At 59.5% G+C, this 57,112-nt stretch carries 56 protein-coding genes (1 of these 56 running past the window's edge); 11 read left to right on the top strand and 45 right to left on the bottom strand.

Translation table 11 applies throughout. The annotated features are described in order from the left end of the window. Nucleotides 1–67: 67 nt before the first annotated feature. The 4 genes from EDC14_RS03770 to EDC14_RS03755 all read right to left on the bottom strand — a co-directional run bounded on the left by EDC14_RS03770 (nt 68) and on the right by EDC14_RS03755 (nt 4,226). Nucleotides 68–559: a glycosyl-4,4'-diaponeurosporenoate acyltransferase CrtO family protein gene (locus tag EDC14_RS03770; protein WP_132012859.1), complete on the bottom strand. Its 492-nt coding sequence runs from the start codon at nt 557–559 to the stop codon at nt 68–70. Then, on the bottom strand, nt 546–1,772 hold the full coding sequence (locus EDC14_RS03765; RefSeq protein WP_165907766.1) for an MGDG synthase family glycosyltransferase: 1,227 nt from the start codon (nt 1,770–1,772) through the stop codon (nt 546–548). Before EDC14_RS03765 ends, EDC14_RS03770 begins: the two co-directional genes overlap by 14 nt. A gap of 260 nt (nt 1,773–2,032) precedes the next feature. Further along, a complete protein-coding gene (locus EDC14_RS03760) occupies nt 2,033–3,763 on the bottom strand; it encodes a methyl-accepting chemotaxis protein (RefSeq protein WP_132012857.1) in 1,731 nt (576 codons plus the stop codon). Between the two features lie 73 nt (nt 3,764–3,836). Next, nucleotides 3,837–4,226, bottom strand: a complete 390-nt coding sequence (locus EDC14_RS03755; RefSeq protein WP_132012856.1) for a hypothetical protein — start codon at nt 4,224–4,226, stop codon at nt 3,837–3,839. A 101-nt stretch (nt 4,227–4,327) separates the two neighbouring features. Here EDC14_RS03755 and EDC14_RS03750 point away from each other — a divergent pair, with 101 nt between their 5' ends. Continuing rightward, on the top strand, nt 4,328–4,618 hold the full coding sequence (locus EDC14_RS03750) for a CD3324 family protein (protein ID WP_132012855.1): 291 nt from the start codon (nt 4,328–4,330) through the stop codon (nt 4,616–4,618). A 23-nt stretch (nt 4,619–4,641) separates the two neighbouring features. Here the strand turns inward: EDC14_RS03750 and EDC14_RS03745 are convergent, their stop codons facing one another. The 14 genes from EDC14_RS03745 to EDC14_RS03680 all read right to left on the bottom strand — a co-directional run bounded on the left by EDC14_RS03745 (nt 4,642) and on the right by EDC14_RS03680 (nt 16,407). Further along, on the bottom strand, nt 4,642–5,445 hold the full coding sequence (locus tag EDC14_RS03745) for an epoxyqueuosine reductase (RefSeq protein ID WP_424337397.1): 804 nt from the start codon (nt 5,443–5,445) through the stop codon (nt 4,642–4,644). Between the two features lie 54 nt (nt 5,446–5,499). After that, nucleotides 5,500–6,162 carry a DUF6483 family protein gene (locus EDC14_RS03740; RefSeq protein WP_132012853.1) on the bottom strand — a complete coding sequence of 221 codons (663 nt, stop codon included), beginning with the start codon at nt 6,160–6,162 and terminating at the stop codon, nt 5,500–5,502. Nucleotides 6,163–6,321: 159 nt separating this feature from the next. Next, nucleotides 6,322–8,253, bottom strand: a complete 1,932-nt coding sequence (locus tag EDC14_RS03735) for an oxidoreductase (RefSeq protein WP_132012852.1) — start codon at nt 8,251–8,253, stop codon at nt 6,322–6,324. Nucleotides 8,254–8,549: 296 nt separating this feature from the next. Next, nucleotides 8,550–9,830, bottom strand: coding sequence for an MFS transporter (locus EDC14_RS03730; RefSeq protein ID WP_165907765.1), 1,281 nt, complete (start codon nt 9,828–9,830; stop codon nt 8,550–8,552). Nucleotides 9,831–10,058: 228 nt separating this feature from the next. Continuing rightward, complete coding sequence (locus tag EDC14_RS03725) at nt 10,059–10,613, bottom strand: rubrerythrin family protein (protein WP_132012850.1); 555 nt, start codon at nt 10,611–10,613, stop codon at nt 10,059–10,061. A 155-nt stretch (nt 10,614–10,768) separates the two neighbouring features. Next, nucleotides 10,769–11,770, bottom strand: coding sequence for an NADH:flavin oxidoreductase (locus tag EDC14_RS03720; protein WP_132012849.1), 1,002 nt, complete (start codon nt 11,768–11,770; stop codon nt 10,769–10,771). Between the two features lie 52 nt (nt 11,771–11,822). Beyond that, on the bottom strand, nt 11,823–12,323 hold the full coding sequence (locus EDC14_RS03715; RefSeq protein ID WP_132012848.1) for a nitroreductase family protein: 501 nt from the start codon (nt 12,321–12,323) through the stop codon (nt 11,823–11,825). A 1-nt stretch (nt 12,324) separates the two neighbouring features. Beyond that, nucleotides 12,325–12,564: a hypothetical protein gene (locus EDC14_RS03710; RefSeq protein ID WP_132012847.1), complete on the bottom strand. Its 240-nt coding sequence runs from the start codon at nt 12,562–12,564 to the stop codon at nt 12,325–12,327. Between the two features lie 37 nt (nt 12,565–12,601). Continuing rightward, complete coding sequence (locus EDC14_RS03705) at nt 12,602–13,192, bottom strand: nitroreductase family protein (RefSeq protein WP_132012846.1); 591 nt, start codon at nt 13,190–13,192, stop codon at nt 12,602–12,604. A gap of 33 nt (nt 13,193–13,225) precedes the next feature. Next, the gene (locus EDC14_RS03700) at nt 13,226–14,038 is read right to left on the bottom strand and encodes a nitroreductase family protein (protein ID WP_132012845.1); all 813 of its coding nucleotides are present in this window, start codon (nt 14,036–14,038) and stop codon (nt 13,226–13,228) included. Between the two features lie 13 nt (nt 14,039–14,051). Beyond that, entirely contained in the window at nt 14,052–14,561 is a 510-nt protein-coding gene (locus EDC14_RS03695; RefSeq protein WP_132012986.1) for a flavin reductase family protein, read from the bottom strand. 38 nt (nt 14,562–14,599) lie between these two features. Continuing rightward, a complete protein-coding gene (locus tag EDC14_RS03690) occupies nt 14,600–15,103 on the bottom strand; it encodes a nitroreductase family protein (RefSeq protein ID WP_132012844.1) in 504 nt (167 codons plus the stop codon). 45 nt (nt 15,104–15,148) lie between these two features. Then, nucleotides 15,149–15,817 carry a flavodoxin family protein gene (locus tag EDC14_RS03685; protein WP_132012843.1) on the bottom strand — a complete coding sequence of 223 codons (669 nt, stop codon included), beginning with the start codon at nt 15,815–15,817 and terminating at the stop codon, nt 15,149–15,151. Continuing rightward, nucleotides 15,817–16,407: a flavodoxin family protein gene (locus EDC14_RS03680; protein WP_132012842.1), complete on the bottom strand. Its 591-nt coding sequence runs from the start codon at nt 16,405–16,407 to the stop codon at nt 15,817–15,819. The genes EDC14_RS03685 and EDC14_RS03680 overlap by 1 nt, the downstream gene beginning before the upstream one ends. Before the next feature lie 473 nt (nt 16,408–16,880). Here EDC14_RS03680 and EDC14_RS03675 point away from each other — a divergent pair, with 473 nt between their 5' ends. Next, the gene (locus EDC14_RS03675) at nt 16,881–17,258 is read left to right on the top strand and encodes a winged helix-turn-helix transcriptional regulator (RefSeq protein WP_132012841.1); all 378 of its coding nucleotides are present in this window, start codon (nt 16,881–16,883) and stop codon (nt 17,256–17,258) included. Here EDC14_RS03675 and EDC14_RS03670 read toward each other — a convergent pair. From EDC14_RS03670 to EDC14_RS03605, 15 genes are all read right to left on the bottom strand, one after another. Then, nucleotides 17,255–18,265: a glycerophosphodiester phosphodiesterase family protein gene (locus tag EDC14_RS03670; protein WP_132012840.1), complete on the bottom strand. Its 1,011-nt coding sequence runs from the start codon at nt 18,263–18,265 to the stop codon at nt 17,255–17,257. The two genes, EDC14_RS03675 and EDC14_RS03670, sit on opposite strands and share 4 nt — an antisense overlap. Before the next feature lie 111 nt (nt 18,266–18,376). After that, a complete protein-coding gene (gene rph, locus EDC14_RS03665; protein WP_132012839.1) occupies nt 18,377–21,007 on the bottom strand; it encodes a rifamycin-inactivating phosphotransferase in 2,631 nt (876 codons plus the stop codon). A gap of 31 nt (nt 21,008–21,038) precedes the next feature. Beyond that, nucleotides 21,039–21,266 (bottom strand): hypothetical protein, encoded by a 228-nt coding sequence (locus EDC14_RS27190; protein ID WP_243662798.1) that lies wholly within the window; start codon nt 21,264–21,266, stop codon nt 21,039–21,041. A 15-nt stretch (nt 21,267–21,281) separates the two neighbouring features. After that, the gene (locus tag EDC14_RS27185; RefSeq protein ID WP_243662797.1) at nt 21,282–21,509 is read right to left on the bottom strand and encodes a hypothetical protein; all 228 of its coding nucleotides are present in this window, start codon (nt 21,507–21,509) and stop codon (nt 21,282–21,284) included. 247 nt (nt 21,510–21,756) lie between these two features. Then, on the bottom strand, nt 21,757–22,113 hold the full coding sequence (locus tag EDC14_RS03655) for a VOC family protein (protein WP_279388726.1): 357 nt from the start codon (nt 22,111–22,113) through the stop codon (nt 21,757–21,759). A gap of 310 nt (nt 22,114–22,423) precedes the next feature. Next, complete coding sequence (gene abc-f / locus EDC14_RS03650) at nt 22,424–24,307, bottom strand: ribosomal protection-like ABC-F family protein (RefSeq protein WP_132012837.1); 1,884 nt, start codon at nt 24,305–24,307, stop codon at nt 22,424–22,426. Nucleotides 24,308–24,718: 411 nt separating this feature from the next. Next, nucleotides 24,719–25,798: a sugar kinase gene (locus EDC14_RS03645; protein WP_132012836.1), complete on the bottom strand. Its 1,080-nt coding sequence runs from the start codon at nt 25,796–25,798 to the stop codon at nt 24,719–24,721. Nucleotides 25,799–25,984: 186 nt separating this feature from the next. Next, on the bottom strand, nt 25,985–26,737 hold the full coding sequence (locus EDC14_RS03640; RefSeq protein WP_132012835.1) for a nucleoside phosphorylase: 753 nt from the start codon (nt 26,735–26,737) through the stop codon (nt 25,985–25,987). Further along, nucleotides 26,738–28,459, bottom strand: coding sequence for an adenine deaminase (locus tag EDC14_RS03635; protein ID WP_132012985.1), 1,722 nt, complete (start codon nt 28,457–28,459; stop codon nt 26,738–26,740). A gap of 241 nt (nt 28,460–28,700) precedes the next feature. Continuing rightward, nucleotides 28,701–29,741: an ABC transporter substrate-binding protein gene (locus tag EDC14_RS03630; protein WP_132012834.1), complete on the bottom strand. Its 1,041-nt coding sequence runs from the start codon at nt 29,739–29,741 to the stop codon at nt 28,701–28,703. A 15-nt stretch (nt 29,742–29,756) separates the two neighbouring features. Beyond that, complete coding sequence (locus EDC14_RS03625) at nt 29,757–30,809, bottom strand: ABC transporter ATP-binding protein (RefSeq protein WP_132012833.1); 1,053 nt, start codon at nt 30,807–30,809, stop codon at nt 29,757–29,759. Nucleotides 30,810–31,434: 625 nt separating this feature from the next. Continuing rightward, the gene (locus tag EDC14_RS03620; RefSeq protein WP_132012832.1) at nt 31,435–32,214 is read right to left on the bottom strand and encodes an ABC transporter permease; all 780 of its coding nucleotides are present in this window, start codon (nt 32,212–32,214) and stop codon (nt 31,435–31,437) included. Beyond that, the gene (locus EDC14_RS03615) at nt 32,211–33,044 is read right to left on the bottom strand and encodes an ABC transporter permease (RefSeq protein ID WP_132012831.1); all 834 of its coding nucleotides are present in this window, start codon (nt 33,042–33,044) and stop codon (nt 32,211–32,213) included. The genes EDC14_RS03620 and EDC14_RS03615 overlap by 4 nt, the downstream gene beginning before the upstream one ends. Beyond that, nucleotides 33,034–34,062 (bottom strand): LacI family DNA-binding transcriptional regulator, encoded by a 1,029-nt coding sequence (locus tag EDC14_RS03610; protein WP_132012830.1) that lies wholly within the window; start codon nt 34,060–34,062, stop codon nt 33,034–33,036. Before EDC14_RS03610 ends, EDC14_RS03615 begins: the two co-directional genes overlap by 11 nt. 275 nt (nt 34,063–34,337) lie before the next feature. Continuing rightward, nucleotides 34,338–34,649 (bottom strand): hypothetical protein, encoded by a 312-nt coding sequence (locus EDC14_RS03605; protein WP_132012829.1) that lies wholly within the window; start codon nt 34,647–34,649, stop codon nt 34,338–34,340. Between the two features lie 368 nt (nt 34,650–35,017). On the opposite strand from EDC14_RS03605, the gene EDC14_RS03600 reads away from it, so the two are divergent. Next, a complete protein-coding gene (locus EDC14_RS03600; RefSeq protein ID WP_165907764.1) occupies nt 35,018–35,602 on the top strand; it encodes an NUDIX hydrolase in 585 nt (194 codons plus the stop codon). Nucleotides 35,603–35,879: 277 nt separating this feature from the next. On the opposite strand, the gene EDC14_RS03595 is transcribed toward EDC14_RS03600, so the two are convergent. Then, a complete protein-coding gene (locus EDC14_RS03595; RefSeq protein ID WP_165907763.1) occupies nt 35,880–36,410 on the bottom strand; it encodes a S4 domain-containing protein in 531 nt (176 codons plus the stop codon). 648 nt (nt 36,411–37,058) lie between these two features. Between EDC14_RS03595 and EDC14_RS03590 the strand changes: the two genes are divergently transcribed. Further along, entirely contained in the window at nt 37,059–37,463 is a 405-nt protein-coding gene (locus EDC14_RS03590; protein ID WP_341540143.1) for a YkvA family protein, read from the top strand. A gap of 28 nt (nt 37,464–37,491) precedes the next feature. Here the strand turns inward: EDC14_RS03590 and EDC14_RS03585 are convergent, their stop codons facing one another. The 5 genes from EDC14_RS03585 to EDC14_RS03565 form a co-directional block, all read right to left on the bottom strand. Further along, nucleotides 37,492–37,881: a HEPN domain-containing protein gene (locus tag EDC14_RS03585; protein WP_132012825.1), complete on the bottom strand. Its 390-nt coding sequence runs from the start codon at nt 37,879–37,881 to the stop codon at nt 37,492–37,494. Then, on the bottom strand, nt 37,865–38,191 hold the full coding sequence (locus EDC14_RS03580; RefSeq protein WP_132012824.1) for a nucleotidyltransferase domain-containing protein: 327 nt from the start codon (nt 38,189–38,191) through the stop codon (nt 37,865–37,867). Before EDC14_RS03580 ends, EDC14_RS03585 begins: the two co-directional genes overlap by 17 nt. 137 nt (nt 38,192–38,328) lie before the next feature. Further along, nucleotides 38,329–39,543, bottom strand: a complete 1,215-nt coding sequence (locus EDC14_RS03575; RefSeq protein WP_341540142.1) for an ArsB/NhaD family transporter — start codon at nt 39,541–39,543, stop codon at nt 38,329–38,331. Between the two features lie 207 nt (nt 39,544–39,750). After that, nucleotides 39,751–41,166, bottom strand: a complete 1,416-nt coding sequence (locus EDC14_RS03570) for an aspartate ammonia-lyase (RefSeq protein WP_132012983.1) — start codon at nt 41,164–41,166, stop codon at nt 39,751–39,753. 1 nt (nt 41,167) lies between these two features. Beyond that, nucleotides 41,168–42,238 (bottom strand): asparaginase, encoded by a 1,071-nt coding sequence (locus tag EDC14_RS03565; RefSeq protein ID WP_132012823.1) that lies wholly within the window; start codon nt 42,236–42,238, stop codon nt 41,168–41,170. A 173-nt stretch (nt 42,239–42,411) separates the two neighbouring features. Here EDC14_RS03565 and EDC14_RS03560 point away from each other — a divergent pair, with 173 nt between their 5' ends. From EDC14_RS03560 to EDC14_RS03545, 4 genes are all read left to right on the top strand, one after another. Then, complete coding sequence (locus EDC14_RS03560) at nt 42,412–43,338, top strand: LysR family transcriptional regulator (protein ID WP_132012822.1); 927 nt, start codon at nt 42,412–42,414, stop codon at nt 43,336–43,338. A gap of 10 nt (nt 43,339–43,348) precedes the next feature. Then, nucleotides 43,349–43,792, top strand: coding sequence for a MarR family winged helix-turn-helix transcriptional regulator (locus EDC14_RS03555; RefSeq protein WP_243662796.1), 444 nt, complete (start codon nt 43,349–43,351; stop codon nt 43,790–43,792). Nucleotides 43,793–43,862: 70 nt separating this feature from the next. Continuing rightward, nucleotides 43,863–44,264 (top strand): pyridoxamine 5'-phosphate oxidase family protein, encoded by a 402-nt coding sequence (locus EDC14_RS03550; protein ID WP_132012821.1) that lies wholly within the window; start codon nt 43,863–43,865, stop codon nt 44,262–44,264. Between the two features lie 21 nt (nt 44,265–44,285). After that, complete coding sequence (locus EDC14_RS03545; RefSeq protein ID WP_132012820.1) at nt 44,286–45,071, top strand: nitroreductase family protein; 786 nt, start codon at nt 44,286–44,288, stop codon at nt 45,069–45,071. 102 nt (nt 45,072–45,173) lie between these two features. Here EDC14_RS03545 and EDC14_RS03540 read toward each other — a convergent pair whose 3' ends face one another. The 4 genes from EDC14_RS03540 to EDC14_RS03525 form a co-directional block, all read right to left on the bottom strand. Continuing rightward, entirely contained in the window at nt 45,174–45,446 is a 273-nt protein-coding gene (locus tag EDC14_RS03540) for a beta/gamma crystallin-related protein (RefSeq protein WP_132012819.1), read from the bottom strand. Between the two features lie 331 nt (nt 45,447–45,777). After that, nucleotides 45,778–46,605 (bottom strand): carbohydrate ABC transporter permease, encoded by an 828-nt coding sequence (locus tag EDC14_RS03535; protein ID WP_132012818.1) that lies wholly within the window; start codon nt 46,603–46,605, stop codon nt 45,778–45,780. After that, the gene (locus EDC14_RS03530; protein WP_132012817.1) at nt 46,605–47,480 is read right to left on the bottom strand and encodes a carbohydrate ABC transporter permease; all 876 of its coding nucleotides are present in this window, start codon (nt 47,478–47,480) and stop codon (nt 46,605–46,607) included. The genes EDC14_RS03535 and EDC14_RS03530 overlap by 1 nt, the downstream gene beginning before the upstream one ends. Before the next feature lie 132 nt (nt 47,481–47,612). After that, the gene (locus EDC14_RS03525; RefSeq protein ID WP_132012816.1) at nt 47,613–48,899 is read right to left on the bottom strand and encodes an ABC transporter substrate-binding protein; all 1,287 of its coding nucleotides are present in this window, start codon (nt 48,897–48,899) and stop codon (nt 47,613–47,615) included. A gap of 201 nt (nt 48,900–49,100) precedes the next feature. Between EDC14_RS03525 and EDC14_RS03520 the strand changes: the two genes are divergently transcribed. Then, nucleotides 49,101–50,990, top strand: a complete 1,890-nt coding sequence (locus tag EDC14_RS03520) for a cache domain-containing sensor histidine kinase (protein ID WP_132012815.1) — start codon at nt 49,101–49,103, stop codon at nt 50,988–50,990. Then, nucleotides 50,953–51,714, top strand: coding sequence for a response regulator transcription factor (locus EDC14_RS03515; protein WP_165907762.1), 762 nt, complete (start codon nt 50,953–50,955; stop codon nt 51,712–51,714). Before EDC14_RS03520 ends, EDC14_RS03515 begins: the two co-directional genes overlap by 38 nt. Nucleotides 51,715–51,739: 25 nt before the next feature. Here EDC14_RS03515 and EDC14_RS03510 read toward each other — a convergent pair whose 3' ends face one another. Further along, complete coding sequence (locus EDC14_RS03510) at nt 51,740–52,576, bottom strand: AraC family transcriptional regulator (protein ID WP_132012813.1); 837 nt, start codon at nt 52,574–52,576, stop codon at nt 51,740–51,742. Nucleotides 52,577–52,718: 142 nt separating this feature from the next. On the opposite strand from EDC14_RS03510, the gene melA reads away from it, so the two are divergent. Continuing rightward, nucleotides 52,719–54,038: an alpha-galactosidase gene (gene melA / locus EDC14_RS03505; RefSeq protein ID WP_132012812.1), complete on the top strand. Its 1,320-nt coding sequence runs from the start codon at nt 52,719–52,721 to the stop codon at nt 54,036–54,038. A 125-nt stretch (nt 54,039–54,163) separates the two neighbouring features. On the opposite strand, the gene EDC14_RS03500 is transcribed toward melA, so the two are convergent. Beyond that, a protein-coding gene (locus tag EDC14_RS03500; RefSeq protein WP_132012811.1) for an alpha-mannosidase crosses the window boundary here: on the bottom strand, nt 54,164–57,112 show its 3' portion. 213 nt of this gene lie beyond the right edge of the window; 2,949 of the gene's 3,162 nt are visible here — the last part of the coding sequence; its start codon lies off the right edge, out of view — the gene reads right to left on this strand; the stop codon is at nt 54,164–54,166.

The following is a 57,112-nucleotide window of genomic DNA, read 5'->3' as shown; positions in this document are numbered from 1 at the left end:
TTTGCATTTTTACGGTTCATCCGAAATGCCCCCATGGTGCCCGCTACAAGTTTCTTCTTCTCAAGCCTTACATGGGTAGATTCGTCAGTTCCAGACGGGAAGCTGCATCGGCCTTATTCATCAGATATTTGACGATCCGGGGCCGGTTATAGCGCTGGATGATAATGTACGGAAAGTTAAACGCGATGCTAACCCAAAAAACGGCCCAAGTCGTGGCGATGGCGTTCCATAACGAAAGGAAGAACGAGGAACCGATGATCAGCCAATGCGTCAGTTCCGCTTTGCAGGATTCGGTCAGATACCCGGCGAAGTATTCCTTGGTGTACGCCCGGAGATGCCGCTTTGCGAATATTGAACGGATGAAGTCGCTGACCTCCGGCAATAGCGTCTTCCAGGCTTTTACCCGAAAAAGGCGCTGGTAGATACTGCCGCCCTTCTCCCAAGCCCGCTCTTTAAATAGCCAATTGTTGATGGAATAAAGCCTGGGCGGCAACTTTTGCCCCAAATAAGTACAGAGGATCGAATTGCAGATAAAAACCAGCCAATTATTCAGGTCCACGGCCTATCCCTCGGATCCGTTCCCAAATTGACAAGCGGTGCCGCAAAAAGTCTCCCGCTGACCGCTGCCTGCTCCAATTCAGCGCCGGTGCAAAAACCATGCTCCTGGGTTGGTCTTCCGCGATTTCCATCAACTGTTCCATCTCGGCCAAAATGGCTTCCGTCGCTTCCGGTCTGGCCAGATCCAACGCCTTCCGGCGCATCCGCTCCAGCCGGCCGGGCTGTTCGAGCAGCACTCCCAGAGTTTTGGCCAAATCGGCCAGGTTGTTCAGATAGACTCCGGCGCCACTGCGTTCCAAAAAACGGGTGTTGCCGTCCTCCTGGCCGGGAGTGGGACGAATAATTGCCATCGGCAATCCCATCACCAGCGCCTCGGTGGTCGTCAATCCGCCCGCCTTGGAGATCAGGAGATCGGATGCGGCCATGTATTCCTGGACATTTTCCATGAATCCCAGGACCTTTCCGGTCAAACCAAGCGTTTGGAAGACTGCCCGCACCTGACGGTAGACCCCCTGGTTCCGCCCGGCGATGGCAATCACCTGGACCCTCTCCCTGTACTGGCCCAGAGTCTTGATGATGCCAACCACGGGGCCAACCGCATTCCCGCCGCTCATCACCAGCACTGTGAAACGATCGGGTTCTAATGCTAATTTATGCCGAAGTTCCAACCGTTGGAACCGTTCTTTGAAGATCGGCCGCACCGGAATTCCGGTCACCCGGATCCGCCCCGGGGCTGCTCCCTCGGCCTTCAGTTCATCGACCATCCCGTCGTGAGCCACGAAATAGCGCTGCGTGTTGGGATTCACCCAGATACAATGGGAAACGTAATCCGTCACCACCACTCCATTGGGTATCGGAAATCTGGGAAATAGCGCCGAGACCACCACCGCCGGGAACGAGTGGGTGGTGAGGATGGCATGGGGCCGATATTGCTGCAGCAGCTCAATATAGCCGCGGATGCCCAGCTGCGATTCGGCCCTTTGCAGCCAGGAATCCCCGCGGTCCTCCCGGTGATACAGCCACTTGTAGACGAAAGGGCTGTATTGGGTGCTCCAATAATACGCCCCTTCGACCCAATCACTGAAGCCGGGCAAAGCGTAGCGCATAAAGTCTATGTGATAAGCCTCGCCGCCGAAATTTTCCCGGTATACGCGGCAGAGCGCCTCGGCCGTGGTCCGGTGTCCGGCGCCCAGCGACACGGATAAAACCAACAAGCGTTTTGGGGTTCCCATGTTCTTAATTTATGAGACATCCCAGTTGGTTCATGTTAAAATTCCTCCGCTTCAACCGTTTTCGAATTTGGACCGATTGCCTGAAAGACTTGGCGCCGGGAGAAGCAGCACTCGCCGCACCCGGCTCCGCGTCCCGGCATTCGGGAGGATGACTTGGTACGTTATCATGATACGGAAGCCGTCGCCCGATTGGAACAGGGACCAAAGCTCTTCCGGTACTTTGTTTGAATCGGAATTCCCCGTTAGGCATCGGCCTTTTCGGCCCGTTTCTCCTCAAGCACGAACGCAGCCACGGCCCCTTGCAATTGAGCGGCGATCCGGTCCAGGCTCTCGGCCAGCGCCGTGACTTCCTGCACCGATGCGCTCTGCTCCTCGGCGGTGGCGGAAACCTGTTCGGTACTGCTCAAGCTTTCTTCCGAGAAGCTGGCAATGGCGTTGATGAACTGGATAACCGCCTGGTTGCTGGCGGACATCTGCTGCGCCGACTGGGCCACCGCCCGGATCTGCAGCGAATTGTCGTTTAAAGCCGCAAAGATCTCCTCGAAAGTGGCCTTGGTTTGAACCACCAGGTTGCGACCCTGGTCCGCCCGGCCCAGGCCGATCCGGATCACTTCCACCGCCCGTTCGGTGCGCTCTTGCATCTGCAGTATCAGGCTGGTGATCGACTCGGCGGCTTGCTTGGACTGATCCGCCAGTTTTCCAGTCTCCCGGGCTACCACTCCAAAGCCTTTGCCCTGCTCGCCGGCACGCGCCGCTTCGATGGAGGCATTCAGAGCCAATAACGTGGTCTGCTCGGCGATACCCTGAATCAGGGTGATGGTCTCGCCGATCGCGGCGGCGGTGTTTCTGAGGATGGCAATCACCTCGGCCACTTCTTCCGTGGAGGAGTATAGTCCGGTGATCTCGCGGGCAATGGCCACCGTCGCCTGGCGGCCGGTCTGAGCGGCTTGGGCCACCTTCTCCGAGGCCGTGGCGATCCGGTCGGCATCCTGGGACACTTGCTGAACGGTCGCAGCCAGTTGGTCCACGGTCCGGACCGCCTGGCCGATCTGGAGGGCCTGTTCTTCGGCACCGTGCGACAGTTCCTCCATAGAGCGGGCCACCTCCGCGGCGGAGCGCCCGGTCAACTCCGAAGCCAACCGCAGTTCTTTACTGGCGCCCGTCAATAGCCCCAATTGAGTGTGAATGCCGCTGACCAGGCGGCGCAAGCCGTCGATCGCCTGGTTGAGCCCGGCGACCGCCCCGGCGATCTCGGGCGACCCGGCGGTCCGAATGTTTTCGGTGAGATCGCCTCCGGCGATGGCGCGGGCGGTCGCGGCGATCCGGCGCAGCGGTCCGGCGATGGAGTTGGCGATCAACACCCCCAGCAGGACCGAGCAGACGATGCTGAGGATCATGATGATCATGCTGTTTCGCTGCGCCTTGCCGGAAAACTGATCGTTGGCGTTCACCCGGGCGAGCGTTCCGCCGAAGATCTCCGTATAGGAATTCTCCAGGTACAGGTTGACGTTGAGCAGTTCCTGGCGCAACGTATCATAACCGGACTCCGCAGGCGCGGCGGCGATGACCGCCTGCACCGTTCGGAGCTTCTCCAGAATGGTCCGCCGCGTCTTGGCTTCGATGCTTCCCAGGCTTTTTATCCTTTGGAAGATTTTATCAAACGCCTCGGCCAACGGCTCGCTGTCCGCAGCATGTCCCGTCAGCCGTTCCAGGTAAGCGTCTTTGAGACTGGCGAGTTCTACCCGGAGGTTGGAGATCTCGTCCAGGGCGTAGGCGCCCTGGTTCAGAAGCTGCGGCGTGGCCGCTTGCATGGTTTGGATGACCCGGACACTCAAATAGGCCTGGACCGCGAAGAAAATGCTCATGATCCCGATCACCGCCAGGATCTGGTGAAATACTTTCAACCTGATGAAACGGGTCATCTCCAGGAACTTCACCGACCCGTCTCCGAAGCTGCGTTTCGCCTTCGCCATCACTGCATCCCTCCAGTCACTGCTGAACACAAATTCCCTTGTTTTTGCAAAGCGATATAAAGTTTTATCAATTTTACCATAAAATGACTATGAAGGGGAGGCGTTTTCGACATTGTTGAGGAAACTTTAAAAGCCATGGGAAAAGCCTTTCGGAACGGAAAACAGCTTGCAAAAAAGATTTAAAAACGACTTTATCCCTTGCTTTTCTGAGCTTTTCAACGCTTTTAAATCGCGCCGCAAACCCGGCCGATCCCCTTTCTTTCCACAGGAACCGAACCGTTATAATCATTTTTTCCCTTGCCTGGGGTCGGCCTTTGGCGCATAATAAAATTAGTCGTACGGCGAAATCCTCTTTGAAAGGAGCTGATGATTTTAACATGAAAATCGCGTATAGGTGGTGCGGTGTCTGACGACGCCGCCTCGCTTCGGTATGACAGACCGGGATGGGGAAGTCTTTCTCCATCCCCTTCTGCGATCCTTGATTTCAAAACACTTTCAAAGGAGGTGGCACAATGAAAGCATTATCCATCGCGAACCACTCTTTCAAGGCAGAGGAGGCTTTCATTGGTTTACAGAAACGGGAAGGAGATCCTCCCGGCTGAGTTACTGTCGGAGTTGCAGAAATATGTCCAGGGCGAGGCCATTTATATTCCGAAGCAGGAACCCCGTCGGGCCGGCTGGGGGGAATTGAGCGGCGCCCGGGACAGCATCCGCAGCCGCAACCGGGAGATCTGGAGCATGTACCGGGAAGGCGTTTCCGTGGCCGATTTGGTGCAGCGGTTTCACCTTTCGGAGGACAGCATCAAGAAAATCATCCAACAGTTTCCCAAACAATCGAACTGTTTATCAAAATAGAGCCCGCAGAGGCTCTATTTATTTCACTCACCCGCGGCGCCGGCGCGGCGCGCGGTCACGGGAATCTTCGATTCACAGGGCACGCCGGTCTGGCATTTTCCGCAACCGTAGCGCGGCCGGTAACGCGCCAACACCCGGTCCAGATAGGCGCCGCAGATGGCATTGTCCTTGCCTTGCTCGTCGATGGCCAGCGGCGGACAGCGTACGATACAAGCGCCGCAGCGGCTGCAGTATTCATCCAGGGCTTCGTAGGCCCGCTGCGTCGGAGGGAGCTCCAGATCCGTGACCACGCTGCCGATCCGCCCCGCCGAACCGGAACGGGTGATCAGCGAACGGCTCAGGCTGAAGGTGCCCAAGCCGGCGATGAACGCCACATGCCGCTCCGACCAGTTGCTGCGGCGGTCCCTGACCGCAAAGCGTTCATCCCGGCCCGGCGCCACAGCCTGATAGCCGCAGGCCGTCAAGTATTGCACCAGACGCTCGCTCAAGGAACAATTCATCTGCTCTCCTTCGATCCGTCCGTACAGCCATTCGGTGGCCGGCAGGCCGAGCGGGCGGTTGGCCTCGCGCACCCGCCCGGTAAAGGGCAGGAAGTAGACGATGACCGTCCGGGCGCCCTCCAGCCATTGGCGGGGCGACAGATGATGCGCTCCGACGGCCTCGGCGGCTTTCAACCCCTCGAAAAGCGGATCGGCGGCACCGGCCGCCGCCAGCAACGGGGCCTCAAAGATGCGCATCCCGTCCAGGGCGGGGACCCGGTTTAAGGGACTCTCTTGAATATATTTGCGGGCAACCGCTTCAAGGTCATCCAATGCAATTGACATGATTCGAGCCTCCTTTGTAATGAAAAATCCTCAGATGCACTGCATTTGAGCGAACCTTCATTTTGAGTAGTTTTCCAGGCGGCTCAGGCCTTCCCGGATTTCAGCCGGCGGCAGGTTGCCCGAGCGCAACTCGCTCTCCGCTTTCTCCAGCAGGCGGCGGTAAAAGGCGATGCCCTCATCGACCACGTCGCGCATTCCCGCGCCGGCTTCCAGCCGGTCGAAGAGTACGTCCTCGGCTTTGCCGTACTCCCCCGTCGTCTCGTAATACCGGAACAGCGCCGCCTTGCTGGAATCGGGCAGCTCGTATTCGCCGAGCAGCTCGACGAGGTCCGCCACCTTCCGAGGATAGGGTTCGACCCGCATTTCGCCGTCTTCCAGCAGGATCTCCAGGAAGACATCCAGGCTCTTGCGGTAGAACGAAACGCTTTGGGCCGTTTCCCCCTGAGCCCGTTGGAGATCCCCCTTGAGCTTCAGGAGTTCCGCCAGGACGATGCAACGGCCCCGGTCGCGTTTGCCCCCGCCGCCGAAGATCTTCATCATGTCCCGGTGGGACAGCAGCGCCACGGTCTCGGCATTGAGCCCCAGCAGCTGTTGAAAAGCGTCACCCGCCTGGCGGTGGCCGGCCAGAAACTGCCTTTCGGCGATGCTGCTCCTGATCCTAGCCGTTATCCCGGCCAGCTTTTCTACCATTCGCGTAAGATAGTCGTCCCGTAAGGGCATGGCGACCTCCGATTCGCTGAGAGTGATCGTGTTGCTTCTATTATAAACGTTTGGGACAGGAAAACAACCGCTCCGCCGCAGGATACTTGAAAAAGCAACCCGCCCGGTCCCGAAGGCCGCGGCGGGTTGCGCTCCGTTGAAACCGGAGTGTGCCGTTGCTTACATGCCGACCGCCAGGCGCGCTCCTTCGGCGATGGCTTCCAGAGCCTTCCTCGGCTTCAGGGCGTCGCCGATCACAAACACCTGGGGCACCAATTCCCTGAGCTCTTCCGCCAGGGAATGGTCGGGCCGGACCCCCATCGCCAGGACGATGGTATCAAACCCGGTCAAGCTTTGCTGCCGCCCATCCTGTTCATAGCGAACGCCGTCCTCCAGGAACGCGGTGACCTGCGCGCCGCTGATCATGGTCACGCCGTAGCGCTGCAGCCGCTCGAACAGGAAGTACTGGACCGCCGGATTCAGATCCCCGGCCAGCTGCGGCAGGCGCTCGACGATGGTCACCCCGTGGCGCCGTTCGCCCAGAAAATCGGCAGTTTCCACTCCGACCATCCCGCCGCCGACGATCAGCACCCGTTCGCCGGCCGTGGCCCGTCCGGCCAGGAGATCCGCCGCCTGAATGATCCGCGGCCCGTCGGCCCCTTCCAGCTCCGGCACGAGGGGTTGGCCGCCGGTGGCCAGAATGACCGCGTCCGGCTGCTCCCGCCTGACCAGATCGGCCGTGACCGCGGTGCCAAAGCGGTAATCCACGCCGTACTTCTGGCCCATCCGCAGATAATACCGAACGGCCTTGGCGATATCCTGCTTAAAGGGCGGGACGGCGCCGCTGCGGTACTGCCCGCCGGGCACCGGCTCCTTCTCGTAGAGCGTCACCCGGTGGCCCCGCTGCGCCAGGATCCAGGCAGCCTCCAGGCCGCCGGGGCCCGCTCCCGCCACCAGGATCCGCTTGGGTTGGGCGGCCGGGGCGATTTTGAGCGTCCCCTCCTTGCCGCAGAAGGGATTCACCAGGCAGGAGACGCCGGTATCGTTTTCATCGATCCCCCGGCCCTGGCAGCGCTGCATGCAAGCGATGCAGGGCGCGATCTCCTCGTTCCGGCCGTCCGCGACCTTGTTGGGAAACTCCGGATCAGCCAGGGATTCGCGGCCCAGCGAGATCAGGTCGGCCTGTCCGGTGCGGATGATCTCCTCGGCCAGGTCGGGATCGTTGATGCGCCCCACCGCCAGCACCGGAACGCCCACCGCTTCCTTGATGGCCGCGGCGTCGGCCACGTTATAGCCCGGGCTGACGCAGGCCGGCGCGACGATCCACGGCCCGCTGGCATTCACGCCGGTCGAGACATGAATGGCGGAGACGCCGGCCTCCTCCAGCAGCCGGGCGGCGGCCTTCGACTCCATGATGGCGCGGCCGCCCGGCACCCGTTCCGCGCCGCTCATCCGGAACAGCACCGGAAAGTCCGGCCCGGCCAGACTGCGGATCTTCTCGACCACCGCCATGGCGAAGCGCATCCGGCCGCGCAAATCCCCGCCGTACCCGTCCAACCGTTTGTTGGCGTAGGCCGACATAAAATCGCTCACCAGACAGCCGTGGCAGGCATGGATCTCCACCGCGTCAAACCCGGCCCGCTTGGCGCGGCGGGCCGCGGCCCCGAATTTTTCGATCAGTTCCTCGATCTCGGCCGGTGTCAGTTCCCTGGGAATCTCCCGCACGATCGGGCAGGGCACGGCCGAAGGCGCCACCGGCTGGGAACCGGTCACCGCCCGGCTGGTCTCCCGGCCGGCGTGGTGGATCTGAAGGGCGATCTTCGCGCCGTAAGGATGAACCGCCTCCGGGAGCTTGCGCAAGCCGGGAATGAAAGCGTCGTCCCAGACTCCCAGCTGACCCGGGGCCGCCTTGCCCGACGGATCCACGCAGGACAGTTCGGTAATGAGCAACCCGAACCCGCCCCGGGCCCGGGCCACCCAATAATCGATCAGGCGGTCCGAGACCGTGCCGTCGGGGTTGGCCAGGCCGCTCAGGATCGCCGGAACGACAAAGCGGTTTTTAACCTCCATCGTTCCGATCCGTGCCGGTGAGAATAAAGCCGAAAAACTCATGTCAAGACCTCCTTTGACTATTTGTCGGCGATGGCATGGCTCGTCCCGGCAGTGCCGCCCGGAGCCGAGCGGCGGTCCCGGACGGCCGGTCCGGTCCTGCGGGCCCGGCCATCGTTATAACCAGCTACGAAAGTATTTCATGGCGTTTTTCGCCGGAAACCCGGCTCCCCAAAGCCCCTGCCGCAACGCCGCTGCGCCGGTTCCGGGACGGTTGCGGCGGGGATTGGTGGAAAAGGCGGCGATGACTCGCGTTCTTTGCTCGATATTGTATATTTTACCATGATTTACCGAAAAATTTAATCCCGGATCGTCTCCGGCCGGGAATCAAGTTGCAATTTCCCGTCGGACGCGGCCTCTGCCCCCAGTTCTTCCGCCATTTTCCCGAAGCGGAGGCCGAGAGCCAGAATGAGCCCCATCAGCCCGGCGCCGCACCCTCCCATCACCGGGGCGATGGGCAGGCGGCTCAAAAGCAATCCGAACACGGCATACGCCAGCGGCATGCTGGTATTGCCGATCACCGCGGCGATGCTGAATACCCGCCCCGCCAGCTCATTGGGGACGCTGCGCTGGAGGAGCGAGGCCCAAAAGACCGAGGCGACCGCCACAGCCGCGCCCGCCAGGGCCATCAAGCCCAGATAGGGGAGCACCGAGGCCAGGCCCAGCCCGCGGAGGATTCCCAGCCCCAAAAGGCAGGCCCCCAGAACCGCGGCGGCTCCGAAAAGCCATGGACTGCCGACCCGCTGCACTTTTTTCAGGTTCAGGGCTATGGAACCGCCCAGCATCCCGCAGCCGATCATCATCTCCAGCCAGCCCAGATTGTGCACGCCGGCTCCGGCCAGTTGCCGCGCCAGCACCGGCAGGGTCACCGTCAGGCTGCCGACGGCCAGATGAGCCAGGCCGATGACGGCCAGGATCGCCAGCACCCGCGGATGTCCGAGAATAAAGAGCAGGCCCGCCCGGAGGTCGGCGCCGAACCCCGCCTTCCGCTCCCGGACCGCCCGTAGCGGCCGGTCGATGAAGCTTGCCAGGACCCCGGATACCAGAAAGGATAGGCTATTGAAGAGAAACACCGCGTTGAATCCGGCCAGGCTGATGACGGCCGCTCCGGCGGCCGGACCGAGCGTCGTGGTGATGCCCGCGATGACCTGGCTGGCCGAGTTGGCCCGCGGCAGATCCCGGGCGGCGACAATCTGGGGCAGCGCCGCCGTCACCGTCGGGTTATAGAAGGCCGAAGCCATCGCGATCAGCACTGCCGCGCCGAAAATATGCCAGAGCTCCAGTCTTCCCGCCAGGGACAACAGCGTCACCGCCAGTACCAGTCCGCTCCGGAGCAGGTCCGCGCCGATCAGGATCCGTTTGCGGTCCCAACGATCGATGAAACCGCCGGCGATTGGGCCCAGCAACAACTGGGGCAGGATCGCGGCGGTCATCAGCAAGCCCATGATCAGCGGCGAATGGGTCCGCTCCAACACCCACCAGGCCAAGGCGATCCCGTAGAACTTGTCGCCCAGCTGCGACACGAACTGGCCGCTCCAGATCATTCCGAAATTCCGCTCCATCCAAAGACCTTTCCACATCGACAAAACCCCTTTCATGGATGACTACCGCTCCGATGATAAACTATCCAGCGATAGACAGGTCAAGCCCGATGTTTGCAGAATCACGGATCGCCGCCGCACCGGCCGGAACCATGGCAGACGCAAACGGCGGGCCGCCGCCCGATCACGGACCGCCAAAGCAAAGGCGCGCACAAAAGCCCGACGCTTACGGGCGTCGGGCTTTGACAGCTGGGATGGGTTATTGCTTTAAAAAGCCACGTACAACTCTTTCTTGGCGCCGCAGACCGGACAGCGGTCGGGGGCCTCATCCAGGATGGTATGGCCGCAGACCGGACAGATATGGACCGACTTCAACTGAATGTCCTGGCCCGCTTTGGCGGCGTCCTGGGCGTCTTTGAACAACTTGGCGTGAATCTTCTCCGCTTCCAGGGCGAAATGGAACGAACGCTGCGCTCCCTTCTCCTCCTGGAATTGCGCGGCATTCAGATACACCGGATACATCTGCTCGACCTCGTGGAGTTCGCCGTCGATGGCGCCTTGCAGATTCTCGACCAAGCTGCCCACCCCGAAGACCGCGCCGGCGGTCACGGTGTGGCCTCCCTGGCTCTGGCCCAGCTCCCGGAAGTGGTTGTTGGCATGGACCTGCTCCGCATAGGAGATGGCCTTAAAGAGCTTGCCGGTATTCGGGAATCCTTCCTTCTCCGCCTGGCTGCCCCAGGCGATGTAGCGCATGTGCGCCATGCTTTCCCCGCCGTAAGCCGATCGTAAAAAGTCCGCCGTCATCTCGTTTTGAACCGACATATCGATCCCTCCCAAGTTTTTCGGATGAAAACTACATTTATATAAATTTACCATGAATCCTGCCATTTATTCGGAAAAATTTGGCGCGATTCATCCGGCAAACGAAAAGGCTGTTGGCAAGGTTCCGAAAACGGGAAGGCGCTTCAGGAAGACCCTCAACCCGAAGCCTGCAGGGTTGCCACCGCCCGCCGCGCCCAGCCGGAATCCTGGAGCAACGCCCGGCCCACCCCGATCAGGTCGGCCTGGCCTGCGGCCAGCAAGGCCTGGGCCGCTTGCGGCTCGGTGATTCCGCCGGTGAGAATCACCGGAATCTTGACCGCTTGCTTCACCGCCGCGCTGAGCGGGGCGAAATAGCCTTGGCCTTCGAGGCCCGGCACGCTGTAGCCCGAGAAGCCGCCGGAGATGTCCAGGCAACCCACTCCGGCCTCAGCGAACTCGCAGGCGGCATCTCGGCTGTTTTCGATGGTAGTGCCCCCGTCGGCAAAATCCGAGGCTCCCAACCGCAAGAAAATGGGAAAGTCTTTGCCCACCGCCTCCCGGATGGCGGCGATCACCCGGAGGTGGATCCGGATCCGCCGCCGCAGATCCCCGCCATACTCATCATCCCGCTGATTGGTCAGGGGTGAGAAGAATTGGTTGAGCAGATAGCCGTGGGCCGAATGGATCTCCACCCCGTCAAACCCGGCCACCCGGGCGCGGCGGGCGGCGGCCCCGAACGCCGCGACCAGCTCCTCAATATCCGCCGGGGTCAGCGGGCGCGGCACACTGCCCTGCCGCGGATTGGCGACGGCCGAGGGGCCCACCGGCGGCGCACCGGTGATCGCGGCGGTGGTGGCGCTCCCCGCGTGATTGATCTGCAGCACGCAGGGGGTGCCATTGCCATGAATCCCCGCCGCCAACTCGTGCAAGCCCGCAATGGCGCTGTCGTCCGCCGCCGAAAGCTGATTCTCCCTGGCCTTGCCGTCCGGCCGGACGTAGCTGTGCTCGATGATGATCAGCCCGAGATGCCCTCCGGCCGATTTCTCGGCATAGTATTCCAGGAGCCCGGGGGTTACTTTGCCGTCGGACGCCGCCCTGGCGGTGGCCATCGGCGGCATTACCAGCCGGTTGGCCAGGGTCAACGGGCCGATGGTTAACGGTTGCAAAACATGAGACATCGCGAGATTCCTCCTCATTATTTAGGGAAAGGAGCGGCGCGATCCGCGGCATTCACCAATGATTCCGGTGGACCCGCCACGCGTCGAACCGGTCGATCGGCTCCTTGGCCTCGGCCGGATAACCGATAGGCAAAATAGCCAGCGGCGTAATGTGATCGGGCAAACCCAGCAGCTCCCGCAGGGCTTTCACCCGGTCCGGCAATAGGTAAACCGCCAGCCAAACGGAGCCCAAGCCCAATTCTTCCGCCATCAGCAGCATGTTTTCAGCTGCCGCCGCGCAATCCTGTACCCAGAACCCAGCTATCTTTTCGAGCGTCCGGTCGCCGCAGACAATGATCGCGACGCCCGCTTCTTTCAACATCCGGGAGTAGGGATGGAATTCCGGAATCCGGTCCAATTTCTCCCTGTGATCCACCACCACGAACTGCCAGGGCTGCTGGTTCTCGGCCGACGGGGCCGCCATGCCCGCCTTCAATACCATTTCGAGCTGCGCCGGAGTTACCGGCTGAGCGGTATACCGCCGGATGCTCCGGCGTTTAAATATCGTCGACATGTCATACCCTCCTCATGCCACACCGGGCCACGTTGCCGAGGCCCCCTACCCAACCGCGCGCCGGCAAGCGAACTCTGTCCTGACCCCGCAAGGCATTGCCGCGACTGCGAAAATCGGGCCACCCGCCCATCCAGGTACCGAGGTATTCCTGGAACGAATCCGCCGGAATGATGCCGCACGGGGCGTACCCGGACTCCGCCGCCCGGCTATGAGTCTCCCGGGAGAGACGCGTTCGATTCATCGGAACTCCTTGAACGGATATTGGAGGATGGGCCATCTCAATCCAACCACTGGACCTTGGCGGTCAGGTCCGGGTCCACCCGGGGCAAGGGCCGCGGCAGCGCCGCCGGATAACCCAGCGGCGTCACGGCCACCAGCGCCTGATCGTCCGGAATCTCCAGCACCCGGCGGAGTCCCCCCTCGTCGTTCAAGGGCCCGGTCATCCAACACGTTCCCAGGCCCAGGGCAGTCGCGGCCAGCACCAGATTTTCCATGGCCGCGCTGGCGCTCTCCAGGTTGGCTTTGGCGATGTTCGGCTCGGCGCTGGCCGGAACGGTCAGCACCAAGAGGACCGGGGCGTTGCCGAAGTTGGCCGCGTAGCGGATGAACGCATCCCGCGAGATCGCCGCCTTTCGCTCCGCCGCCTCATCCCAGTTCCGGGTATAATTCTCAACCACCGCCCGGTAGCTCTCTCCCAGCGCCTTCTGGCGCTCCCCGGAGACGACGAGGAACCGCCAGGGCTGCCAGTTCATGGCCGACGGCGCCCAGTTGGCGGCGTCCAGCACCCGCAGAATATCTTCCCGGGAGACCGGATCCGGTTTATACTGGCGGACCGAACGCCTGTTTTTGACGACTTCGAAGAAATCCACCGCGTTTCACCTCTTTTTAAATGCGAGCATCGCTCAGCTCCAGGAAACGGCCAACGGCTCGCGGTCCACCAGGCGCTGGTAATGGAACCGGGGATATCCGGCCATCAGCGCTCCGGCCACTTCCCGGTCGGCCGGGAGTTCCAGCAGCTCGAGCAAGGGGGAATAACCGCTGAAGGCGCAGTACTGCAACAGGCCCGCCCAGCAAGTCCCCAGGCCGAGAGCGAGCGCGTACAGCTCGGCATAGGCCAGCATAAAGTCGGCGCTGCTGCGGCCCACCTCCGCGGTACCCCGGGGGCATAAGGCCAGGATCAAATGGGGCGCGCTCCGCAGGATCGTGTCCTCGCCTTTTTGAAACGCCCGGATATGTCCGGCGGCTGATTTCATCCCGCCGGATGCCACCGTCTGTTCCAGCCAGCCGACGGTGGCCGCCGCGATGCGCTTCAGCTTCTCCCGGTCGCTGATCACCCGGAATGAGATTCCCTGGCGATTGCTGGCCGTGGGAGCAAAACGGGCCATATCCAGCAGTTGCAATAACGTTTCGCGGGGAACCGCTTCCGGCCGGTAATTCCGGATGGAACGGCGCGAACGTAAAAACTGCGCCGCCTGGCCGGCATCCCAGCGCCGCTCCTGGGGAGCGGCGGCCTGTTTCCCCAAGGGAGCCCGCCGGTTATCCAGAGCGGCCGTGGGACAGACCGCCACGCAATGGCCGCAGCCGATGCAGGAATCGTCCTCCTGCGCCTCCGGGCCTTTCTCTCCCATGGCAATGAGCCCTCCGCCAATGGGACAGACCGCGGCGCAAGTTCCGCAACGGACACATTGCGCCTGGTCCACGCTTAACAGCGACATGCTATCCACCTCATCATTCGGCTTCCTTCAGCAGGCAGCGGGTGATCTCCCCGATGTACATCCGGTGGTAATCCCGGCCCTGATAATTTTTTTCGATTCCGGGATCGAGGAAGTGCGCCGGGTCCAGATCCTGATAATACAGTTTGGCGCATTCCATGACCAATCGGGCCTGATCGAAATAGACCAGCCCCCCTGCGCCGGCGACCGGAGTGAGCCCGGTGGCGGCGGCCTTATCCACGTCACGGCCGGATTTGCTGCCGCAGAAATTGAGCGCCTCCCGGTACTGCTCGGGGAAGAAGCTCAGGGTGAAACGGTCCGACGCTTCCATGAATTGATAGGTGTAGCGGCTGGGCCGCACCACGCAGAAGCAGACCTTCTTGCCCCACAGGATCCCGAAGCCGCCCCACGAGGCGGTCATGGTGTTATACTTTTGCAGATCGCCGGCGGTGATCAGCATCCAATCCTTGCCGACGAGGTCAAAGACGTTGTCCGTCAGTTTTTCGGGCGCGATCGTTTGCAACATTGGGTTCATGGCTGATTCTCCTCACTTATTTTTTCGGTTTACTTATAAACCACCAGTTCCTCCAGGGACTTGCGCTGCTTTTTGAAAGAATCGTCCCTGGCGTAGCCGAGCGGCGAGAGCAGCACCGGTTCCCAGCCCGGGTCCAGTTCGAAGACCCGGCGGGCGGCGGCGGCGTCAAAGGCACCGATCCAACACGTCCCCAGGCCGAGCGCGGTGGCTGCCAGGACCATATGGTCCATCACGATGGCCGCGTCCACGTCGCTGTAATTCTTTCCGTCGCTGCGCACCCAGCTCTGCCCGGGAATGGCGCAGACCGCCAGGACCAGCGGGGCTTCGACGAACCAGTCCCGGCCGTACACTTGTTTCAGTTCCGCTTGGCGCTGCGCCGTCGGGAGCGCGATCACCCGGAACGCCTGGCGGTTGGCCGCGGTCGGCGCCAGCCGGGCCGCCTCCAGAATCCGCCGGAGCTTCTCCGGCTCCACCGGATCGGAACGGTAGCCGCGAACGCTGTGGCGCTGTTCCACCAGTTCAAAAAAGTCCATGCTGTAACCTCCTTTATGAGTGATCCAAAGACCGAAATTTCTTCTCTATTGCGGCCCGGCCACCCCTGCGCCGGCCAAACGCGCGCCCATGGCGCAGGCCGCCTCGCAATCCTTGGGAAATTGCTCCGCGCGCCGCTTGGCCTTGTGTTCCGGGTCGAACATGGAGTTGACATATTGGGCGTAATCGTCGAATTGCAAAGTATCCGTGGCATACAGCGTTGTCACCTCACCGAAGGCCCGTTGGAACGCATTCTCGGTGACTCGCAGCTGTTCATCCAGCTTGAAGCTTCTCAGCCGTTCATCGTCAACGTTCATGGTATAGATGAACCCGACCGGCAACGTTTTGGGGAAGAGGGTGCGTGGCGGGATCGCATACACCAGATATTGAAAGAGCAATCGCTCCATGAATGAGCGGATCTCCCCCGTCACTGCTCCGAAATAGATGGGCGAACCGATCACCAGGGCGTCGGCCGCCGCGATCCGCGCCAGCACCGGAGTCAATTCATCCCGCATGGCGCATTGGCCGTAGCTTTTGCCGTCACGGCGCTTGCACGCGAAACAGCTAGTGCAGCCCTTGAAATTCAGATCATAGAGATGGACCAGTTCGGTCTCGGCGCCCTGCGCAGCCGCGCCGTCCAGCGCTTTCCGGACCAGGGTGGCGGTATTCCAAGTCTTGCGGGGGCTGCCGTTGACGGCGATGACCTTCCTGCTCATCAGGCTTTCCTCCCCGCCTGCAATTGCTGTAACAGCTGGGCCATGTTCCGCCCCAGGGTGCGGAAGGTCTCGATCCCTTCCCCGTCCTGCTGGACTTCGCCCGGTTCCAGGGCCACGGTGAGATTCCAATAGCTGGAGCCGGGAATGATCATCTCGGCGATGCCGAAGAAGAAATTTATCGCCGAGTAGACAAAGGTCGCCCCGGCGCGGCGTACCGCCACCACCGCGGCGCCGACCTTGCCCCGGAGCAGTGCCCCGCCGTTGGCCTTATTGACAAAGCCGCAACGGTCGATCAGCGCCTTGACCTCGGTGGAGACATTGCTGAAATAGGTCGGCGAGCCGATGATGATCCCGTCGGCCGCGCTGATCTTCTGGATCAGGTCGTTGATGGCGTCATCCTTCCGGGCACAGCGCATGTCCCGGCTATCCCAGCATTTGCCGCAGGCCAGGCAGCCGAAGACCTTCTTGCCGCCCAGCTGGATCAGTTCCGTCTCGATGCCCGCCTTTTGCAACTCTGCAAAGACAATTTGGATGCTCTGGGCGGTGTTGCCGTCGACCCGGGGACTCCCGTTAAAAGCCACCACTTTCATAGGCGTGATTCCTCCATTCCTGTTTTATGCGGGCCCATCCCGCCCTTTCCTCCCGTGCGGGCGGGATGAAGCCCGGAACCGCTGCCAAGTTCCCCGGCGGGACCGCCGCAGGCTCCGGAAGGCTGGCGCCGGAGTCCGGACGTTCCGCCGAAGCTTCCGGAAGGACCGCCCGGTCCCGCGGCACTTCCTCCGGACGGTTCGGAAGCTCCGCCCGGGACTCCGGCGGGATTGCCGGCGGCTCCGGAGGCCCTTCCCCAGGCTTCCGAAGAGCCGGTCCGCCTTCCGGCGTCCGCTCCCGCAAAGGAAACATTTTCAAAAAACGCTTTCTTTGATATAATCATAGATACTATAACCGAAATAATCAAGAACCTACTTTTTTGTATCATAGTATCCATCGAGAAACCATCAACATGGAATGGAGATTTGTGAATCCGCTTCGTTGCGAACTCATTTCGGAAAGGAGGAAGTTTTTGGTGATCCAATTTAAAAACATCCGTTATCAATGCTCCATGGAATTGACCCTGGCGCTGATCGGCGGCAAGTGGAAGTCGCTGATCCTGTGGCATTTGGGCGACAAGACCTTGCGTTTCAGCGAATTGCGCAAGGGGATGCCCCAAGTTACGCAAAAGATGCTCACCCAGCAGCTGCGGGAGTTGGAAGAGGACGGGCTGGTCTACCGGCATGTCTATACCCAGGTGCCGCCGCGGGTGGAGTATTCCCTCACCGAGTCCGGCAAGAGCATCCTGCCGATCCTGGCCACGATGTGCCAATGGGGCCTAGACTACATCGCGGCTTATCAGGCCGAGGCCCAGGGAGCCGCTTCGTCCCGGGAGGGCACCGTTCGATCCTAGCGACTGGCGGAGCGTCCCCCCGCCATCCCGCGCTTTCCCGTCCGGAAGAGCGGCGCGATGCAGTCGATGCGGTTGGTCCAGATTCCGCCCCAGTAATCCGGGGGCAGCTGTTTCAAGGACTCCGGCGTGTCGAAGCCCTCGGAGAACTCGCCGCTCCCCGCCACGACGATCACCCGGGTATTGGCCGCAGCCATCCGTTCGAGAAAGCGATTGGGCCAACCCCATAGCCAATGCGCGAACTTCACGGGAAGGTGGATCTCCGTATCGCGGCAGGCCGCCGGCACATAACCGGTCCAGCCCAGCGCCATGTAGGAGAGCAGGCTCCGGATCAAGCTCGCCCTCGACATGACCCGCAGCTCCGGAAGCCCGCGCTGCAGCGCGGCAATGGGCTGGTCGCCCCCGTAGACCGCCAAGCGGGCGCGCCGCGGGGGCGGCAGCGTCTTCAGGTAGCGAGCCAGCAGGCGGCCTTCGGCCGGATCGTTGCTCTTGATGTGGATCAGAAAAGCGCGCTCCGGAAAACGCGCCAATACTTCCGGGAGCGTCGGCAGCAAGCCGATCCCCTTGCCCCGGAAAGGATAGGTCTTGCCGTTGTCCGCGGTATAGCCGTAGCCGATGTCCAGCGCCTTTAATTCAGCCAGGGTATGCTCGCGGGTCACGCCTTGGCCGTCCGTCCGGCAATCCAGGGTCCAGTCATGAAAAACCGCCCACCAGCCGTCCCGCGTCGGCTGAATGTCCAGCTCGACGACGTCGGCGCCGGCCGCGAAGGCCGCGGCCATGGAGGGGATGGTGTTTTCGAGGTAGGGATGTTCCGGCGGATCGATCCGCCGGGCGGTGCAGGTCTCGTTGGTCAAACCTTCGGTATGAAAGGTCTGGGCCAGCCCGCGGTGGGCCAGGAGCCATGGCCGGACGGCCCGGGGCCGGGCCGTCCAGGAACTGTTATTCAGGTACACCAGAACGGAAAAACCGAGGACGATGAGGGCGATTCTTCTAACGCTCCGCTTAGACATAGGGTTTCACTCCCCGATCCCTTGATTTGGCAATCGCTTATACAATACGCCATCGCCCCGGATTTTCCTTGCCAAACCTTGCCCGTGGAACCGCCCGGTTTCCAGCCCCGCCTACTCCAGCAATTCGACATAGCCTTGGCTGCCGTTGACCCGGATCCACTGGCCGTCCCGAATGAGCCGGGTGGCCTCCTCCACGCCGACCACGGCGGGGATCCCGTATTCCCGGGCGATCACCGAGCCGTGAGTCATCTGGCCGCCGATCTCGGTGACCAGTCCGCTGGCGGAGGCGAAAAACGGGGTCCAGCCGGGATCGGTGAAGGGCGCGATCAGGATGTCCCCTTTGTCGAGGCTTCCTTCGTCCGGTTTGATGATCACCCGGGCCCGGCCCTCAATGACCCCGGACGACACCGGGGTGCCGAGCAGCGCCCCTTCCGGCGCATCCTGCCCTTCGTAGGTCCCGGAAAGCACCTCGCCTTCGCTGGTCATCAAACGCGGCGGCGTCAGCCGTTCGTATTCTTTGTATTCTTCCTTCCGCTCCGCGATCAGGCCCTGGTCGACCCGGCCGGTGCGGATCGCTTCCTCCAACTCCTCCAGGAACAGATAGTAGACATCCTCCGCCCGCCGCAGCGCGCCCTGCCGCACCAGTTCCTCGGCCTCCTCCAGCAGCGCCTTCTTAAAGACATCGAACAGCGAGATCATGAAATACTTCGGGTATTCGCGCAACCCGATCAAGGCGCGGTACACCCGGATCAGCCTGGCCATGATCCTCACTTTGACCGCGCCGCCGGTGGATTTTTCCAACCGTTCCAGGATGGCCTCCGCCGCCGCGCCGGCCGCCGCCTCCCCCGCGGCGAATTTGCGGCGGTGCTCTCCCGGGGCCATGCTTTGGATATGGCTGAGAATGGCCGGAATGAGCTGCGTCGGCTGCTCGCGCCAGCGGGGCCGGGTGAGATCGATCTCGCCCGGGCAACGCATGCCGTACTGGCGTAAAAAATCGGTGAAGGCCAAACGGACCACGCCGCCGCCGTCGCAGGCATCGAGCCCCGGCCAAAAGGTATCCTCCTCGGCCTGCCGCAGGTAGGAGATGACCGCCGGATACTCCCGGATCACGTCCGCCAGATCGCCCAGGGCCAGCCCCATTTCGCTGGTGATGTTCCCCGGCGGGGATTTGACGAGATCGGCCAGCTCCGGCGCGTCGCCGAGCCAGCGCCGGGATAAGCGGGTGATCAGGTCCAACGCAAAGAAAGCGGCCACGAGCGGCGGCATCATCTCTTCCATGATCCGTCCCATGGTCATTCCCGCCTGCTCTTCGATGAAGCGGAGCTTGGCTTCGCCCGAAAGCTGCTCGAGCCGGCTCCGGACCTCCGCCACGATGGCCATGGCCGATTCGCGCAATTGCGGCAGGCCTTCGCCCGGCGTGGCGGCAGCCATGGTTCCCAGCGTCCCGGCGATCATCGGCAGGATCATTTTTTTCATCTGACCGTATCCCTGGCGTTTGCCCTTTTCTTTCAGGGTCGCCACAAACTCGCGCCTTTTCATGAGCTCGTCGATGGCGCTTCCCGTTAACAGATCGGTCTTGCCGAATGATTTGGCCATGGTCCGCCCGACCCGGCTAGTCAGGTATTCGGTGAAATTCAGATACAACCGCCCCCCGGACGCGGCCATTTCATAACTCGGGGGCATGAGCCGCTTCAGGATGGAGATTCCCAGCGGCCGGATGGGATCGGTCATCATCTGCGCATGGCCGAATGACAGCCAGACGCGGGGCCGGTCGTCGCCGGTTTCGGGCAGAGGGTAGAGGGTGGTGATGGGCCGGCTCTGAACGATATAAAACTCGCCGCCCGCCAAACACCATTCGATATCCTGGGCCGCCCCGAAATGCGCCTCGATGGCCTTGCCGATCTCCGCCAGCTTGATGAGCTGTTCGTCGGAGAGCGCCGGCCGCGTCCGGAGATACTCCGGCAGCTCCTCCTCGACCGTTCCGGCGCCGGGCCGGGCGAAGATGGCAATCCGCTTATCGCCGATCTGTTTCTTGATAATCCGGCCTTTGCGCACCTTATAGAGATCGGCGTTCACTTTGCCGGAGACCAGCGCCTCGCCCAGGCCGAAGCCGGCGTCGATGGAGATCACATTGCGGTTGCCGCTGACCGGATCGGCGGTAAACAGGATCCCTGACGCCTCGGGAACGATCATCTGCTGTACGACCACGGCCGACAACACTTTCCTGTGGTCAAAACGGTTTTTATTCCGGTAGACGATGGCCCGGTCGGTGAAGAGCGAAGCCCAGCATTTGCGGATATGTTGCGCCAGCTCCTCGATTCCCTGAATATTCAGATAGGTATCCTGCTGTCCGGCGAAGGAAGCCTGCGGCAGATCCTCTGCGGTGGCGCTGGAACGGACCGCGTAGGCCTCATCCCGGCCGAGCTGCTCCACGGCTTCGCGCAATTGGTTCATGAACTCCGCGGGGATCGGTGTCCCCTCAATATACTGGCGAATCCTCCCGCCCAGCTGGGCCGCAGCGGCGGCGTCCCCGGGCTCCATCCGGTCGAGCTCGGCGAAGAACCCCGCCTCCTCCAAGCCCGCTTCCAGGATGGTCCGATAGGCCTCCGTGGTCACGCAAAACCCCGACGGTACTTGAATGCCGTCGCATTTCAACAGTTCCCCCAGGTTGGCTCCCTTTCCTCCCACCAAAGGCAAGCTGTCTCGGTCGAGTTGCGACAGAAAAATGATGAATTGGGGCATGACTGAACCTCCAAATGGAATCAATTTTTTCTCAAGGTTCGTTTTTTGCTAAGGGACTGGTCTTTAGAAAGAGCCAGGTGCCAAAGGACCACCAGCCGAGGAAAGTGAGGTACGCGAAAACCGGGTAAAACCAGGGCCGAAAGTCGAACAGGCCGGCATTCTTGACCATGAGGCCGTATCCGACGCTGAACGCGCCGAAGGTGAGGATATAGAGGTAGAAGAAAGGCTGGCGGCGCGGCAGGAACCGCAAAAAGAGCATGACCGTAAAGGTCCATCACGGCGGGGAGAGAAAATTCTGTCCCAGCACATTAAAGAGTCCGGCGTTTTTGAACCAGATGATGTGGAACAGATTCTGAAAAAGGGCGACGACGACCATATCGCCCAAGCCCCCGGTGATCAGGCCGTAACAGAGATACTCCTTGTAATCGCGCCTGGGAACGAAGATCAGGCTTAAAACGAAGGTGATTGTCAGGTAAACTGGGTAAAACAAAATCGTTACCATGCCATGGCCTTTCTGGTAGGTACCCTTTCTTTTCCGGTTGGGTCCATGACATAGTTTAACCTGAGGGAAAAGCAGTATACAACGGGGTGGCTGCCCTGCCGGAAGTTATCCGGCGGTGAGCGCATACCGTTTTTCCAGGTAGATCAGGTCATTCCTTCGCTGACAGGCATTTTTGGGAAGATGCGGTACCCCGATTTTTGGTACGGTATCGTTTCCGTCCGCTCCGCATCATAAGGGCATCAACCCCTCATTCCGGCAATTCCGCGAAGATCTCGTGGATATTGCCGTCGGGATCGGCGAAAAACGCGGTCCGCTGCCGCCACGGCATATTCTCCGGTCCCCGGACCGGCACCGCTCCCTTGGCCACCAGTTCGTCGTAACACTGATCGACCGCCGCCGGACTCCCACAAGGAAAGGCCAGTTCCACGATTTGGCCACTGGCCGCCGTTTGAAACTGTTCACTGTAACCATGCATCACGCTGCGCATGCAGAGCGCGAACCGCACCCCCTCATGGGCAAACTCGACATAATTGCCCCCTGACACCAGGATTTTAAAGCCCAACACTTCCTGGTATATAAGTTGAATTAAATTTCTAATAAGCATCATGTCCCTAAGACCGGCCATGATGGGAAATTTTAAAGGATTTAATTCAACTTATTACTGCTGTAATAGGATGAAATAAATTCCGCTTTGGTTCATTTGCATTCGGCTTTAGGAATGCAAATCTTAAAAAGAAATTTATTTCATCCTATATGAATTGTTTCATTGTCGCGATATCGTCGGTCCAGATCGTAATTAAGCTGATCTTGGCTTCCATGGTCTCAACCCTTTCCTTTTCATTTTTCGTCCACGATTTTCGCAAGAATTCCATCCCGGCCCGCCATGGAGCCGGGACGGATCGTATCCGTTTGTTTCAGGGATTGGCGCCCACCCAGCGCCGGTAGAGCTCTTCCAGCTCTGCCGCGAGGGTTTCGCGCTCCTGATACAAGGCCTGCAAGCGCTGGCTGTCGGCGTTATAAAGCTGCATCTCCCGGTCGATGAAGACCAACTCGGCCTCGCGGGCGGCGATGGTCCGTTCGAGATCGGGTTCCAGCGCGGGCGGAACCGGCTTCGTCCGGGGCCCGGTAGGAGCTTTGGCGGGACTTTTCGGCTGGCGCTGCCGTTCCGAGTCCGGGTCCGGCTCCGGGCCGCCGGCCGATTGACAGGAGCGGAAGGCGTCGTAGCCGCCTATGAAATTACGAAGCTTGCCGCCGCTGAATTCTGCGATCCGGCTGGGAAAACGGTTCAGCCAGTATCGATCGTGGCTGACAAAAACGATCGTGCCTTGAAATTCCGCCAGCGCCGCTTCCAGCCATTCGCGGGAGGCGATGTCCAGGTGATTGGTGGGTTCGTCCAGAAACAGCAGGTTCAGCTCATCCTGCATCAGCAGGCAGAGTTTCAGGCGGCTTTTTTCCCCGCCGGAGAGGGCGGCGACCTTTTTGGCCAACGCCTCGCCCCGGAAGTGAAACCGCGCCAGTATCCGCCTGGCGTCATACTCGGAGAGCCGCCGTTCCCGCCGGAACAGCTCCAGTACGCCGGCGGCCGGATCGGAAAAGGCGATCACCTGGGGCAAGTAGCCATAACGGATGCTGGGCCCGATCCTCACCTGGCCCGAATCGGGCGGCTCCGCTCCGGTCAGGACCTTCAAAAGGGTCGACTTTCCGGTGCCGTTGGCGCCGAAGATCGCCACCCGTTCCCCCTGCCGGACCCGGAGATCCAATCCGTTCAGGATCGGCCGGCCGTCGTAGGCTTTGACCAGCCCTTGGGCGACGATGACCTCCTGGCCCGAGAATTCGGCGGAGCGAAAACGGGTTTGCAGCGTTTCCGCGGCGAGGGGCCGCTCGGTTTGACCGATGCGGGCGGCCCGTTTCTCGATATTGAAAGCCTGCCGGTGCATGGCCGGATTGTCGGCGGCCTTGGCCCATTCGTGCAGCCGGTGGGCTGCCGCCTCCAGGCGCCGGATCTCCCGCTGCTCCAACTGGTACTGCTCCAGGCGTTCCCGCTGGCGCTGCTCTTTTTCACGCCGGTACGCGCTGAAGTTGCCCGAATACAGCTCGACCCGGCCGCCGCTCAGATCCGCGACCCGGTTGACCACCCGGTCCAGGAAATACCGGTCATGGGAGATCAGCAGCACCGTCCCGGGATAGTCTTGGAGAAACTCTTCCAGCCATTCCAAGGAGGCGGTGTCCAGGTGGTTGGTGGGTTCATCCAGCAGGAGCAGCGTCGGGGCCTGAAGCAACAGGCGGCCCAACCGCACCCGGGTCTGCTCGCCGCCGCTCAGACTGTCGAATTCCCGCTCCAGCCAGTCCTGGCCGATCGCCAGGCCGAGACGGACCCGGGTCATCCGCTCGTCGATACCGTAACCGTCGAGGGCTTCAAACTGCGCTTGCAACCGGCCGTATTCTTCCAGCCGCGCCGGCGCCGGGTCGCTGCCGAGCAGGGCGGCGCAGCGGGATAGGGCCGCTGCGATGGCGCGCGCCGCCGCGAAAGCCGACTCCAGCACCTCCCGGACCTTTACCCCCGCCGCCGGCTCCGGCAGCTGTTCCAGAAAGCCCAGCGTCGCTCCTTTGCGCAGGGCGACCTCCCCGCTGTCGCAATGCTCCCTGCCGGCGAGAATCTTCAGCAGCGTGGTTTTGCCGGCGCCGTTCTCCCCCAGCAGCGCGACCCGCTCGCCCCGCTGAACCGCGAAACTGACCCCTTGCAGAACCGGATTGGCGCCATAGGATTTATGAATATCTTTCAGTGCGATCTCGATCATGATTGCTCCTTCCCACCCGGGAATCCATGCTTTGAACAAGCCATTCCGCCCGGGCGGTTTTAGAGCAGCGATCGGGAGCGCCGCGGCGCTCCGTTATACTATAAAACAAAACCCGGGCAAGCAATCTCCCGGGTGTTTTCGATCCGAATCTAAATTTTGGAAATGACGATGGCTTGCTCAAGCGAAGTTATGAATTTTGGACAGACTCCTCCCTGTGATCGCTTGAAAATGCGAAATACAAGCTACACAATAGGCGAGCCGGCTCAAAATTCCCTTCACCGAGCTTTGCGCGGTCATCATTTCACCTCCTCAAAAAGCTACTCCTTATAATTTACCACCGATGGAAAAACATTGCAACCAAAAATTTTCCAACGGCAGTTTGTTACCTCATTCATTCCGGCAAGCCCGGAATTACCGTTTGACCCGCGCGTTCCCCTGCCAGATGCTCCAGACCTGCTCTTCATCGGCGGGTTGGGCGTAGTCGGTCAGGAAGGTGGTGGCCATGGCGCCGCTGGCCCAGCCGAACTGGACCCACTGCTCCGGTTCCCAGCCCTTCAGGACCCCGTAGAGCAGGCCGCCGACGAAGGCGTCGCCGCCGCCGATCCGGTCGAGGACGGTGATCGGACGCGGTTCGATGACGTGCCAATTCTCGCCCTCCAGCATGATCGCGCCCCACATATGGTTGTTGGCATTCATCACCTGGCGCAGGGTGGTGGCAAAGACCGAAGCGTTCGGAAAGGCTCGCTTGACGCGGCCGATCATCTCCTTGAAGCCCTCGATCTTGGCGGCCAGGTCCTTCCCACCGGCTTCCGGTCCCTCAATGCCCAGGCAAAGCTGAAAATCTTCTTCGTTTCCGACCAGAATGTCGGAGATGCCGGCGATTTCGGTAAAGATGGCGCGCAGTTCCTGCTCGCGGCCTTTCCAGAACGAAGCCCGGTAATTCAGGTCAAACGAGATCCGGGTGCCGTACTGCTTGGCCGCGCGGGCCAATTCCAGGCAGAAAGTGCTGGTCTCGGGCGACAGCGCTCCGATCAGTCCCGACAAATGTAGTATCTGCACGCCTTCCCGGCCAAAGAGCCGGTCCAGGTCGAAATCCTTGACATTGAGCGTTCGGCCGACCTCGCCGGCGCGGTCGTTCTGAACGCGCGGGCCGCGGGAGCCATAGCCGCAATCGGCGATGTTGAACTGGTGGCGGTAGCCCCAGGGACCGCCCTGCGGGACTTCCTTGCCCTCGTAAGCCATATGCCGGCTGGCCAGGTTGTTCTTGATCATCTGGGCAATCGGGCTATCCTTGACAAAGGTGGTCAATACTTTCACGGGCAGTCCAAGGTAGGACGAGATGCTCGCCACATTGGTCTCGGCGCTGGTGACGTACATCGTAAACGCCTCGCTGCAGTGGACCGGTTGGCCGTTGGCCGGAGTGAGGCGTACTCCCATGCTGGTGGGAACGACCAGGGAATAAGCGAATTCTTTCCGTAGTTCGATTGTCATGATAAACCTCCCTTTGATTGGATTGGCTTGCGGCTCTTTTTCGCGCAAATCCGCGTCGCAGCCTTGTGACCTTCTTAAATTAATGTAACATTTTTCAATAATGAAGTAAATGATTGTTCTTGCGATCACAAAATGGGAGGTTCGTCTCGCAACGGACTACGGCGTTTATCCCGCCGCTGCTTCTTTTCAGTCCCGGCCGGCCCGGGCCAGCCGCAGCAGGGCGGCGATGGCGATGGCGATCGTCTTCCGCTCGGCCTTTTGGTACAACGCGTCTTTCTCTTCCAAGGTCAGTTGTTTCGCCAGAAAAATGTTGGAGTCGGTCCCGACCACGGCGCCGGTCCGCAGGCCGCGCAGGGCCCCCACCGTAAAGACGGTGGCGCATTCCATCTCCGAGACCGCCGCCTCGGTCTCCTTAAAGGTCTCATTCAATTCGCGGTTCTGGACATAATAGGCGTCCCGCGTGAAACTGACCCCCGTGAAGCAGGGCTCGCCATTCAAGGTTTCCCGGGCCGCCTCCAGCAAGGCTTGGGTAACCTGGACCGTGGCCACCGCCGGATAGATCCCGGGCAGGTAGGCATTGCTGGTGCCGTCGCCCTTGATGGCGGCATTCACCACCACCACACTGCCGACCGGGATGTTCTCCTTGCGGCCGCCGGCCGACCCGACCCGGATGAAGGTATGGGCGCCGATCCGGGCCAACTCCTCGATGGCGATGGCCGTCGAAGGCCCGCCGATCCCGGTGGAACAGACGCTGAGCCGGACGCCGTCCTTGACCCCGGTGTAGACCACATATTCGCGGTTTTCGGACACTTTCTCAAAACTGTCGAACTGCTCGGCGATGCGCCGGGCCCGGGCCGGATCGCCCGGGATCATGACGTACTCCGCGACATCCCCCTGGCGGCAGCGGATATGTTTTTGCAACGTAGGATCGTAAGTCACTTAGAATTCCTCCACAAAAAGATTGACGAGTTTTCGTTGGTCGAACCGGATCAGTCCCCGGTCGGTGATTTTCAACAGCGGACTGACCGGGAGACTGTTGGTGCTGAGCGACATCACCGGATTAACGTGCCGGTATCCCAAATGGCGCAGGGCCGCGGTCACCGCCGCCAGCTCCCGGCCGATGCTTTCCATGTCTTTCCCGGAGAGGATGCCGCCGATGGGCAGCTCGATTCCAGCCAGCACCCGGCCGTCCTCCACCGCGTAATAACCGCCCTGGCTGCCAATGACCGCATTGACCGCCCGGACCAGGTCGGCCGGGTTCTGGCCCACCGCCAGGATATTATGGTGATCGTGGGCGTAGGAGGTCGCCACCGCACCCCTTTGGATGGTGTCGCCGGTAACCAGGCCCAGTCCGATGGCATTGTCTTTGCCATAACGCTCGAAGACCGCGATCAGGCAGTACGGGGAATGCTCCCAATCCAGGTAGCCGTCACGTACCCCCACCGCGGCGATGATCTCATCGGTCGCCGTCGTGCCGTCCCGGACTCCGATCACCCGGCATGAGACCGTCCCGGCGGCGCTGGGGGCCGGGATCCGCAAGTCGGCGGCGCTGATCGGCCCCCGCCGGATACTCCGGTAAAAGCTCTCGGGAAACGGCGCGGGCGGTTCCGGGACGGCCGTCCGGATCGGATCCCCCGCCCCGTACACCGCCACGCCGTTCTTATAGACGCTTTCGATGGTAAAAGTCTCCCGGTCGGCCAGGATGACCAGATCGGCGATCTTGCCCGGCGCGATGCTGCCGCGGTCGTTCCGGTTCATCCGGCGGGCCGGGGTATAGGTTGCGCAGTAGAGGGCTTCCTCCAGTGGCATGCCCAGGGCGACCGCCTTGCGGATCAGCCGGTCCAGATGGCCCTCGCGGACCAACTTGTCGGCCATCACGTCGTCGGTCACCAGCGCGATATGCTCATAGAGCTGGTTGGCGACAAGATAGGTCACGATTTCGGGGGTCAATGACTTCTCCTGGATCTCGATGAACATTCCGGCCGCAATCTTCTCCGCCAGGCTGGCCACAGTCTGTTGGGTATGATCGGAGCCGACCCCGGCCGCCAGCACCTTGGCCAGCCCCATCCCGGCCACCTTGGCGCAATGGCCCTCGATGGGCAGGCCGGGGCGGTTTTTCCGGAAGAACTCCAGCAGCCGCTGGGTCTTGGTCTCCGTGCCGTGAATGATGTCATAACAATTCATGACCTCGCCGAGGCAGATCACCCGCTCGTCCGCCAGCAGCTCGGCCAGTTCGGTTTGGCCGATAGTCCCGCCGGTGGTTTCAAACTCCGGCGCCGTCGACGGCACCGAGCTCGGCGCGGCGCAAAAGATATCCACCGCCGCGCCCTTCCCGGCCGCGAGCATCGCCCGCACTCCGGCGAGGCCGAAGACGTTGGCCATCTCGTGCGGTTCGGCGACGATGGTGGTCACGCCGTGTCCGATGATGGCCGCGGCAAAGGCCCGCGGCGTGGCCATCGAGCTCTCGATATGCATGTGAATGTCGATAAGGCCGGGAACGATCGTTTTGCCGGCGGCGGCGACGGTATGCCGGTATTCCAGGCCCAACGGCCCGGCGTCGCCCACGAAGACGATCCGGCCGGCGTCGATGACGATGTCCGCCGCGCCGAAACGTTTCCGGTAGGAATTGAATACTTGGCCGCCTTGGATCAGCAGGTCCATCGTTTCCAAAGCTTCATCTCCTTTTGCCGGGCAGCCGCTCCGGTCCGGACCAAAGGCCGCGGCCGGCTACCGGCGAAACTCCCGCAGCGCGCTGCGGGAGTCTTTTCGTTTTGTTGCCAATTCAATTGGGTATCACGGTCAGGCGGTCTCAGGCCGATCCTCCCCTCCCTCACGACTGGGGAAGAAACTAGAGGAGCCGTCCCGGAGCCGCGCCTGGCCGTTCCGGCGGGAACGGGAGGCTTCAGTCGGCGATCTCCTCGTTCCAGCGTTGAATCCATTTGGGCATCACGCCGTTGATATAGCTGAAATCCAAGGCCTTCATCTTCTTGAAGACTTTGGCGCCGTAGGTCAGGCCCACCGCTTCCTCCTCGGTCAGCACCACCTTCTTGTTGACCGGCGAATCCAGTTTATCCAGGGCGTTGGCCCGCTGCACCTTCTCGCTCAGCCACCAGTCGATGAATTTGTACGCCAGGTCGACATTCTTGGAACCCTTGACAATATTGATGGTATTGCGGTTGGCGACGGAGCCCTCTTTGGGGTCGACATAGACCGCGCTGGGAATGGCCTCCTTGATCTTGGGGAAGGCGAAATCCAGGCCGACGCCGACGACCACTTCCTTCTGGATGAAAAGGTTGTTCAGATCCGACGACTTGGTATAGATCTTGACCACGTTGGGCTTTAAGGCGACCAGCTGGCTGAAGGCCTTAGAATCATTCTTGGCCATGGCGGTGCCGGCCTTGATGGCCCCCGCCTGGATCATCGCCGGGCCCGAGGTGATCGTGATGTCGGGGATGGTGATCTTCTGTTTCAGGTCCGGCCGCCAGAGGTCGGCCCAGGATTTGATCGGCTTGGCGACCGCTTTGGCATCATAGATGATGCCGGTGCGGTTCATGGTGTAGGCCGGACCGTAGCCGTCCTTGACCGGCTTTTTGGCCACATCGTAAAGGTATTTGAGGTTGGGGATCTTCCGGGCGTCGATCTTCTCGAAGACCCCGGCCTTGGCGCCGTCCAGCGCATAGGATTCCGCCAGCGTGATCACGTCGACGGAGCTGTTTTTCATCAGTTTCAATTTGTTCAGGCGCTCGCCGTTGTTCCCGACCTCGAGCACGATCTTGACGTTGTTCTCCTTCTCAAAAGGACCGAAGACATTCTTGCGGAACTGGTCTTCATTATATCCCCAGGTGGAGACGACCAGCGTCCGTGGCTCGCCCGCGGCGAAGACTACTCCCAAAGCACAGCTTAAGACCAACAATCCCAGCAGCAACCCGATGATTTTCTTCATTTTCGCGCACCCTCTCTATACTAAGATGATTTTCTCCCCGGGCAGGTTCAAAAACACCGCGTCCCCCGGCTGATACAAATGGTCGGCGGCGCTGTTGACCACCAGCGGCCCCAGCTTGGTGTCGATGATATATTGATACTGCTTGCCCAAGAACGTACTGATAGCCACGGTCCCCTCGACCGTGTTGGTCGCGGCGGCATCCCCCCGCTTCCCGATCAGGATCTCATCGGGACGGATCGCGCCTTTGCAGCGGTCCCGCCCCCGCCCGTGATTGGGCAGCGCGAAGCGGTGGCCGAACGGCGAGACGTAACCGGCCGACGCGGCGTCGCTCCCCTGCCGTTCCAGCTCGATGAAGTTCTCGAATCCGACGAAGCGGGCCACGAATTCGGTGGCCGGCGCCTGGTAGATGTGTTGCGGGCTGTCCAGCTGCTCGATGATCCCGCCGTTCATGATCGCCACCTTGTCGGAGATGGAGAAGCACTCCTCCTGGTCGTGGGTGACATAGACCGAGGTGATCTTCAGCTCCCGCTGGATCCGCTTGATCTCCACCCGCATCTTGACCCGTAGCTTGGCGTCCAGATTGCTTAAGGGTTCGTCGAAGAGGAGCAGATCCGGGTTGATCACCAGCGCCCGGGCCAGGGCCACCCGCTGCCGCTGGCCGCCCGAGAGCTCCTTGGGATAGCGTTTGGCGTACTCCCCCAGGTCCACGACATTCAGGATCGCCCGGATGCGCCGTTCCGCCTCCCCTTTGTCGACCTTCCGCAGCTTCAGGCCGAAGCCGACATTATCGAAGACATTCAGGTGGGGAAACAGAGCATAGCTCTGAAACACGAAGCCGAAGTTCCGCTTGTGCACCGGGACCCGGGTGTAATCCCGGCCGTCGAAGAGAAACTGCCCGGAGCGGGCCTGGATAAACCCGGCGATGGTCCGCAGGGTGGTGGTCTTGCCGCAGCCGCTCGGCCCCAGCAGCGCCACCAGCTCGCCCTGCTCGATGGCCAGGTTCAGGTGCTCCAGCACCACATGGTCCCCATAGGCGACCGCGATATCTTTCAATTCCAATAAACTCATCTTTCATCCCCCAGCTGTTACTGCAGTGAATCGTTCCGCTCCGGACCCACCCCATCCGGCTTCCGTTCGCTCGACGGCAAGCGGAGGTAAGGGGGAGTCCTGGCATTAAAGCTTCGTTTCGTAATGTTTCCACCCGCTCCCGTGCCGTCCCCATCAGTGCGGAACCAAGACGATCCGGGACCTATTCTCCAGCTCCTTCCCTGTAGGGCAATGTCGTCAAGCTATCGTGGGATAAAATGGAAATATATTTCATGACAAGCTGCGAACTCCAAAAGCGACCTCTCTCCCGGCCTCTCCCCGGCGATGCTGATTTCGAAGAAAAGTACTCGACGGGGAGAGGTGAATCTCCCAAAACTCGGGCCTATCTTTTAGGCCATCGCTGAGACTTCCAAGAGGCCCAAGTTTCAAGCTCCGTCATCCCTCTCCGCTGAATCCGCTTCTTTGAATCACATCGTCGGAGAGGGCCGGGGTGAGGTCGTTTTTAGGCATCTCAGACTTTTTTCGTATTCATCCTCGTGTACTAGGCGGACAATGTTTCATCCCATAATATGTTATCATCGCTTGACGACATTGCCTTCTCAGGGAAGGAGCGGAGGATAGGTCCGGTTCCAGGTTTTCCCCGGCGCTATTTGGCCACCACATTCAGGCCCAGGGTCCGCTCGACGATGTACATCAGCACGGCGGTCATCGCCATCAGCACCACCGACAGCGCGGCGATGGTGGGATCGAAATAATACTCCACGTAGCTCATCATCTGAATCGGCAGGGTACTGATGCCCGGGCCGGTCAGGAAGACCGATACCGGAACGTTATTGAACGAGTTGATGAAGGCCAGGATGAACGAGGCGATCACTCCGGAAGTGATATTGGGCAGGACGATCAGGAAGAAGGTCTTGACCCGGTCCGCGCCCAGCGATACGGCGCATTCCTCGATGGAATAGTCCAGATTGTCCAGGCTCGAGGAGATCACCCGGATGATATAGGGCAGAATCACCACGGTATGCCCCAGCAGCAGGCTGGGGAAGACCGGCAGGCCGACCTGGGCGATGAGCAGCTTCAACAGGGAGAAGCCCAGCACGATCCCGGGCACCAGCACCGGCGACATGAAGATCCCCTTGAGCAGCTCCTTGCCGGGAAAAGCGTAGCGGCTCAGGCCGTAGGCGGCCGGCAGCCCCACCAGAAAGGCGATCAGCGTGCCGAGCGCCGCCAGTTCCAGGCTGATGACGAAGGTTTTCACGAACATCTCGACCCGGAAGATATTGGCCAGCCAATGCAGGGAGAAGCCGCTGGGCGGAAAGGTCAGATAGGATTCCTTGCCGAAGCCGGCCACGGTGATGATGACCAGCGGGAAAAGGAGAAAGGCATAAACCAGGCCGGTGAATAACGCGAGTCCCTTATGTTTCATGACAAGCCCGCCTTTCCTTGCAGCCGGGCGGTACAGCGGTTGATCGCCGCGCTGACCAGCAGCGTGGTCAGGATCATCACGGTGGCGATCACGGCGGCGCCGTTCCAGTCGGAGAGGGTCATGGCGTTCTGGTAGATCAACGTGGCCAGGACCTTCGACTTATTGCCGCCCAGGAGCTGCGGAGTGGTATACGCGGTAAAGCTGCCGGTGAAGACCAGAATGCTGCCGACGATCAGCCCCGGAATGCTCAAAGGGAAAACCACCTTGAGGAAGGAGCGGAATTTCGAAGCCCCCAGGCTTTCAGCCGCTTCCACCAGGTCGTGATCGATATTCTCCATCACGCCGATCAGCGACATGATCATCAGCGGTAAAAACAGGTTGACAAAACCGATCACGATGGCGAACTCGTTATACAACAGTTTCAACGGCTCATCGATGAGCTTCAGTCCCAGCAGGGCCTTGTTGACCAGCCCGTACTTGCCCAGGACCACCATCCAGCTGAAACTGCGCACCACCGGACTGGTCAAAAGGGGGAACACCGCCAGGATGGTATAGACCCCCTTCAGATTCTGGCGGGCCTTGGATATGTAATAGGCGGTCGGGAAGCCGGCCAGCACCGCGATCCCCGTCGCAATCAGCGACAGCCGCAGCGTCCGCAGGTAGATCCGGAGGTAAAACTCGTCGCCGAAGAAATCGGCATAGCGGGCGAGGCTGAAGCCCCGCTCCCCCTGAAAGGTCATGGCCACGGTCGAAAAGAGCGGGACCAGCAGGAACAGGGTGATCACGATCAGGCCGGGCAGCAGCAGGAGATAGACTGACTTATTGCGCATGGTGACCCTTCTTTCCACGGTCGGCGGTGTCCGGAGCCGCGGCGCAGCTCTCGCGGACGATCAGCTTGGGGAAGAGCGTCACCGCTTCGGGGGTGTCGTCCCCTTCCTTGATCTGGCGCAGGATCAGGTCGACGACCAACGCGCTCATCCGTTCCATCGGGTATTCCACGGTGGTGAGCGCCGGGGCGCTCTCGCGGGCGAGCTCGATATTGTCGAAGCCGATCAGCGAGACATCCTCGGGCACCCGGACGCCGCTCTTATTCAGATAATGCAACGCGCCGATGATCATCAGATCGTTGGCCGCGATGACCCCGGTGATCTCGGGATGGGCCTGATACAGCCGTTTCATGGCCTCAAACCCGCTGGGCATCGTGTAATCGCCGTAACCGATGGAGGCTTCGTCGGCGGCGATGCCGTATTCGACCAGCGCCCGCAGGTAGCCTTCCTTGCGCCGGGCGGAGATCTCCATTCCGGCCGCGCCGCCCAGATAGGCGATGCGCCGGTGGCCCAGGGATATCAGGTGCTCGGTGGCGATGAAGGCGCCGTAATTGTTGTTGACCGCGACCGAATTGATCCGGGCGTTGGGAGTCTCCCGGTCCAGCACCACCATGGGCATGTTTTTGCTCCGGGCGGCCTGGATCACTTCCATGCTGCGGTGGGAGGAGGCATAGATCAGGCCGTCCACCCGGTGGTCGATCAACTCGAACATGGCGTCGTCGTTCGGCGCTCCCTCCAGGTTAAACAGGAGAATATTGTAGGCGAAGCCATTGGCGGCCGCGCTCAAATGCCGGGCCATCCTGCCGAAGAACGGATTTTCGATGTTCGGCACCACCAGGCCGATGGTCCGGGTCTCGCGGTTCCCGGAATCGCGCGCCAAGGGCTGGTAATTCAGCGCCTTGATCGCTTCCAAAACCCTGACGCGGGTCTCCGCCCCGACATAGCCGGTGCCGTTCAGGACCCGCGAGACGGTTGCAATCGAGGCGTTCGCCAGTTTTGCCACTTCTTTGATATTGGCCATCGGCCCTCCGTTGTGAAAATGTTTTCATATGCGCCCCCCGGTCCGGCGGCCGCGCCGGGGCCGGAATAAGCGGCGTTTCAATTCAATACGTGCTGTTAATCGCCATTTTCATCGAGAACCATCCGGTTTCCCGGAGCCGGTCCCCTGACATTCTCTTCGTGCGACTATGAAAATGTTTTCACATTTTGTTTTCGACGGGTCGGAGAAAACTCCTTTCGGTTGAAATATTACATTTTAATGTCATGTTCGTGTGAAGATACCTTCCTCATTTCCGGTCAGCGTTGGTCGCGGATCCCAAACTCCGGCCAGCTCTCCAAGGGCATCTCCAGCTTGACCACTTTGCGGGCCTCCCGGTAGCAACCGTCCAGCTCCGCCAGTTGCGCATGAAACAGGTGCGCCATCTCCTTGATCCGGGCCTTCAGCGCATGATATTGATTGTCGAGTTCCAGCGCCTCCCGGTAGATCCGGTCGTAACGTTCCAGGAACGGGTCGTCCAGGCCGCGCCGGGCCATCCGCGCGGCATGGGCGTTGACGCCGGTGAGCATCACCTGGGAATTCCGGAGTTGGGTCGCAATTGAACGGGGCATTTTCCATTCCTCCTTATTGATTCGTCTGACGCCGCGCGGCGGTTCCCCGCTGCGGCAGGCCACAACCCCGCTCCGCCCTGTGGCGGAGACGAGCGTTGCATCCACTACCAATATCATATCATGAATGAAACGCGGCGCAGTACCGGTTCCGTATTCATTTTGTACGGGTGGAAGCCCGCCACGATTGCCTTCCAAGCGGACTCAAGGGGTAAGTTCCATTGGGCCTAAAACACGACTCACCCCCTGAGTTTCCCTGTTGGAATGGAGCGCCATTTTTCCGTAAACAATTCCTTCCAACAAGGAAAGCTCCCGGCCCTGAAACCGCGCGGGAGCGATCCGAATAACCTATCCGGAGAGGTGAAACCGTTTTGGAGATTCGCCAAGTTTTTGCGGGAGCCGCCGAGGAAAATCCGCCGGCGGCCCCATCCTATCGCTATTGTCCGCTCTGCCGCGCGGCGTTGCTTCAAAAAGAGGAAGGCGGCAGATTGCGGCGGGTCTGTCCGGCCTGCGGCTTTATCCAGTATCGGAACCCGGCGGCCGGGGTATCGGTGCTCATCGTCCGGGACGGCAGGGTGTTGATCGGCCGGAGGGGCCCCGGCGGTGTCGCGGCCGGAAAATGGTGCCTGCCCGGCGGATTTATTGAATATGATGAGGATTTTCTGACCGCCGCCAAACGGGAGGTCCTTGAGGAGACCGGGTTGGCGGTGCGGCTCAGAGGGATCGTCAATGTCGCCAGCAATTTCTTATCCCCCGTCCTCCATACGCTGGTCATCGCCTTATGGGCGGAGATTCGCCACGGTTCGCCGCGGCCCGGGGATGATCTGACGGAGCTGCAATGGGTCGGGCGGACCGGTCCCTTTCCGGACATGGCGTTTGCAGCCGACCGCTATCTCATCGGCAGCTTCCGGCCGGACCATGGCACCGGCCTTCCCGTCGACGGGAGATTCGCTTAGCCGCCTCAACCTGACATTCCCCTGCCACGGCGAGCCTTCCCGCTTGCCGGGCGGACTCGCCCGGCGACGGGATGAGTTGCCCCGGGGCCCGGATCTGACCTTCCGTTGCCAGGGAGAACCGGCCCGCGCTCCGGGATAGCTCTTCCGCCACGCGGGAGAGGTGATCCGGAGCCCGGGAAGCGCGATCCCGGATGCGGGAGAAGTGATCCCGGACTCGGGAAAGCTCGCCCGGGCCACGGGGCAGCCGCGCCGCGCCGGAGCGGAGCCGCCGCACGGCTCAGGGAAGATCGCCGGAGGAATGCGGAGCCGCCAGGAGAATCCGGATCACTTGCCCCGTTCTCACCAGCGTCCTCGGTTTTACGACGGCGTGATCGAGCAGGATCCGCCCTTCTTCGATCGCGCTCACGATCCGCTCCCGGCTCCAGTCCTCAATCTGGCGGGCCAGCAATTTATCCAGCCGCCAGCTGCCCCGCACCGCGCGGAGGGCGATCGCCACTTCCGGCACGCCCCGCTTCAGGCAGTGTTCGACCCGGAGCGTCTCGGCAGAAAATTCTCCGGGCCGGACCGCTTCATCCCGGACCGGACCTTCAGCCCGGGAGCGCGCGGAGTAACTTCCGATTTTCCTGTTCCAGGTGTGGCCGTTCTCACATTTGTAAATCGCGTATTCGTAAATTTGCTTGCCATTGGCATTGTGCCGCCTTTGGCGGGAATCCGTAAACCATACCTTTCGTCCGCAGTTCGGGCAGTGCCGCTGCACCGCCCCGTTCTGACAATCGCAGAGCTCCCATTCCAGACAGAGCTTTTCCATGGCGCCCTTCACCCTTTCTGTAAATTCGGTAAAGGAACGCAACAAAAAAGAAGCCCCACTTGAGGCTTCCGCAGAATTCATGGGAAATCATTGCGTTCCTTGTAATGGCCAAAAAGGCACGACATACCGAAACAAGGCCGCCCCTTCAGCGTGGGGCAACCCCGGTTCAAAACGGTAAGTCGTGCGGTTTTCATTTGTCCATTACAAGGTAGACGGCAAACGAATCGCTCCTTTTTCTGGAATGATTTTAATTATAACCCATCGCTTCCGAGTTGACAATCGTCTTTTCCCAATTCGTTCCTTCGTTCCGAGGTTTTGCTGCCCGCGGCCCCGGTCCACTGCCAGGCATGCTCATGCCTACGGTCCAGGCTTTCCTCAAAAGCGAATGGTTTCGCGCCGGGGAAGCGCCAAACTTTTTTCGCGGCGAGTCAATAACGACGGAATCCCCGTCGTAAAATAAGGAGCAGAAGGAAAGGAGCGGTATTCTTTGATCCGACCGCTGCGACGGCTTTTACGAATCAAAGCGCGCGTCAAAACCCTTTGGGATAGCGGCGTCCAAAAAGCCCGCCTCTTCGAAGCGTTGTGATAAACCCTGCCCGAAGGTCAGGGTGAACACAAAAGCTCAGAAAAGCAAGTGATAAAGTCGTTTTGAAATCCTCTTGCCAGTCGAATCGTTTGGAAAGAGACTTTATCACATGGCTTTTAAGGCGGCAGACTTACGCCCTCTGGCTGGCGTACAAAGATCCGCGTGTTCCCTGGTACGCGAAGTGGCTGGCGGTGTTGGTCCTTGGCTATGCCTTCAGCCCCATCGATCTGATCCCCGATTTCATTCCGGTGCTCGGTTATTTGGATGATCTGCTCCTGGTTCCGCTCGGGATCAAGCTGCTCATTCACTGGATTCCCCGGGAGGTACTGGCCGAATATCAGGAGCGGGCCGAGTCCGAAGCACGCGCTCATCCCAAAAACTGGCGCGCCGCCGCGATCATCGTGATCCTCTGGGTTCTGGCCTTATTATGGTTGGGGATGAAGTTGGTGAAGGGTTTTCAAAAATGATGAGGAGTAGAGTCTTTTATCTCTTCTTTTACAGCAATTGATTCACAAATTCTTTAATCGAAAGAGCCGCTTCATAAGCTTCTTGAGCCTGAGCCGCCGAGATATTGTCAAAAAAATCTCCGGGATAGCGGGCCTCAATTGCATAGGCATTCAAGATTTCAACCGTACTTTGCAGATTAATGAATTCTTCATGGATTTCAGTACATTTTTTCAATAAAAACATTAAATCATGTGTTTTGAGAAGTTCGCCCTTTTTCGCCAAAAGATATGTCTTTAGCAGTTTCTCTACTGCCTGCTGAGCTAAATAGCAATTAACCGGGGCCAAAAACTCCGGATCGTCCTTTAAATTATTGGCAATCGTCCGTAAGTCTTGAAGGGAACGTCCGAACCACTTACCGGGATCAATCGAGTCGACCATAAACAACTCTCCCTTCTTTGACAATTTGTGAAGTAAAAGAGTTCGGTTCCGCCAACGCTTTTCGCAATTCTTCAGTCGTACAGGTCATTAGATCCAGCGGATTATCGATCATTCCGATCAAACGGCGCAGTTTTAAGCTGCGTTCCCGGTTCGATAAGGTTTTTTCTTCATCCCAGACCACCAACAGATCGAGATCCGATTCGGGATTATCGAGACCCTTCGCCACAGAACCAAAGAGAATAATCGTCCGTGGTCGGATCTGTGTGGTAATTCGGCGAGTTAATTCGCAGACAATCTCTTCTTTGCCCATCGCGTATCCTCCAAACCAGATAAGATGAAGCGATTATCAACTCATTTTATACTTTATTATATCGTAGATTGCCGCAAACGAAAAGACTGCCAGGTCTTGGAAAAGCTTACGACGAATTTCCGGCCCAAGCGGCTGGATTACGACAGCCAGTGGAAAAAGACGAGTCCCAGGAGCGAGGTGATGAGGGTGACCGGCAAGCCCGCCTTCAGATAATCGGCGAACCCGATCCGGACGTTATGGCGCTTGGCGATCTCGACCACGATCAGGTTGGCGATGGAGCCGGTGATGGTCAGATTGCCGGCGAAGGTCGAGAAGAGCGCCAGGGCTTGCCACCAGGCGGCGGCCCCGGTCTCGGGCAGGAAGAACTTGAGCAGCAGCACCGCCGGGACATTGCTGACCAGATTGGATAAGGCCACCGTCAACAGGGCGAAGACCGCCCGGTTCTGCAAGTCGACCCAGCGGGCCGCCTCCCGGACCAGCAGGCGCGCCAGCCCGCTCTGTTCCAACCCGCCCACCAGCACGAACAGGCCGGCGAAGATGATCAAGAGGTTGAAATCGATGCTGGCATAGATCTTATTCGGCTTGACCCGCCGCGTGATCAGCAGGAAGGCCGCGCCCAGGCTGGAAGTGAGCGCCAGATCCTGGCCGGCGATATAGCCCGCGATCACCAGCGCCAGCACGATCAGGCTTTTGAATGCCAGATAGCGATGGCAGCCGACCCTATCCTGCTCCAGCGCAGGAAGCGGGCCTTGCAGCTCCCGCCGGTACAGCCGGGCGATGACCCAGTAGGCGCAGGCCAGGCCGGCCAGGGCCACGGGCAGCGCGGTCCGGAAATAGGTCAGGAACGGCACGCCGGAGAGACTGGCGATCAGGATATTCTGGGGATTGCCGAGGAAAGTGGCGGCGCTGCCGATATTGGAGGCGATGGCCACGCCGAGCAGATGCGGCAGCGGATTGCAGCGCGCCTTGGCGCAAACCAGCAAGACGATGGGCGTGAATAGCAGGCAGACGATGTCGTTGATGCAGACGGCGGAGAGCCCGCCGCTGATGAAGATCACCGCCAGCAGCAGTTGCCGCCGGGTGGCGACGCGGCGCAGCAGCACCGAGCCGATCAGGTCGAAAAAACCGGCCACCTTGAGGTTGGCAATGACGATCATCATAAAGAACAGAATCAGCAGGGTCCGGAAATCGATGGCCCGGATCGCCCCAGCGAAATCGAGCACGCCCAGGCCCACCATCAGCGTCGCGGCGATGATCGCCGCCCCGGCCCGGTCCACCCGGAAGACCGGGCTCTTGCCCAGCGAAAAAACGATCAATACCAATCCCAACAGCAAACCGGCCCGTACCATCATGTCCTGTCCCTCATCTTGTTGCGCTCATGGATGTCCCGTCTATCATAGGCCATCGGGACGCCGCTGTCAATGGCGGAAGAAGCGTTTTTGGGCCATTCGCGGTAATGGCCGGCGGGGATCGGCATCCAGCGCTCCCGTCCGCGCGGAACGAAGAAAAACCTTCCGCGCGAACCGGAAGGTTGGAGAGGTTTTTCGCTGCGCCAGTCTTTACGGCAGCAGCGGTTGCGTCTTCAGCAGCCGGCGTCCGGCGATGCCGGGCATGGTCATCTCCTTGACATTGAAGATGGTGTCGATCTCCTCGTCCGTGAAGATTTGCTTCTCGCGCAACAACTCGCGGACGGTCTTGCCGGTGACCAGGGCTTCGTGGGCCAGGGCGGCCGCCTGCTCGTAACCCACGTGCGGATTGAGCGCGGTGATCACGCCGATGCTGTTCTCCAGGTACTCTTTGCAGCGTTCGCGGTTGGCGGTGATGCCCCGGATGCATTTTTCGGTGAAGATGTTGATCCCGTTGGTCAGGATCGCGATGCTCTGCAACAGATTATAGGCGGCCACCGGCTCCATTACATTCAACTCCAGCTGGCCGGCGCCCACCGCCAGGCCGATGGTCAGATCATTGCCCGCCACCTGGAACGAGATCTGGTTCACGACTTCGGCGATGACCGGATTGACCTTGCCGGGCATGATCGAGGAACCCGGCTGCACCGGCGGCAGGTTGATCTCGGCCAGGCCGGCCCGGGGCCCCGAGGCCAGCAGGCGCAGGTCATTGGCGATCTTCGACAGGCTGAGGGCCAGGATTTTCAGGCGCGCCGACACGTCGGCCAGCGCGTCCAGGTTTTGGGTCGCATCGACCAGGTCCGAGGCGGCGATCAGATCGAGGCCGGTGATCTCCCGCAGCCTGCGGGTGACCACCAGCGCGTAGTTGACGTCGCAATTTAGCCCGGTCCCGGTGGCGGTGGCTCCCATGTTGATCAGCTGCAGCTCTTCCAGGGAACGCTTCAGCCGGACCCGGTCGCGGGCGATCATCTTGGCATAGGCCGCGAATTCCTGGCCCAGCCGGATCGGGACCGCGTCCTGCAGATGGGTGCGGCCGACCTTGAGCACATCGTCAAACTCCCGGCTCTTCGCTTCCAGGGCGGCCAGCAGGCCGCGCAAGGCATCCTCCAACCCGGCGGCCATCTTGAGCGCGCTGATCCGGATGGCGGTCGGGAAGACGTCGTTGGTCGATTGCGACATATTGACGTGAGTATTGGGTGAGACCAGCGTGTAATCGCCCTTCCGGCCGCCCAGGATCTCGATGGCCCGGTTGGCGATGACCTCGTTGGCGTTCATGTTGATGGAGGTGCCGGCCCCACCCTGAATCACGTCGACCACGAACTGGTCGTGGAATCTGCCTTCCATCACTTCTTCGGCTGCCGCGATGATGGCCCGGCCGATCCGGGGATCCAGAATGCCCACATAGATGTTGGCCTCGGCGCAACTTTTCTTGATCATGGCCAGGGACCCGATCATAAATGAATTCAACCGGTAGCCGGTGATCGCAAAATTCTCCAAGGCCCGGGCACTCTGAATGCCGTAATAGGCATCGGCGGGGATCTCCTTGGTCCCCAGGGAATCGCTTTCCATTCTAACATTCACCGGTCAACATCTCCTTCATCCCGGGTAAGTACCGATTCTCCGGCTCCGGCGCAGCTTCCGGACCAGGCAGGCTCAGATCGTTGGCGATGGGGGTCAAAAAGAGTTCCCGGACCGCCGCGAAGCCGGAGGCCTGGCCCAGGGCCCACATCAGCTTGGTGACCGCCGCCTCCGTGGTCATGTCGTAGGCCGGAATGACCCGGCTTTGCAGGAGCTTGCGGCCGACCTCGTAGAGGTTCAGGTTGCCCCCTTCCAATAAACACTGGGTGGTGATGACGACGACCACGCCCGCCGCGACCAGCTCGTTCACCTTGACCAGCAGATTGCCGGCGCCCAGGAAAGGGATCCCGCCGCTGCCGTAGCTCTCGATCACCACCCCCCGGTATTTTCCCTTGATGAAATCGAAGATATCCGGAGTGACGCCGGGCATCAGTTTCACCAGCATCACCTCGGGAGCGATCGCGTCGTAGAACCGCTCGCCGGCCTCGGCCGGCGGCCAGCTATAATAGGGGTTGTAAGCGATCTCCGCTCCGTAGATGCTGGCCACCGCGGGGTAGTTGACGCTTTCGAAAGCATTGTAGCTCCGGGTGCGGATCTTGACCGCCCGGCAACCATTGATCACCTGGCCGTTGAAGACAATGTACACCCCGGCCCGGCCGTCACAGGCGTAGCGGACCGCATCCCGGAGATTGGTGGGACCGTCGGTCTTTGAGGCGGCCATCGGTTTTTGGGATCCGGTAATGACAACCGGTTTCCGGCTGTTCTGCAAGAGATAGGAGAGCATCGCGGCGGTGTAGGCCAGCGTATCGGTGCCGTGGGTGATGACAAAACCGTCGTAGGCGGCATAGTTCCGGCGGACGGCTTCCGCTATCGCCAGCCAGTGCCGGGGCTGCATATTGGTGCTGTCGATATTCATGATCGGCAGGGAATCAACCTCGCAGATCCGTTGGACTTCCGGGATGAATTCCAACAAGATATCGGGGCTGTAGACCGGGGTTAGGCCGTCGGCTCCGTCCGATGAAGCGATGGTGCCGCCGGTTCCAATGCATAAGACCCTTTTCATGCCAACCCCCTCCTGAGTCCATCCTTATGTATCAATTTCACGAAAAGTTTCCTGGATGCCCAGCAGAGCATCCCTTTTTTCGGTCTATTTTTATGGTAAACTATCTGCTATAATGATGTCAAACGATAAAAACAATCAAATCAATCGGGAAAACCGATAGGAGATAGGGACCGATGGAACTGAAACACCTCCATACTTTCCGGGTGCTCGCCAAGGAGCTAAGCTTCAGCAAGGCCGCAGAAACCCTGAATTACGCCCAATCCAGCGTCACCGCCCATATTCAGGCGCTCGAGGACGAACTGGGAGTGCCCCTCTTCGAACGCCTGGGCAAGCGGGTCGTGCTGACCGCGGCCGGGCAACGCATGGTAGCCGCGGCCCAAAAAATGCTGTCCCTCGCGGACGAGATCAAAAGCAGCGTGCCGGGGTCCGAAGTCCCGTCCGGAACCCTGACCATCGGCGCCCATGAGAGCCAATGCACCTACCGGCTCCCGCCCATTCTGCGGGAGTTCCGGTCCAGATACCCCCAGGTGCAGTTGATCTTCCGGCCGATCATCTCGGACCGCCATTCCCAGGAATTGTTGATCCAGGGCACGCTGGACGCCGCCTTCCTGCTGGAGTTGGCCGTCAAATCCGACCAACTGCTGGTGGAGCCGCTGGTCGAGGAGCGCATTGTGGTGCTGGCCCACCCCCAGCATCGCCTGGCCCGGTCGGAACGGGTCTCCCCCACCGACCTGGACGGCGAAGCGATCTTCACCACCGAACAGGGCTGCAGTTACCGGCAGCTTTTCGAACAATCGCTGCTGGCGGCCAGAGTCCAGCCAGGCGCCAAGATCGAATTTGCCGGCATCGAAGGGATTAAGCAATGCGTCATGGCGGGACTGGGAATCACCGTATTGCCGGAGATGACCGTGGCCCAGGAGATCGCCCGGGGCCAGCTGGCGCCGCTCGCCTGGGCAGGGCCGGATTTTCAAGTCTTCACCCAGGTGGCCTGGCACAAAGACAAATGGATCTCCCCCGCCCTCCGGGCTTTCCTGGAGATCACCCGGAATACCCTGCGGCCCAACGACCGGCCAATGGCAGCCAACGAAAGAATCTCTTGACAATAGTTTGATGTCAAACTATAATGAAGCCATGAACACCAGCGCCATTATCTCCCTTATCTCGAATATCCGGGAAAAAGCCAACCGTTTCATCATCCAGGAGATGGCGGAGCATGACATCAAAGGCTTGGTCCCTTCCCATGGCGATATCCTTTACGCGTTGTTCCAGCGGGACGCCCTGACAATGACCGATCTGGCCAAGACCATCGATAGAGACAAATCGACCGTCACCGCGCTGGTCGACAAACTGATCGGTTTGGGCTATGTGCTCAAGATCAAAGAAACTGCCGACAACCGGGTCAGCTTCGTCAAACTGACCGATCGGGGCCGGGCCTTAAAGCCGGCGCTCGATGCGATCTCCGGAAAACTCCTGGACCAAGCCTACCGGGATATCTCCGCCGCCGAACGGCAATGCCTGATCGAACTGTTGTCCAAGATCCAAAGGAACTTTTAAATTTTTTATCTTAATAGTTTGACGTCAAACTATTATCATAAAACACTGCTATTTTATGGAGGAATCAATGATGCAAAAGGTGAGCGCTTTTTTACAGGAAAACCCCGATGGCTACCTGGCCACGACGGAGGCAGGCAAACCCCGGGTCCGGCCGTTTCAGTTCCAATTTGAGGAAGACGGCAAATTCTATTTCTGCACCGCCACTACCAAACCCGTCTATCAACAGCTCCAACAGACCGCTTTTATCGAATTCTGCAGCAGTTCCAAGAATGGCGCCTGGCTCCGGCTGTCCGGCCCGATCGTTTTCAGCCCGGACCGTTCGCTCAAACAACGGATCCTCGATGCCAGCCCGATGATCCGCGGGATCTATCAGACTCCCGACAATCCGGTCTTCGCCATCTTCTATCTGGAGCATGGCCAGGCCAGCATCAGCGATTTTTCGGGAAATCCGCCCCAGACCTTCAATTTCTGATTTTGGAAAGGAACCCTTGCCATGAATGAAACCCTACGGACCATTCACAGCCTGCGCTCGATTCACGGCGGCTTTACGACGCAACGGATCGACGCCGCAGACTTGCAGGCCATTCTGGAAGCCGCGGTGCGCGCGGCCTCCGCTTCCGCCCGGCAGAGTTACTCGATCATTGTCGTGGACGATCGAGCGGACATGAAAGAATATCTCCAGTATGTCGGCGACAAGGCCTTGATCTTCTGCGTCGATTATAACCGGTTGGCCGATACCGCCGCTTATCTGCAGCAGCCTTTTGGGTGCGGCGGCCTGACCGACTTCATCACCGGCAGCACCGACACCATTCTGGCCGCTCAAACCGCGGCCATCGCCGCCAAGTCGCTGGGGATCGATTCGCTCTTCACCAACAGCATCCACCGGGGCGATCTGCGGCAGTTCTACGCCAAGTTTAACCTGCCCGGACAGCGTTGTTTTCCGCTGATCGCCCTGATTCTGGGGTACGCCGTCCATCCCGGTCAACCCAGCCGGGGCCGCTTGACCGGGCCGGGCATCATCCATCATGGCCAATACCGGCAACTAGCGGCGGCTGAAACCGGGCAGATTGTGGCAGCCTACGACCGGCCGGACCAGAATATGGGATTGATTTTTCGGCCCGATCCGTCCCAATCCCGCTATTTTGATTGGTTCTACAAGGTATGGTGCAAACCGAAAGACCCGGCCCAAGCAGAACGAAAACAGCTGGAACTCTACCAAGTTTTACAAACCACGGGGTTTCTCGATAACAAATATGGTTCGCCGGCTGAACCCGGCTGAATGCTTTATGGAAAGAAGCCCTGCAATCATCGATCGCAGGGCTTCGCCATCCGTATCGGCTAGCGCTTTTTCCCTATTTTAAAACGCTATCCGATTCCATTATCAACCCATGCATTGCAAGGAATAGACCTGATCATTATCAAATCCGCAGTCTTCAACCCACCGGTAAATACCCGGTCCAAATTCTCTCGAATAAGGCCGCTTGTATTTGGCGTCCCGGTAGAATTTCCAGACTCCGGAGAGGATCACGAACGAAGCGATCGAACCGTGATAGAAGGTATCGTTGGCGTAACATAAATCGGCTTCCTTTTCGAAGACATGCCGGTGAGCTCCGCGAAGATCGGCGTGTTGGAACAGGATCAGATGACCGGCCATGATAATGCCTCCTTGTCGAAGTTTCTATTTGGAAACAATCGCCGTGACTTTTCCGGTTTTAGCCGGGTTTATCACAGCTCTTTGAATCGTGGCCGTTTATAATGCAAGCCGAGCCGCGATCCAAAGCATGATATGTCGCATTATCCGTAAATGTTCTGCAACTTTAGAAGCCATGTGATAAAGTCCTCAAATTCGGAAATCATCCTTTCAATGGCCTAAAAAACGACTTTATCACTTGCTTTTCTGAGCTTTTGTGTTCACCCTGGCCTTCGGACAGGGTTTATCACAACGCTTTTAGCAGAGAATGGCCAACATCTTACCTTCCGAGTCATCAACCTTTGACGGCTCCGGCCGTGATTCCGGAGACGATGTATTTCTGGCCCAACAGGTAAACAACGATCACCGGGATGCTGGTCAACACGATGTCGGCGCAGACCAGATTCCACTGACGCTGGGCTTGCATGCTGGCGCCGAAGAAACTGTAAACGGTCAGCGACATCGGCCATTTCGCCGAGTTATTCAGATAATAGAGCGGCATCATAAAATCGTTCCAGCTCGCCATGAAGCATAGGACCCCCACCGTGACCGCCACCGGCTTTAACAGCGGAAAGATGATCCGGAAGAACAGGCTCCAGGGACCGCAACCATCGATAATCGCCGCTTCGTCGAGATCCTTGGGAATGGAACCGATAAAACTGCAGGTAATGAAGAGGCTGATCGGGATATTCATGGCCGTATACAGCAGGCTGATGCCCAGGCGGGTATTATTGAGCATCGTCACTTGCATCACTTTCATCAGCGCCACATAGTTCACGGGCAGGACGATTCCCATGATGATAAAGAAGTAAGCGAACCGGTTCAGGCGGGTATCATTGCGCGAAATGACGAAGGCAGCCATCGAACAGGTCAGTACCACCAGCACCACCGAGAGCGAGGCGTACATGAAGCTGTTGAAGAACGAAGGGATGACATTGCCCTGTTCGATGACGGTGAGATAATTCTGGAATTGCAGGACCGCCGGCAGCTTTAAGGTCATCGAGTAGGATTCTTCCCGGGTTTTCAATGAATTGACCAGCATGACCGCGAAAGGGATCAGCACCACGATACTGAGCAGCCAGGCAAAAGCGTTTTTGAGCAAGGGCCGGATCCACTTGAGCATCAGTAATCGACCTCCTTTTTGTTCATCGCCTGAATCAGAAAGTAGCAGAAGGTGCAGATGAAGACGAACAAAATCGTGGATAAGGCGCTACCCACCGCATAGGTGCCTTTGGAAAACTCTTTGAAGACGACCGTGTTGAGGACCCCGGTGGCGAAGCCGGGCCCGCCGTTGGTCAGGACATAGACCGAATCGAAAACCCGCAGCCCGTACGTAATATTCAGCACCAGCGTGATGGTGATCACCGGCATGATCAGCGGCAAAGTCACTTTGGCCATTTTTTGAAAATAATTGGCGCCGTCGATCTCCGCGGCTTCATAATACATCTCCGGGATCGATTTTAAGCCGGCGATGAACAGCACCATCAGGTATCCCGCGCCTTTCCAGGTGTCCACCGCCATAATGGAACTGAAGGCCCATTTGATATCACCCAGCCAGTTCTGGCCCAAAGCCCCCAGTCCGATCAGCTTGAGGGTCTCATTGATAAACCCCTCGGTCGGATTGAACAGGCTGCGGAAGATCAAGCCCACGATCACAAAGGACAGCACTTGCGGGGAGAACATCACCATCCGGTGAAAATTGATCCATTTCACATTGCGGATCAATAACAAAGCGGCCCCGAATCCGATGAGCGTCTTCAGGAAAGTCGTGAAGAGCGTGAATTTGATGGTGTTCCAGATGTAAAACCCGTACAATTCATCGGCGGAGAAGACCTTTTTAAAATTGGCGAGTCCCACAAAGTGAATGGCCGGATCAAAACTGTTCCAGTCGGTAAAGGAATAATAGATGCCCACCAGACTGGGGAGGAGCAGCAAAACAAAGTAAATGGCCAGCGCTCCGATTAAAAAATAGCCCGGATAGATTTTGCTTTTATTCATCGCTTTCTCCTTTGCAAGCTCAGAGCCGATTATCCCCGATACGGAAGAGGCACTTCACCCTTTTAAAGGAGAAGTGCCCCATCGCATTACGGTTTTCAGTTCTTCCGATGTCAATGCCAGTACAGTCGCGGCTTATTTTTTGGTCCAATACGGATCTTTTTGAAGCGTGGCCTGTTCGACCCGGCGCTTTTGGATGTTTTCCACCACTTGCTTGGGGGTCAAAGCCCCGGCGTACATTGCCTCGATGTCCTTGCCCACATCCATCCATTGCGAATCGATATATTTCACGCCATACTGCATGACCGTGCCCTTGGGGGAGTTGGTCAACAGCGCTTGGAAATCAGCCGGATAGCGGGTCTTGATCTCCGGCCAGTTCAACTCGGGAGTTTGCGGATCCAGGTCCTGGCGCATTTGCAGGATATCATGCCGGGTCAGGAACCGGAAATATTGCAAGATCTCTTTGACATGTTTGCTCTTTTTATAACCAAACCGGGCGTTTCCGGCCGGGTTGACGTTCAAAATCTGGTTGTCGCACCACGGCATGATAAAGAACCCGATATTTTCGGCTTTCCCGGGATACAGCGAATCCAACTGTTCCCGCCAGCCTTTTCCGGCCATGAACATGGCGGCTTTCCCCTCGGCGATGACTTTGAAGCCGTCATCGTAATTGGCGGTCATGAAATCTTTGTTATAGAAGCCCAGGTCGGCAAATTCCTTCAGCTGGCCGAGGGTCTTGGCCAACTCCGGAATCTCGGTGACCTTGACTTTATTGGTATTCAGGCGATCGTAAAGTTTGGGATGGTGCTTTTCATAGGTGGCGCCGATCTCAAACAGCGGCAGCACCTGGTGCCAGCCATTGGCCAAGGCCTCATACACCGGAACCACTCCGGCATCCTTGACGGTCTGGCAGACCTTCTTGAACTCGGCGTAATTCTTGGGCGGCTGCAGATTCAGCTTTTTGAACAAAGCCTTGTCGTAATAGTAGACCCAGATCTTCACCCCGGGGAAGATCGAAAGGCCATACACCTTGCCTTTATAGGAGAGACTGGGACGGAACACCGGGTCCATCCGGGACAGCCATTTTTCTTTCGACAGGTCGATGCAATTTTCGGCGGGATGAATCCGGTCATTGAGCGAGAACGGATCGGCGTCCACCAGGAAGATGTCGGGCGCTTCGCCCGAGGCCAGCTTCACTTTTAAAAGATCGCGCCATTGCGCGTCGGGAACGATCTGAAAGTCAATCTTGATGCCGGTCTCTTTCTCGAAGACTTTGGCGATCTTCTGGTCGACCCCGGAGATCGGGACTCCGGCCTGGTGCGCGCCGAAGGTAAGCGTCACATTTTTCTTCGCTCCGTACACCGTGCCAAAGGCGCCGACCATGAGGGCCATCACCAACAAAACCAATAAAAATTTTCTCATAATCTCCCATCTACCCCCTTGTCATATTGACTGGAATGTCATAACTTCTTGGCTGGATTTGACACCCCCTTCCCGATTGATTACAATTAGATTGCAATGATCATAATCTTAGCTTAACGGATGCCGGCCGGTTTTGCCATGTACGAATCGGATTTGTTATTTGTACTTTTTTTCCACCCCGAAAATAAGGACTGATGGAATATGAAAAAACGCCTGAAAACCATCCAAGCGAACCTGTTTTTCTCCTATTCGGCATTGATCATGGCCAGTATCCTGATCTTCGCCGTATTTTTCTACTATTACACTTCCACGCTGCTTAAGAACCGGGCTTCCGCTTCCCAGCAGAGCCTCTGCGAATCGATCTCCGAGAAGCTCGACGCCGAGGTGCTCAAGATGAATACGGTCTCGATGAGCATCTGTTACTCCAGCCTGATCAAAAGCCATTTTTACAAGCATCTCTCCTACAATATCAACCCCGACAGCGAAAGCACCGAGCTGAAGGTCGAAAAGTATTACAACACCAAGGAACTGATCGACATCTTCATGGCGATCATCGGCCCCTCCCAAACCGTCAGCCAGATCAACCTGTACGACTTCAACGGCGAAATGGTCGGGGCCGGCATCTCCAACACCACCACCAAAATCGCTTTGGAGAAAAAATTCTGGTACCCCGAGGTGCTGTTGCGCAATGGCGACCGTTACATCTCCGCCCCGCACGCCGACAACCTTTTGATGCGCATCCGCGGCATCTCCGACGACAAGCTGTATATCTCGCTCTGCCGGGTGTTGCTCGACCGGGACTGGACCAAACAAGGGATCGTCGAGATCGAGCAGGACTGCGACATCATCTTTAATGGCCTGAATGATCTGGTTAACCGGGAATCCGGCAAAAAACTGCTCTACGTCTTCAACGACCGGGGCCAGCTATTGTACCCCTACAATCAACGTCCGGATCCGCGCTACCGGAAATACTTCGAAGTCATCCGCACCCAAAACGCCGGCACCGCCTCGACCACCGTTCAAAACCCCGTCAGCGGCGCCCGGGAGATCGTGACCTACACCAGTTCCGATTATAGCGGCTGGAAGGTATTGATCGTCGAGTCGCAGCAATTGGTCCTGGCCCCGGTGATCACCTTCACCAAGATCGTGGTCTTCGGCAGCGTCGGGTTGCTCCTGTTGACGCTGCTCATCTCGTTCGGCCTCGCCAAAAAGGTGACCACTCCGATTCAGCGCATTCACCGGGCCATCAAGAAACTGGACCTGGAGATGCTCTTCGCGCAGACCCAGCCCAGATTGACCAGTGACCTGAATGAGCTGGAAGAATTGAATATGGCGTTCCAAAACATGAGCGTCAAGCTGAAACAGTCCATGGATGCCCTGCTGCTCTCCCAATCCCAGGAAATGCAGTCCAAGATGCTGGCCCTGCAATCCCAGATGAACCCCCATTTTTTATACAACACGCTGGCCACGATCATCATCATGGCCGAGGAGAATATGCACGATGCGGTGATCACCATGTGCAAAAACGTCTCGCACATGCTGCGCTACATTTCCTCCCATAAGTCCCCCCTGGTCAAGCTCCAGGCGGAGCTGGAATATACCCAAAAGTATCTGGAATGTATGAAATTCCGTTACCGCAACCATCTTTCCTATGACCTCCGGATCGATCCCCGGATGAAGGCGATTCACATCCCCAAGCTGGTCATTCAACCGCTGGTCGAAAACGCCATCAAGCACGGCACCAAAAACGAGCCGCCCTGGCGGATCACGGTGAACGGGGATTGGGACGGGTCGGATTGGCGGGTCTCGGTCCGCGATAACGGCCCCGGTTTTACGGACGAGGAAATGGCGGCGATCCGGGGCAAGATCGCCGCGATCAATCAAAACGGCTTGTTGCCCAGCCTGGAACTGGATGGCATGGGGCTGCTGAATATCTATATCCGGCTGAAGCTGATCTATGGCGGGCGGATGTTTTTTGAAATCGCCAATCAGGCGGAGGGCGGCGCGGTCATCACCATCGGCGGCCAAGCGGAAGAAACCACGGAGGAGCAAAATGGCGAACGAAGCGATTCTGAAAGCCGTTGTGGCTGAAGACGAAGAGCTGATCCTGAATCACATCATCAAGCATATCCACGGTTTTCAGCTGGGTTTCAGCGTGGTGGGGGCCGCCCAAAACGGCAAACAGGCGCTGGAGCTGATCGAAGAGCACTCCCCCGATCTGTTGCTGACCGACATCCGGATGCCGGTCATTGACGGTTTGGAGCTGCTGAAACAGGTCACGCTGAACTACCCCTATATCAAAACCATCATTATCAGCGGGTACAGCGAGTTCGAATACGCCAAGCAGGCCATCAAATACGGCGTCAAGGATTACCTGTTGAAACCGCTGGAACCCGATGAACTGCGGGAAGCGCTGACCGCCATCAAAGTTTCGCTGGAGAACGAAACCCAGGCCCTCCTGCGCCAGCTGGCCCGGAATGCGCCGGGCAATCAGACGCCGGAAGAGATCGTGGCGATCGTGGCCCGCTTCATTAAGGAGAATTTCACCCAGGAGATCAATCTGAACTCGCTGGCGAAGAGCTTTAACTTCAACGCTTCCTATCTGAGCAAGTTATTCAAGAAACACTACGACGAGACTCCGGTGAAATACCTGCTGACCCTGCGGATCAATGAGGCCAAACACCTCTTGCGGGGGCGGCCGGAGCTGGATGTCAAGACCGTCGGAGAGCTGGTGGGCTATCCCGACCCCTTCTATTTCAGCCGGGTCTTTAAGCAGATGACCGGCAAAAGCCCTTCGGAATTCCGCGAGCCATAGCCATCGCGCGCCGCTGCCGCCCGGTTCAGCCGGATGCGTCCTCGCCGGCCCTTTTCCGGTAGCGGCTGGGCGGCAGGCCGCTCCATTTCTTAAAAGCCTTCGAAAACTGCAGCGGATCGTCATACCCGACCGAGCGGGCCACGTCGCCGATGGACAACGACTCATTGGCCATGAAGCCGCGGGCCTTCTCCATGCGGAAGCGGATCAGGAACTCCTGCGGGCTGCGGTGCAGTTCCTCCCGGAACAGGGCGCTGAGATAGCTCCGGTCCAATCCGACAAAGGCGGCGATCTGCCGGACGGTAATCTTCCGCGAGTAATTGATCCGGATAAACTCGATGGCCTTTTGGAGGTACTGTTCCTTCTTGGAGAGCTGGTTGCCGGCGCACTCCGTCTTGGCATTTTCGATCAGCCGGGACAGAAAGAGGTAGAGCAGCCCCCGCAGAGCGGTCTCCCGGCCCCGCCCCAGCGAACCGGCCTCCACCATCCGGCCGATCCATTCCGGCAGCGCGTCCTCGCGGTCGAAGCCGAAGATGGGATTGGCCTGGCTGAGACCGGCCGCTTCCAAATAATCCCGGGCTTTCGTTCCGTTGAACCCCACCCACGAATAGTGCCAGGGGTCGTCTTGATCCGCCTGATAGAAGGTGACCACATCCGGGCAGATCAAAAACCCCTGTCCCCGCCGCAACGGATAGCGCTGGTTCCCCACTTGGAAGAAGCCTTTGCCGCTGCGGATGACATGGATCAGATAATACTCCCGGACCGCCGGCCCGAAAAAATGGCCCGGCCGGCAATCCTCGATTCCACAATTGTACATATCCAACTCGGAACGATGCGGCGGATGAAGATCAATGACTTGTGGCATTTTTCCGCGCCAACCTCGCTTCTCACTGATTACCATCCAACATTATACCATATTTACGCCACATTCCTCCATTTACTTGGCAAACGGTTCCGTTACAATAGAAGTATCGTTCGTTCCAATCCGAGTCTCAGGAGGGAGTTTCATGAAAAAGATCGCCTTTATCGGCGCTGGCAGTTTCGGTTTCACCCGGGCGCTGGTCCGGGATATCCTGTCCTTCCCGGCGCTGGCCGACAGCACCATCGCCTTGATGGATATCGACCCCGAACGGCTGGCCTATATCAAAAACGCGGTCGAGAAGATCATCGCGGCCGGCAACTATCCGGCCAAGGTCCTGGCCACCACCGACCGGGTCGAGGCCCTGCGGGACGCCGACGGCGTGGTCTGCACCATTCTGGCGGGCCGGGTGAATGTCTGGCGCCATGATATCGAGATCCCCAAAAAGTACGGCGTCGACATCAATGTCGGCGATACCCGCGGCCCGGCCGGGATCTTCCGGGCCCTGCGCACCATCCCGGTGATGCTGGATATCTGCCGCGACATTGAGCAATATTGTCCGGAAGCCATTTTCCTGAATTACACCAACCCCATGGCCATGCTCTGCCGGGCAATGCAGGGCCAAACCCCGCTCCGGGTCACCGGCCTCTGCCACAGCGTACAGGGGACCGCTGCGATGCTCGCCAAATGGATCGGCGCCCCTATGGAGGAGATCACCTATCTGTGCGCCGGCATCAATCATCAGGCCTGGTATCTGAGTTACCGCTGGAACGGCCAGGACGCCTATCCGCTGATCCGGGCGGCGGTGCAAAAACCGGAGATCTACAACGAAGAGATGGTCCGCAACGAGATGTTCCTGCATCTGGATTATTACGTCACCGAATCCAGCGGCCACAACTCCGAGTATAACGCCTGGTTCCGCAAGCGCCCCGATCTGATCGAGCAGTATTGCACCCACAGCACCGGCTGGAATCCGGGAGTCTACGCCTACATTTTGAACGAATACCTGAAGCGCGAAACCACCTGGAAAAGCGAGATCGACGAATGGTTCCAACAGCCCATCGATCTCCAGCGCGGCAAGGAATACGCGGCCTATATCTTCAACGCCACCCTCGGCGACGGGACGCCTTTCGAATTCAACGGCAATGTCCGCAATTTCGGGCTCATCGACAACCTTCCCGAAGGCTGCTGCGTCGAGGTGCCGGTCCTGGCCTCCAAACGCGGCCTGGATCCGCTCCATGTCGGGCCGCTCCCGGAGCAGCTGGCGATCCTGAACAATATCAGCGCCCGCTGCGAGGAGCTGGCGGTGGCCGGGGCCATCGAGGGCGACCCGCGCAAGATCTTCCATGCCGTCTGTTACGACCCCTTGACCTCGGCCGTGTTGAGCCTGGCCGAGATCCAGCGGATGGTGACGGAGATGTTCGAGGCCAACCGCGAATGGTTGCCGCAATTTAAACATTTTGCATAATCAATAGGTGTAGAGGCTTCCCGCCGTACACTTCAGTCACACCCTTCTATTATTACCAATCCAGAAGGACAGCGGCGGAAGGCGCTTGCTTCGCCTCCCGCCGTCTTTTACCCCCGGGCCGATCCTCAGTCCCGGAACTCCAACTTCAGCGTCTTAATCTCATAAGGCTTCATTTCCAAACGAAGCTCCCGCTCTCCGGCAACGGCCAGTTCCGCCTCTTCCTCCTCCAGCAGGTTGCATTCCACCGCCCGTTGCAACGGCAAATGGCTGCGCAACGTGACCGCGCCGCGCCGGTTGTAACACTCGTGGAGCCGCAGCACAATTCCCCCGTCATCCTCGGCTTGCTTGACCGTCTCCAGGATCACATTTTCCCGATCCAGCGCCAGCAGGGACAGAGTCGCCGGCAGGCTTCCGGGGTGGGCCGGTTCCGGCTGGGCGTAGACCGGCACGTTAACGCTGTAGGCCGTCTGAACGGTCCCTCCTTCCCGCCAATCGCCCGGATGGGGGTAGAGCGAGTAGACGAAATGGTGCAATTCCCGGTCCGCCTCCGGATTGGGATGGTTCCCCGACTTCAGCAGGGTCAGCCGGATCACGCCGTCCTTGATGTCGTGGCCGTATTTACAGTCATTGATCAGGCTGACCCCGTAGCCGGCCTCGGAAAGATCGGCCCATTTATGGGCGCAGACTTCAAAGCGGGCCAGATCCCAGGAGGTGTTCCAATGGGTCGGCCGCTCGACATTGCCGAACTGAATGTCATAAGTGGCCTTATTGGCGTGGACGTCCACCGGGAAAGCCGCTTTCAAAAGAATCTGGCTCTCTTTCCAGTCGATCTGGGTATCGAAATCGATCCGCGGCAGGTCATTGTAAATGTAGATATCCTGAACGATGACGGAGTCCAGGAAGCGCTTGCGGATCCGGAGGCCGCCCCGGACCGGTCCCTCCTCGATGACGGAGATCTCCTCCACTGCGTCGATCTCCCATTGCTTCTCCTGATAATAAAGGTCGATATTCCAGTTATCGTACTCCGCCGGTTTGTCTTCGAAAGCGAGCAGCCGGTTGCCTGCCAGGCCCGGTTTCAAAACCTGCCACCGGTTACGCTTGTCAAAGAGGGAAGCGATGTTGCCCTGGGCGTCGATCGCGATGCGGAAGTAACAGTTCTCCAGCAGCGACGGCCCCACCGAGAGTTCGGGCGGATCGGCCACCTTTTCGGAACTCAATGGAAAAGCCTGGTACCCTTTGGCCGGCAGATCCGGGGCGCAGAACAGGACTTGGTTCCGGCCGGCGCTTTCCACCCGTTGCAAGGGGCGCTTCCGGCCCGTGGCATCGATGACGCTGTGATACCTGGAATCGTCGGGGTCCAGGTCGGCCAGGACGATCGCCGAACGGGTGAACGACAAGCTATTGAAGACGACTACCGCCGGTTGCTCCAGCCGGACGGCCTTGGCCACCGCCGCCAACGAATGCCCGGCCAGTTCCCGGCCGGCGCCGATGATCTGCTCGTATTGGCGGCGCGATTCCTCGTAAACCTCCTTAATGGAGGAACCGGGCAGGATATCGTGGAACTGGTTGAGCAGAATCGTCTCCCAACCCCGGTTCAACGCCGCCTGCGGATAGCTTTGGCCGGCCAGCAGCCGGCCCAGGACCGCCAGAAACTCCGCATCTTGGTAAAGCAGCTCGCTTTTGCGGTTATAACGCTTATTCCGGGCCATCGAGGTATAAGTGCCGCGATGGAACTCCAGATACAACTCGCCGACCCATTTGGGGAGATCGGGCCGTCCCGCCAGCTGCTGTTCCAAGCGGCGGAAATAATCCCCGGCCGTGCCCGGCCGCACCCGGGGACAGCCCGGAAGGGCGCGGCTCATCCGGCGGCCCTGTTCCAGCATGTCCGGGGTCGTTCCGCCGCCGCCGTCGCCGTAACCGCAGGCGATCAGAATATCCCGGTTGAGGCTCTTTTGTTGATAACGCTGCCAGCCCCCGATGAGCGCCGCGGGCGTCAGCTTGCCGTTGTAGGTGGTAAAGTGGGAATCAGGCGGCGCGCCCGGCTCGCGGGTGGTGATGAAATGCGTCAATACCGGCGTGCCGTCGATCCCCTCCCACATAAAGGTGTCGTAGGGCAGTTTGTTAAAGTCGTTCCAGCTGATCTTGGTGGTCATGAAGTAATCGATGCCCGAGCGTTTCAGGATCTGCGGCAGCGCCGCGCTGTAGCCGAAGACGTCCGGCAGCCAGAGCAGGCGGTTTCTCACGCCGAACTCCCGCTGGAAAAAGCGGGTTCCGAACAGGATCTGGCGCACCAGCGATTCGCCGGAGGCCAGGTTGCAATCGGCCTCCACCCACATGGCCCCTTCCGCCTCCCAGCGGCCCTCCCGGATCCGGGCAGCGATCTTTTGATACAATTCGGGATGATCTTCTTTGACGAACTGATACAGCTGGGGCTGGCTTGACATGAAGATATATTCCGGATAATCCTCCATCAGCTTTAAAACCGTGGCGAAACTGCGGGCCGCCTTCTCGCGGGTCTGGCCCAGAGTCCACAGCCAGGCCACATCGATGTGGGTATGGCCGACACAGGTGGCCAGCGGCGGCTCCGGCCGTTCCTCCAGCGCGGCGAGGCCCTGGCGCAGGAAGTCCGCTGCCGCCCCTAGCGAGGCATAGAACGGCTCCGAATACGGCTTGCGGAGATCCAAACGGTTCACCGCCCCGTTTAAGACTTCCAGCAGGGTCTGCCGCCGTTCGTCGTTCTCCGGAAGCTCCTGCGCCACCAGCAACGGCACCCACAGATCATAATAGAATTCTTTGATCGGCTCATCCACCGCCACCAGCCGCACTTCGAAATCGCTGCGCTGTTCCAGCATGCCGCTGTAGGCCGCCAAATCGATCCGGTAACTCCGGTTGCCGTCCGCGTCGCCGCCGCGGGCGAAAATGACTTCGCGGTGATTGACGTCCAGCCCCTGAATCAGGGTTCCGTCGAGGTAGAGGAAGAATTGCGGATTGGTGGCGTCCCAGGCCTCCTTGGTTTGGCCCGTCGCCACCTGCAGCGCCAGCGTCTGACCTTGAAACTCGGCGGGAATCGCCAA

This window comes from Hydrogenispora ethanolica (assembly GCF_004340685.1).
In the GTDB taxonomy this organism is placed as follows: domain Bacteria; phylum Bacillota; class UBA4882; order UBA8346; family UBA8346; genus Hydrogenispora; species Hydrogenispora ethanolica.
This window is presented reverse-complemented; position numbering and strand designations above follow the sequence as displayed.

Coding starts and splice junctions, on each gene's coding strand:
- EDC14_RS03760 (WP_132012857.1), bottom strand. CDS start 3,763: ATGGCGAAGGCGAAACGCAGCTTCGGAGACGGGTCGGTGAAGTTCCTG.
- EDC14_RS03755 (WP_132012856.1), bottom strand. CDS start 4,226: ATGGAGAAAGACTTCCCCATCCCGGTCTGTCATACCGAAGCGAGGCGG.
- EDC14_RS03740 (WP_132012853.1), bottom strand. CDS start 6,162: ATGCCCTTACGGGACGACTATCTTACGCGAATGGTAGAAAAGCTGGCC.
- EDC14_RS03735 (WP_132012852.1), bottom strand. CDS start 8,253: ATGAGTTTTTCGGCTTTATTCTCACCGGCACGGATCGGAACGATGGAG.
- EDC14_RS03730 (WP_165907765.1), bottom strand. CDS start 9,830: ATGTGGAAAGGTCTTTGGATGGAGCGGAATTTCGGAATGATCTGGAGC.
- EDC14_RS03725 (WP_132012850.1), bottom strand. CDS start 10,613: ATGTCGGTTCAAAACGAGATGACGGCGGACTTTTTACGATCGGCTTAC.
- EDC14_RS03720 (WP_132012849.1), bottom strand. CDS start 11,770: ATGTCTCATGTTTTGCAACCGTTAACCATCGGCCCGTTGACCCTGGCC.
- EDC14_RS03715 (WP_132012848.1), bottom strand. CDS start 12,323: ATGTCGACGATATTTAAACGCCGGAGCATCCGGCGGTATACCGCTCAG.
- EDC14_RS03710 (WP_132012847.1), bottom strand. CDS start 12,564: ATGAATCGAACGCGTCTCTCCCGGGAGACTCATAGCCGGGCGGCGGAG.
- EDC14_RS03700 (WP_132012845.1), bottom strand. CDS start 14,038: ATGTCGCTGTTAAGCGTGGACCAGGCGCAATGTGTCCGTTGCGGAACT.
- EDC14_RS03695 (WP_132012986.1), bottom strand. CDS start 14,561: ATGTTGCAAACGATCGCGCCCGAAAAACTGACGGACAACGTCTTTGAC.
- EDC14_RS03690 (WP_132012844.1), bottom strand. CDS start 15,103: ATGGACTTTTTTGAACTGGTGGAACAGCGCCACAGCGTTCGCGGCTAC.
- EDC14_RS03685 (WP_132012843.1), bottom strand. CDS start 15,817: ATGAGCAGGAAGGTCATCGCCGTCAACGGCAGCCCCCGCAAGACTTGG.
- EDC14_RS03680 (WP_132012842.1), bottom strand. CDS start 16,407: ATGAAAGTGGTGGCTTTTAACGGGAGTCCCCGGGTCGACGGCAACACC.
- EDC14_RS03670 (WP_132012840.1), bottom strand. CDS start 18,265: ATGTCTAAGCGGAGCGTTAGAAGAATCGCCCTCATCGTCCTCGGTTTT.
- rph (WP_132012839.1), bottom strand. CDS start 21,007: ATGCCCCAATTCATCATTTTTCTGTCGCAACTCGACCGAGACAGCTTG.
- EDC14_RS27190 (WP_243662798.1), bottom strand. CDS start 21,266: ATGCTCTTTTTGCGGTTCCTGCCGCGCCGCCAGCCTTTCTTCTACCTC.
- EDC14_RS27185 (WP_243662797.1), bottom strand. CDS start 21,509: ATGGTAACGATTTTGTTTTACCCAGTTTACCTGACAATCACCTTCGTT.
- EDC14_RS03655 (WP_279388726.1), bottom strand. CDS start 22,113: ATGCTTATTAGAAATTTAATTCAACTTATATACCAGGAAGTGTTGGGC.
- abc-f (WP_132012837.1), bottom strand. CDS start 24,307: ATGATCGAGATCGCACTGAAAGATATTCATAAATCCTATGGCGCCAAT.
- EDC14_RS03645 (WP_132012836.1), bottom strand. CDS start 25,798: ATGACAATCGAACTACGGAAAGAATTCGCTTATTCCCTGGTCGTTCCC.
- EDC14_RS03635 (WP_132012985.1), bottom strand. CDS start 28,459: ATGGACCTGCTGATCCAAGGCGGCCAAGTATTCAATTCCTACCGGAAA.
- EDC14_RS03630 (WP_132012834.1), bottom strand. CDS start 29,741: ATGAAGAAAATCATCGGGTTGCTGCTGGGATTGTTGGTCTTAAGCTGT.
- EDC14_RS03625 (WP_132012833.1), bottom strand. CDS start 30,809: ATGAGTTTATTGGAATTGAAAGATATCGCGGTCGCCTATGGGGACCAT.
- EDC14_RS03620 (WP_132012832.1), bottom strand. CDS start 32,214: ATGAAACATAAGGGACTCGCGTTATTCACCGGCCTGGTTTATGCCTTT.
- EDC14_RS03615 (WP_132012831.1), bottom strand. CDS start 33,044: ATGCGCAATAAGTCAGTCTATCTCCTGCTGCTGCCCGGCCTGATCGTG.
- EDC14_RS03610 (WP_132012830.1), bottom strand. CDS start 34,062: ATGGCCAATATCAAAGAAGTGGCAAAACTGGCGAACGCCTCGATTGCA.
- EDC14_RS03605 (WP_132012829.1), bottom strand. CDS start 34,649: ATGCCCCGTTCAATTGCGACCCAACTCCGGAATTCCCAGGTGATGCTC.
- EDC14_RS03595 (WP_165907763.1), bottom strand. CDS start 36,410: ATGGAAAAGCTCTGTCTGGAATGGGAGCTCTGCGATTGTCAGAACGGG.
- EDC14_RS03585 (WP_132012825.1), bottom strand. CDS start 37,881: ATGGTCGACTCGATTGATCCCGGTAAGTGGTTCGGACGTTCCCTTCAA.
- EDC14_RS03580 (WP_132012824.1), bottom strand. CDS start 38,191: ATGGGCAAAGAAGAGATTGTCTGCGAATTAACTCGCCGAATTACCACA.
- EDC14_RS03575 (WP_341540142.1), bottom strand. CDS start 39,543: ATGATGGTACGGGCCGGTTTGCTGTTGGGATTGGTATTGATCGTTTTT.
- EDC14_RS03570 (WP_132012983.1), bottom strand. CDS start 41,166: ATGGAAAGCGATTCCCTGGGGACCAAGGAGATCCCCGCCGATGCCTAT.
- EDC14_RS03565 (WP_132012823.1), bottom strand. CDS start 42,238: ATGAAAAGGGTCTTATGCATTGGAACCGGCGGCACCATCGCTTCATCG.
- EDC14_RS03560 (WP_132012822.1), top strand. CDS start 42,412: ATGGAACTGAAACACCTCCATACTTTCCGGGTGCTCGCCAAGGAGCTA.
- EDC14_RS03555 (WP_243662796.1), top strand. CDS start 43,349: ATGTCAAACTATAATGAAGCCATGAACACCAGCGCCATTATCTCCCTT.
- EDC14_RS03550 (WP_132012821.1), top strand. CDS start 43,863: ATGCAAAAGGTGAGCGCTTTTTTACAGGAAAACCCCGATGGCTACCTG.
- EDC14_RS03545 (WP_132012820.1), top strand. CDS start 44,286: ATGAATGAAACCCTACGGACCATTCACAGCCTGCGCTCGATTCACGGC.
- EDC14_RS03540 (WP_132012819.1), bottom strand. CDS start 45,446: ATGGCCGGTCATCTGATCCTGTTCCAACACGCCGATCTTCGCGGAGCT.
- EDC14_RS03535 (WP_132012818.1), bottom strand. CDS start 46,605: ATGCTCAAGTGGATCCGGCCCTTGCTCAAAAACGCTTTTGCCTGGCTG.
- EDC14_RS03530 (WP_132012817.1), bottom strand. CDS start 47,480: ATGAATAAAAGCAAAATCTATCCGGGCTATTTTTTAATCGGAGCGCTG.
- EDC14_RS03525 (WP_132012816.1), bottom strand. CDS start 48,899: ATGAGAAAATTTTTATTGGTTTTGTTGGTGATGGCCCTCATGGTCGGC.
- EDC14_RS03520 (WP_132012815.1), top strand. CDS start 49,101: ATGAAAAAACGCCTGAAAACCATCCAAGCGAACCTGTTTTTCTCCTAT.
- EDC14_RS03515 (WP_165907762.1), top strand. CDS start 50,953: ATGGCGAACGAAGCGATTCTGAAAGCCGTTGTGGCTGAAGACGAAGAG.
- EDC14_RS03510 (WP_132012813.1), bottom strand. CDS start 52,576: ATGCCACAAGTCATTGATCTTCATCCGCCGCATCGTTCCGAGTTGGAT.
- melA (WP_132012812.1), top strand. CDS start 52,719: ATGAAAAAGATCGCCTTTATCGGCGCTGGCAGTTTCGGTTTCACCCGG.